Annotated in this window: 54 protein-coding genes (1 of these 54 running past the window's edge); 37 read left to right on the forward strand and 17 right to left on the reverse strand. The window is 70.5% G+C overall.

Annotated elements, in window-relative coordinates; all coding sequences use genetic code 11:
* The first annotated feature begins 187 nt into the window (after positions 1-187).
* The 6 genes from FK530_RS11000 (at position 188) to FK530_RS11025 (ending at position 6171) form a co-directional block, all read left to right on the forward strand.
* A complete protein-coding gene (locus tag FK530_RS11000; RefSeq protein WP_166443281.1) occupies positions 188-1360 on the forward strand; it encodes an HNH endonuclease in 1173 nt (390 codons plus the stop codon).
* 24 nt (positions 1361-1384) lie between these two features.
* On the forward strand, positions 1385-1912 hold the full coding sequence (locus FK530_RS11005; RefSeq protein WP_146487065.1) for a DinB family protein: 528 nt from the start codon (positions 1385-1387) through the stop codon (positions 1910-1912).
* Between the two features lie 70 nt (positions 1913-1982).
* The gene (locus FK530_RS11010; protein ID WP_146487066.1) at positions 1983-2789 is read left to right on the forward strand and encodes a thymidylate synthase; all 807 of its coding nucleotides are present in this window, start codon (positions 1983-1985) and stop codon (positions 2787-2789) included.
* Positions 2790-3260 (forward strand): dihydrofolate reductase, encoded by a 471-nt coding sequence (locus tag FK530_RS11015; protein ID WP_146487067.1) that lies wholly within the window; start codon positions 2790-2792, stop codon positions 3258-3260.
* A gap of 43 nt (positions 3261-3303) precedes the next feature.
* Positions 3304-4209, forward strand: coding sequence for a 4-hydroxy-tetrahydrodipicolinate synthase (dapA, locus tag FK530_RS11020; protein ID WP_146487068.1), 906 nt, complete (start codon positions 3304-3306; stop codon positions 4207-4209).
* 3 nt (positions 4210-4212) lie between these two features.
* Complete coding sequence (locus FK530_RS11025; protein ID WP_146487069.1) at positions 4213-6171, forward strand: ribonuclease J; 1959 nt, start codon at positions 4213-4215, stop codon at positions 6169-6171.
* Between the two features lie 71 nt (positions 6172-6242).
* Here the strand turns inward: FK530_RS11025 and FK530_RS11030 are convergent, their stop codons facing one another.
* From FK530_RS11030 to FK530_RS11040, 3 genes are read right to left on the reverse strand one after another with little or no spacing between them, the layout of a single operon-like run.
* The gene (locus FK530_RS11030; protein WP_146487070.1) at positions 6243-6827 is read right to left on the reverse strand and encodes a hypothetical protein; all 585 of its coding nucleotides are present in this window, start codon (positions 6825-6827) and stop codon (positions 6243-6245) included.
* Positions 6824-7396 carry a hypothetical protein gene (locus FK530_RS11035; RefSeq protein ID WP_146487071.1) on the reverse strand — a complete coding sequence of 191 codons (573 nt, stop codon included), beginning with the start codon at positions 7394-7396 and terminating at the stop codon, positions 6824-6826. The genes FK530_RS11030 and FK530_RS11035 overlap by 4 nt, the downstream gene beginning before the upstream one ends.
* Positions 7396-8001: a hypothetical protein gene (locus FK530_RS11040; protein ID WP_146487072.1), complete on the reverse strand. Its 606-nt coding sequence runs from the start codon at positions 7999-8001 to the stop codon at positions 7396-7398. The genes FK530_RS11035 and FK530_RS11040 overlap by 1 nt, the downstream gene beginning before the upstream one ends.
* 99 nt (positions 8002-8100) lie before the next feature.
* Between FK530_RS11040 and FK530_RS11045 the strand changes: the two genes are divergently transcribed.
* The 3 genes from FK530_RS11045 to FK530_RS11055 all read left to right on the forward strand — a co-directional run bounded on the left by FK530_RS11045 (position 8101) and on the right by FK530_RS11055 (position 12593).
* Complete coding sequence (locus tag FK530_RS11045) at positions 8101-8718, forward strand: TIGR03085 family metal-binding protein (protein ID WP_146487073.1); 618 nt, start codon at positions 8101-8103, stop codon at positions 8716-8718.
* A 74-nt stretch (positions 8719-8792) separates the two neighbouring features.
* Entirely contained in the window at positions 8793-11435 is a 2643-nt protein-coding gene (locus FK530_RS11050) for an FtsK/SpoIIIE family DNA translocase (RefSeq protein WP_146487074.1), read from the forward strand.
* A gap of 141 nt (positions 11436-11576) precedes the next feature.
* Complete coding sequence (locus FK530_RS11055; RefSeq protein ID WP_146487075.1) at positions 11577-12593, forward strand: TerC family protein; 1017 nt, start codon at positions 11577-11579, stop codon at positions 12591-12593.
* Positions 12594-12609: 16 nt separating this feature from the next.
* On the opposite strand, the gene FK530_RS11060 is transcribed toward FK530_RS11055, so the two are convergent.
* Complete coding sequence (locus FK530_RS11060; RefSeq protein WP_146487076.1) at positions 12610-13335, reverse strand: putative protein N(5)-glutamine methyltransferase; 726 nt, start codon at positions 13333-13335, stop codon at positions 12610-12612.
* Positions 13336-13623: 288 nt separating this feature from the next.
* Here FK530_RS11060 and pgsA point away from each other — a divergent pair, with 288 nt between their 5' ends.
* The 8 genes from pgsA (at position 13624) to FK530_RS11095 (ending at position 18560) form a co-directional block, all read left to right on the forward strand.
* Positions 13624-14202 carry a CDP-diacylglycerol--glycerol-3-phosphate 3-phosphatidyltransferase gene (pgsA, locus tag FK530_RS11065; RefSeq protein WP_231706588.1) on the forward strand — a complete coding sequence of 193 codons (579 nt, stop codon included), beginning with the start codon at positions 13624-13626 and terminating at the stop codon, positions 14200-14202.
* Entirely contained in the window at positions 14189-14692 is a 504-nt protein-coding gene (locus FK530_RS11070) for a CinA family protein (RefSeq protein ID WP_146487077.1), read from the forward strand. Before pgsA ends, FK530_RS11070 begins: the two co-directional genes overlap by 14 nt.
* 28 nt (positions 14693-14720) lie before the next feature.
* Positions 14721-14996, forward strand: coding sequence for a helix-turn-helix domain-containing protein (locus FK530_RS11075; RefSeq protein WP_146432809.1), 276 nt, complete (start codon positions 14721-14723; stop codon positions 14994-14996).
* Between the two features lie 163 nt (positions 14997-15159).
* A complete protein-coding gene (locus FK530_RS11080) occupies positions 15160-15975 on the forward strand; it encodes a PspA/IM30 family protein (RefSeq protein ID WP_146487078.1) in 816 nt (271 codons plus the stop codon).
* A gap of 13 nt (positions 15976-15988) precedes the next feature.
* The gene (gene pspM / locus FK530_RS11085) at positions 15989-16858 is read left to right on the forward strand and encodes a phage shock envelope stress response protein PspM (protein ID WP_146487079.1); all 870 of its coding nucleotides are present in this window, start codon (positions 15989-15991) and stop codon (positions 16856-16858) included.
* 125 nt (positions 16859-16983) lie between these two features.
* Positions 16984-17154, forward strand: coding sequence for a hypothetical protein (locus tag FK530_RS26270; RefSeq protein ID WP_166443282.1), 171 nt, complete (start codon positions 16984-16986; stop codon positions 17152-17154).
* A 62-nt stretch (positions 17155-17216) separates the two neighbouring features.
* Complete coding sequence (locus FK530_RS11090) at positions 17217-18359, forward strand: glycosyltransferase (RefSeq protein WP_146487080.1); 1143 nt, start codon at positions 17217-17219, stop codon at positions 18357-18359.
* Between the two features lie 9 nt (positions 18360-18368).
* Positions 18369-18560 carry a DUF3046 domain-containing protein gene (locus FK530_RS11095; RefSeq protein WP_146487081.1) on the forward strand — a complete coding sequence of 64 codons (192 nt, stop codon included), beginning with the start codon at positions 18369-18371 and terminating at the stop codon, positions 18558-18560.
* 15 nt (positions 18561-18575) lie between these two features.
* On the opposite strand, the gene FK530_RS11100 is transcribed toward FK530_RS11095, so the two are convergent.
* Positions 18576-21716 (reverse strand): arabinosyltransferase domain-containing protein, encoded by a 3141-nt coding sequence (locus FK530_RS11100; RefSeq protein ID WP_231706589.1) that lies wholly within the window; start codon positions 21714-21716, stop codon positions 18576-18578.
* Between the two features lie 173 nt (positions 21717-21889).
* Here FK530_RS11100 and FK530_RS11105 point away from each other — a divergent pair, with 173 nt between their 5' ends.
* Positions 21890-25474 carry an indolepyruvate ferredoxin oxidoreductase family protein gene (locus FK530_RS11105; RefSeq protein WP_146487083.1) on the forward strand — a complete coding sequence of 1195 codons (3585 nt, stop codon included), beginning with the start codon at positions 21890-21892 and terminating at the stop codon, positions 25472-25474.
* A gap of 74 nt (positions 25475-25548) precedes the next feature.
* On the opposite strand, the gene FK530_RS11110 is transcribed toward FK530_RS11105, so the two are convergent.
* Positions 25549-25971 carry a DUF2000 domain-containing protein gene (locus FK530_RS11110; protein WP_223120347.1) on the reverse strand — a complete coding sequence of 141 codons (423 nt, stop codon included), beginning with the start codon at positions 25969-25971 and terminating at the stop codon, positions 25549-25551.
* Between the two features lie 105 nt (positions 25972-26076).
* Between FK530_RS11110 and FK530_RS11115 the strand changes: the two genes are divergently transcribed.
* From FK530_RS11115 to FK530_RS11130, 4 genes are all read left to right on the forward strand, one after another.
* Positions 26077-26826 (forward strand): helix-turn-helix transcriptional regulator, encoded by a 750-nt coding sequence (locus FK530_RS11115; RefSeq protein WP_231706590.1) that lies wholly within the window; start codon positions 26077-26079, stop codon positions 26824-26826.
* A 234-nt stretch (positions 26827-27060) separates the two neighbouring features.
* The gene (gene recA, locus FK530_RS11120; RefSeq protein WP_146487086.1) at positions 27061-28110 is read left to right on the forward strand and encodes a recombinase RecA; all 1050 of its coding nucleotides are present in this window, start codon (positions 27061-27063) and stop codon (positions 28108-28110) included.
* Positions 28111-28116: 6 nt separating this feature from the next.
* Positions 28117-28719 (forward strand): regulatory protein RecX, encoded by a 603-nt coding sequence (locus tag FK530_RS11125; RefSeq protein ID WP_146487087.1) that lies wholly within the window; start codon positions 28117-28119, stop codon positions 28717-28719.
* A gap of 283 nt (positions 28720-29002) precedes the next feature.
* Positions 29003-29377 carry a VOC family protein gene (locus FK530_RS11130; protein ID WP_146487088.1) on the forward strand — a complete coding sequence of 125 codons (375 nt, stop codon included), beginning with the start codon at positions 29003-29005 and terminating at the stop codon, positions 29375-29377.
* Positions 29378-29380: 3 nt separating this feature from the next.
* Here the strand turns inward: FK530_RS11130 and FK530_RS11135 are convergent, their stop codons facing one another.
* The 5 genes from FK530_RS11135 to FK530_RS11155 are packed head-to-tail and all read right to left on the reverse strand — an operon-like array spanning position 29381 to position 33915.
* Positions 29381-30343 (reverse strand): transporter substrate-binding domain-containing protein, encoded by a 963-nt coding sequence (locus FK530_RS11135; RefSeq protein ID WP_146487089.1) that lies wholly within the window; start codon positions 30341-30343, stop codon positions 29381-29383.
* 5 nt (positions 30344-30348) lie between these two features.
* A complete protein-coding gene (locus FK530_RS11140; protein ID WP_146487090.1) occupies positions 30349-31296 on the reverse strand; it encodes an amino acid ABC transporter permease in 948 nt (315 codons plus the stop codon).
* Entirely contained in the window at positions 31293-31967 is a 675-nt protein-coding gene (locus tag FK530_RS11145) for an amino acid ABC transporter permease (RefSeq protein WP_146487287.1), read from the reverse strand. Before FK530_RS11145 ends, FK530_RS11140 begins: the two co-directional genes overlap by 4 nt.
* Positions 31968-31969: 2 nt before the next feature.
* Positions 31970-33187 (reverse strand): transporter substrate-binding domain-containing protein, encoded by a 1218-nt coding sequence (locus FK530_RS11150; protein WP_146487091.1) that lies wholly within the window; start codon positions 33185-33187, stop codon positions 31970-31972.
* Positions 33187-33915 carry an amino acid ABC transporter ATP-binding protein gene (locus FK530_RS11155; RefSeq protein ID WP_146487288.1) on the reverse strand — a complete coding sequence of 243 codons (729 nt, stop codon included), beginning with the start codon at positions 33913-33915 and terminating at the stop codon, positions 33187-33189. Before FK530_RS11155 ends, FK530_RS11150 begins: the two co-directional genes overlap by 1 nt.
* 145 nt (positions 33916-34060) lie before the next feature.
* On the opposite strand from FK530_RS11155, the gene miaB reads away from it, so the two are divergent.
* The gene (miaB, locus tag FK530_RS11160) at positions 34061-35572 is read left to right on the forward strand and encodes a tRNA (N6-isopentenyl adenosine(37)-C2)-methylthiotransferase MiaB (protein ID WP_146487092.1); all 1512 of its coding nucleotides are present in this window, start codon (positions 34061-34063) and stop codon (positions 35570-35572) included.
* 58 nt (positions 35573-35630) lie between these two features.
* Entirely contained in the window at positions 35631-36257 is a 627-nt protein-coding gene (locus tag FK530_RS11165; protein WP_231706591.1) for an Rv2732c family membrane protein, read from the forward strand.
* Positions 36258-36261: 4 nt separating this feature from the next.
* Here FK530_RS11165 and FK530_RS11170 read toward each other — a convergent pair whose 3' ends face one another.
* Together FK530_RS11170 and FK530_RS11175 are read right to left on the reverse strand one after the other, a co-directional pair.
* Positions 36262-37095 (reverse strand): AAA family ATPase, encoded by an 834-nt coding sequence (locus tag FK530_RS11170; RefSeq protein ID WP_191834120.1) that lies wholly within the window; start codon positions 37093-37095, stop codon positions 36262-36264.
* Between the two features lie 20 nt (positions 37096-37115).
* The gene (locus tag FK530_RS11175; RefSeq protein ID WP_146487093.1) at positions 37116-38501 is read right to left on the reverse strand and encodes a DUF349 domain-containing protein; all 1386 of its coding nucleotides are present in this window, start codon (positions 38499-38501) and stop codon (positions 37116-37118) included.
* Between the two features lie 125 nt (positions 38502-38626).
* On the opposite strand from FK530_RS11175, the gene FK530_RS11180 reads away from it, so the two are divergent.
* The 5 genes from FK530_RS11180 (at position 38627) to FK530_RS11200 (ending at position 43232) form a co-directional block, all read left to right on the forward strand.
* Positions 38627-39247, forward strand: coding sequence for a class III extradiol ring-cleavage dioxygenase family protein (locus FK530_RS11180; RefSeq protein WP_146487094.1), 621 nt, complete (start codon positions 38627-38629; stop codon positions 39245-39247).
* The gene (miaA, locus tag FK530_RS11185; RefSeq protein ID WP_146487095.1) at positions 39247-40191 is read left to right on the forward strand and encodes a tRNA (adenosine(37)-N6)-dimethylallyltransferase MiaA; all 945 of its coding nucleotides are present in this window, start codon (positions 39247-39249) and stop codon (positions 40189-40191) included. The genes FK530_RS11180 and miaA overlap by 1 nt, the downstream gene beginning before the upstream one ends.
* Before the next feature lie 21 nt (positions 40192-40212).
* Positions 40213-41079, forward strand: coding sequence for a diaminopimelate epimerase (gene dapF / locus FK530_RS11190; protein WP_146487096.1), 867 nt, complete (start codon positions 40213-40215; stop codon positions 41077-41079).
* Positions 41080-41143: 64 nt separating this feature from the next.
* Positions 41144-42562, forward strand: a complete 1419-nt coding sequence (hflX, locus tag FK530_RS11195; protein WP_146487097.1) for a GTPase HflX — start codon at positions 41144-41146, stop codon at positions 42560-42562.
* Between the two features lie 16 nt (positions 42563-42578).
* Positions 42579-43232 carry a DUF1345 domain-containing protein gene (locus FK530_RS11200; RefSeq protein WP_146487098.1) on the forward strand — a complete coding sequence of 218 codons (654 nt, stop codon included), beginning with the start codon at positions 42579-42581 and terminating at the stop codon, positions 43230-43232.
* Here the strand turns inward: FK530_RS11200 and FK530_RS11205 are convergent.
* The gene (locus FK530_RS11205) at positions 43229-43804 is read right to left on the reverse strand and encodes a TetR/AcrR family transcriptional regulator (protein WP_146487099.1); all 576 of its coding nucleotides are present in this window, start codon (positions 43802-43804) and stop codon (positions 43229-43231) included. The genes FK530_RS11200 and FK530_RS11205 overlap by 4 nt on opposite strands.
* Before the next feature lie 51 nt (positions 43805-43855).
* On the opposite strand from FK530_RS11205, the gene FK530_RS11210 reads away from it, so the two are divergent.
* Entirely contained in the window at positions 43856-45088 is a 1233-nt protein-coding gene (locus FK530_RS11210; protein ID WP_146487100.1) for an acyl-CoA dehydrogenase family protein, read from the forward strand.
* Positions 45089-46237, forward strand: coding sequence for an acyl-CoA dehydrogenase family protein (locus tag FK530_RS11215; protein ID WP_146487101.1), 1149 nt, complete (start codon positions 45089-45091; stop codon positions 46235-46237).
* Here the strand turns inward: FK530_RS11215 and FK530_RS11220 are convergent.
* Positions 46234-47073 (reverse strand): LysR family transcriptional regulator, encoded by an 840-nt coding sequence (locus FK530_RS11220; RefSeq protein WP_146487102.1) that lies wholly within the window; start codon positions 47071-47073, stop codon positions 46234-46236. The genes FK530_RS11215 and FK530_RS11220 overlap by 4 nt on opposite strands.
* A gap of 80 nt (positions 47074-47153) precedes the next feature.
* Here FK530_RS11220 and FK530_RS11225 point away from each other — a divergent pair, with 80 nt between their 5' ends.
* Positions 47154-48089, forward strand: a complete 936-nt coding sequence (locus tag FK530_RS11225; protein ID WP_158645079.1) for a DMT family transporter — start codon at positions 47154-47156, stop codon at positions 48087-48089.
* On the opposite strand, the gene lexA is transcribed toward FK530_RS11225, so the two are convergent.
* Positions 48067-48777, reverse strand: coding sequence for a transcriptional repressor LexA (gene lexA / locus FK530_RS11230; RefSeq protein WP_146487104.1), 711 nt, complete (start codon positions 48775-48777; stop codon positions 48067-48069). The genes FK530_RS11225 and lexA overlap by 23 nt on opposite strands.
* A gap of 255 nt (positions 48778-49032) precedes the next feature.
* On the opposite strand from lexA, the gene FK530_RS11235 reads away from it, so the two are divergent.
* On the forward strand, positions 49033-49665 hold the full coding sequence (locus FK530_RS11235) for a LysM peptidoglycan-binding domain-containing protein (protein ID WP_146487105.1): 633 nt from the start codon (positions 49033-49035) through the stop codon (positions 49663-49665).
* 214 nt (positions 49666-49879) lie between these two features.
* Entirely contained in the window at positions 49880-50353 is a 474-nt protein-coding gene (gene nrdR / locus FK530_RS11240; RefSeq protein WP_146487291.1) for a transcriptional regulator NrdR, read from the forward strand.
* Between the two features lie 34 nt (positions 50354-50387).
* On the opposite strand, the gene hrpA is transcribed toward nrdR, so the two are convergent.
* Complete coding sequence (gene hrpA, locus FK530_RS11245; protein WP_146487106.1) at positions 50388-54404, reverse strand: ATP-dependent RNA helicase HrpA; 4017 nt, start codon at positions 54402-54404, stop codon at positions 50388-50390.
* 18 nt (positions 54405-54422) lie between these two features.
* Here hrpA and FK530_RS11250 point away from each other — a divergent pair, with 18 nt between their 5' ends.
* The 3 genes from FK530_RS11250 to FK530_RS11260 all read left to right on the forward strand — a co-directional run.
* On the forward strand, positions 54423-55676 hold the full coding sequence (locus FK530_RS11250; RefSeq protein ID WP_146487107.1) for an aminotransferase family protein: 1254 nt from the start codon (positions 54423-54425) through the stop codon (positions 55674-55676).
* Positions 55677-55816: 140 nt separating this feature from the next.
* Positions 55817-56161, forward strand: a complete 345-nt coding sequence (locus tag FK530_RS11255) for a DUF485 domain-containing protein (protein WP_146487108.1) — start codon at positions 55817-55819, stop codon at positions 56159-56161.
* A protein-coding gene (locus tag FK530_RS11260; RefSeq protein ID WP_146487109.1) for a monocarboxylic acid transporter crosses the window boundary here: on the forward strand, positions 56158-57030 show its 5' portion. The gene runs 762 nt beyond the window's last position; the window shows 873 of its 1635 coding nt (coding positions 1-873); the start codon lies at positions 56158-56160; its stop codon lies off the right edge, out of view. The genes FK530_RS11255 and FK530_RS11260 overlap by 4 nt, the downstream gene beginning before the upstream one ends.

Genomic DNA, 57030 nt, shown 5'->3' on the forward strand with positions numbered 1-57030 from the left:
GCAACGCCCGCTTGGGATCGCCCTAACCAGGGGCCTCCTCGAAGCGCCCCCGGTGGTGCGACCTCGGGAACCAACTTATGTTCGAATCGTGTGAGACGATCGAAAACTTGTCAGTGAGTCCGAGTAGCGTCTAGATATGGACGAAATCATTGCGGTAGAGGAAGACTCGCCTCCTGAGGGAAGGTCGATGGCCGAGCGGTTGCGTGCGAGTCATGTGCGGCGGTGTCGGCTGGTGTTCGAACAGTACGCACTCGCTGCCGACCTGTTGCGGGAGCGGGTGTGCGAGCGGATCGCGGCCGGGCTGGCGCAGGACCGGTGGCAGCAGGGTGTGGCCGCGGAGATCGGGCTGGCCCTGCACATGTCGCCGCACACCGCCGCTCGGTTCCTGGCGCGGGCGGTGGAGCTGGAACGCAACATGCCCCAGCTACGGGCCCGGCTGCACGCCGGTGATCTGACGCCGGAAGCAATCCCGACCATCCTCGCCGGCTTGGCTCACCTGGACCCGTCGCAGCGCTGCGCGGCGGATGGCCTGCTGTGCGCCGACCCCGCCACGCTCGCAGGGTTGGGCCCCAAGCAGATCGCCGCCCGCGTCGAACAAGTCGCCTACCGCCTCGACAAGCAAGCCACGGTCGACCGCAACGCCGCCGCGGAAAAGGACCGCACCGTCACCATCCGCCCGCTACCGGAGGGCATGGCGCGGGTGTCACTGCTGCTGCCAGTGGCGCAGGGCGTCGGCGTCTACGCGGCGTTGCGCAAGCACGCCGACACCCTCATCGGCATCGGCGAGGACATCCGCACGCGCGGGCAGATCATGGCCGACACCGCGTTCGCGCGTATCACCGGCCGTGAGGCCACTGCCGGGCAGCCGGTCGCGGTGAACCTGACCATCCCTGCGACGGTGCTGCTCGGGGATCAGGCGGAGACCGGGCACCTCGATGGTGGTGGCACGGTGCCGGCGGAGATCGCCCGCAATCTGGTCGGCAGGGCCACCGCGGCGGGTCTCGCCTGGGTCAAACGGCTCTACATCGCCCCTGAGACAGGGGCAGTGGTGGCGATGGACTCGCGACAGCGGTGCTTCCCCGACGGGCTCGCGGAGATGATCCGGGCCCGGGACCGGTACTGCCGCACCCCGTACTGCGACGCACCGATCGCGCACACCGACCACGTCGTCCCGCACGCCGCGGGAGGTCCCACCGAGTTCGAGAACGGCCAGGGCCTGTGTGCGGCGTGCAACTACGCGAAGGAGGCGCCAGGCTGGAGGAGCGCAACCGTTGACGACGTGAGCGGGCGGCACACCGTCGAAACCCGAACGCCCACCGGGCATGTGCACCGGACCACAGCGCCGCCCCAGGCGGCGTAGGAGGCGAAGCAATAGGGTTGCGGGGTGGCTGAAACGCGGCTCGATCTCCTGCGCTGGCAGTTCGACCTGACCTGGGCGCTCGGCGAGGTGCATCTCGCCGAACTGACGCCCGACGACTTCCGCTGGGAGCCGGCGGCGCTGTGCTGGACCCTGCGCCGCACTGATGACGGCGACTGGGTCGCCGACTGGGCCGAGACGGAGCCCGACCCGATCCCGGTCCCGACGATGGCATGGCTGAGCTGGCACATCGGCTGGTGGTGGGGCACCACGATGGACCACCTGCTCGGTCGGCCGGTCCGGGAGCGCGAGTCCGTGCGCTGGCCGGGTCCCGACGGTGCCGTGGCCTGGCTCGCAGCACTGCGCGACGAGTGGCTGACCGTCCTCGACGGTCTCACCGAGGAACGCCTCGACGAGGCGTCGTCGTATCCCTGGCCGGAGGACGCGGGGCTGACCGTCGGGCACCAGGTCGCCTGGGTCAATGCCGAGCTGATGAAGAACCTCGCAGAGATCGGCCAGCAGCGCCTCGCCCGCGCCGCACTGCAGGCCGGTTGACCGGCACCGGAGTTGCGCCGGGTGCCGGTCCTCGCGCCGCGACCGCAGTTCGTCAGAGGGCGCCTCTAGACTGAGGGCTGTGATCGCGACGCCCTACGAAGATCTACTCCGCGACGTGCTGGAGAACGGCACGCACCGGCCGGACCGCACCGGCACCGGGACGCGCAGCGTCTTCGGTCGCCAGCTCCGGTACGACCTGTCCCAGGGATTCCCGCTCATCACCACCAAGCGGGTGCACATGAAGTCCATCGCGTACGAGCTGCTGTGGTTCCTCCGCGGGGACTCGAACGTGAAGTGGCTCCAGGACAACGGCGTCACGATCTGGGACGAATGGGCGGCACCGGACGGCGAGCTCGGACCCGTCTACGGGGTGCAGTGGCGCAGCTGGCCCACCCCGAACGGGGAGCACATCGACCAGATCAGCAAGGCGATCGAGATGCTGCGCACGAACCCGTCGAGCCGGCGCAACATCGTCTCCGCCTGGAACGTCGCCGAGATCGAGAACATGGCACTGCCGCCGTGCCACGCCTTCTTCCAGTTCTACGCCGCCGACGGCAGGCTCAGTTGCCAGCTCTACCAGCGCAGCGCCGACCTGTTCCTCGGCGTCCCGTTCAACATCGCCAGCTACGCGCTGCTCACGCACATGGTGGCCGCGCAGGTCGGGCTCGAGCCGGGCGATTTCGTCTGGACCGGCGGCGACTGCCACATCTACGACAACCACGTCGAGCAGGTCACCGAGCAGCTCTCGCGCGAGCCGTACCCGTACCCGCGGCTCGAGCTGACCGAGCGCCCGAGCATCTTCGACTACGAGTACGGCGACATCACGGTGCACGACTACCAGCACCACCCCGCCATCAAGGCCCCGGTGGCGGTGTAGATGATCGGCCTCATCTGGGCGCAGGCCCGCGGGGGAGTGATCGGCGCCGACGGCGGGATCCCGTGGCACATCCCCGAGGACATGAAGTTCTTCCGCGAGACCACCGCCGGCGCGACGGTGCTGATGGGCCGCCGCACCTGGGACTCGTTGCCGCCCCGATTCCGTCCGCTCCCGGGGCGCACGAACATCGTCGTCACCCGGGACCGGTCGTGGCGGGCCGACGGCGCCGTCGTGCAGCACGATCTCACCCTGCCGGCGGGCGACCTCTGGGTCATGGGCGGCGGCGAGATCTACGCCGCGGCACTGCCCCACGCGGACCTGCTCGTGGTGACGGAGGTGGACGCCGACATCGACGGCGATACCCGCGCACCGTCGATCCCCGAGGGCTTCATCGCCGACGAGGACGCGGCCTGGCGCGAGTCCACGTCGGGCCTGCGCTATCGGCACCTGACCTACCGGCGCAACCGCTAGCCAATAGCAGCTTTCCGCCGCCGGGTGGGTAGCCTTAGCGCTTATGAGTGCGACCCCGGCGACGACAACGCCCACCACCCCCTTCGGCGCGATCTCCGTGGCGATGGTGACTCCGTTCAAGGCGGACGGCACGCTGGACCTCGAGGCCGGGCAGAAGCTGGCGTCGCACCTCGCCGACCAGGGCTGTGACGGACTCATCGTCGCCGGGACCACGGGCGAGTCGCCCACCACCCAGCCGTGGGAGAAGATCCAGTTCCTCAAGGCGATTCTCGAGGCCGTCGGCGACCGCGTGAAGATCACCGCGGGTGTGGGCACCTACGACACCGACGAGTCCGCCGTCTTCGCGCGCGATGCCGCCGAGGCGGGTGCACACGGCCTGCTCGTGGTCACGCCGTACTACTCGCGGCCGCCGCAGGCCGGGCTGCTGGCGCACTTCACGACGGTGGCCGACGCGACCGACCTGCCCGTGCTCCTCTACGACATCCCGCCGCGCTCGGTGGTCCCGATCGAGACCGCCACGCTGCGCAAGCTCGCCGAGCACAAGAACATCATCGGCGTGAAGGACGCGAAGGGCGATCTGGGCGCCGGCGCTCGGCTGATCGCCGAGACCGACCTGCAGTTCCTCTCCGGCGACGACCCGCTGAACCTGCCCTGGCTCTCCGTGGGCGCGCTGGGCTTCGTGTCCGTCATCGGGCACGTCGTCGCGCCGCAGCTGCGCGCGATGCGCGACGCCTACCTCGCGGGCGACGTCGCCCGCGCCACAGACATCAACGCCTCCCTCGGGCCCGTCTACGAGGCCATGGCCGGCCTCGGCGGTGTGACCTTCTCGAAGGCGGCACTGGCCCTGCAGGGCCTTGATATGGGTGTACCGCGCCTGCCGCAGGTGCCGCCCACCGGTGAACAGCGCGACCGGCTCGCAGCGCTACTGACCCAAGCGGGGGTGCTCTAAACAATGACCGACGGTGCAGCAGGTGGAGCCCGACGGGGCCGTAAGGCCACCCGGCAGGCGGGACCGCCTGCCGAGCCCAAGCCGGTGATCTCCACCTCGGCGGCGCGCGTCGTCGTGGAGGACAAGTCGCAGGCACCGGCCGCCGAGGCTCCCGCGGCGAAGGCGGACGCCCCGGCCTCGAAGGGAACGACGCAGCAGCCCCAGAAGGCCCAGTCGAAGGGCGGCGGACGCCGTGGCGGTGGCCGGCGCGGCAACGACCGCCAGAAGGCACCGTCGGCCGCGGTGGAACGGCTGGGCGCCCCGCCCAAGCTGCCCAAGGGCGGCATGCGCGTGGTCGCGCTCGGCGGCATCAAGGAGATCGGTCGCAATATGACCGTCTTCGAATACGACGGCAAGCTGCTCGTCGTCGACTGCGGCGTGCTCTTCCCCGAGGATCAGCAGCCCGGCGTCGACCTCATCCTCCCGGACTTCCGGTACATCGAGGACCGCATCAAGGACGTCGAGGCGATCGTGCTCACGCACGGCCACGAGGACCACATCGGCGCCGTGCCCTTCCTGCTGCGTCTGCGGCCCGACATCCCCGTCGTGGGCGCCAAGTTCACCCTCGCGCTGGTCAAGGCCAAGTGCGACGAGCACCGACTGCGCCCCAAGCTGGTCGAGGTCCGCGAGGGCGAGTCGACCAGCCACGGCCCGTTCGAGTGCGAGTACTTCGCGGTGAACCACTCCATCCCCGACGCGATCGCCGTGGCGATCCACGCCGGCGGCCAGGTGGCGCTCCACACCGGCGACATCAAGCTCGATCAGCTGCCGCTCGACGGTCGCCTCACCGATCTCGCGGGCTTCTCGCGGCTCGGCGATGCGGGTGTGGACCTGTTCCTCGTGGACTCGACCAACGCCGAGGTGCCGGGCTTCGTGACCCCCGAGCGGGAGATCGGCCCCGTGCTCGACAACGTGATCGGGCGGGCCAAGGGCCGCGTGATCGTGGCGTCCTTCGCTTCCCACGTGCACCGCATCCAGCAGATCGCCGAGGTCGCGATGGCCCACAACCGGCGGATCACCTTCGTCGGCCGCTCGATGGTGCGGAACATGGCGCTCGCGCAGGAACTCGGCTACATGCATCTGCCCGAGGGTGTCGAGGTCGACCTCGACACCGCGGCCTCGCTGCCCGACGACCGCGTCGTGCTCATCTCCACCGGATCGCAGGGTGAGCCCCTGGCCGCGCTCTCGCGGATGGCGCGTGGCGAGCACCGCAACATCACCATCTCGCCGAACGACCTCGTCGTGCTGGCGAGTTCGCTCATCCCGGGCAACGAGAACTCCGTCTTCGCGGTGGTCAACGGCCTGTCGAAGCTGGGCGCGAAGGTGATCACGCAGCAGAGCGCGAAGGTCCACGTCTCCGGTCACGCCAGCGCGGGCGAGCTGTTATACCTCTACAACGCGGTGCGTCCACGCAACGCGATGCCCGTGCACGGCGAATGGCGCCACCTGCGCGCCAACGCGGCGCTGGCCGAGGCCACCGGCGTGCCGAAGGACCGGATCATGCTCGCCGAGGACGGCGTCGTGGTGGACCTGGTCGGCGGCGTCGCGAAGATCGTGGGGCAGGTGCCCGTCGGCCACGTTTACGTGGACGGCAGCTCCGTGGGTGACGTCGGCGAGTCGACGCTCTCGGATCGCCTCGTCCTGGGCGAGGGCGGCTTCATCGCGATCACGGTCGCGATCGACGAGGAGGGCAACGCCGTCAGTAAGCCCGAGGTCTCGGGCCGCGGCTTCTCCGACGACCCGACGGCTCTCAAGGAGGCGGAGCAGATCGTCGAGGACGTGATCGCCGACCTCGCGGCCGAGGGCGTCAAGGAGGCGCACCGCATCGCTCAGGGTGTTCGACGGGCCGTGGGCCGGTGGGTCGACAAGGCCTACCGTCGCCGCCCGATGATCGTCCCCACCGTGATCGTGGTGGGGGAGTAGGGAACATCTTCCGAAGCGTTCTGCGACGTTCCCTCGGGGGAGTCGCAGAACGCCGGGGAAGGTGCTCGGAGCTACGGCTGGCGCTCGATCTTGCCGATCTGCGCGCGGAACAGCCGCCAGAAGGTGTCGTAGTCCGCCGGACGCGGGCTCGCGTCCACCACCACCTGCACGGTCACGCCGCGGACCTCGGCCCACCCGTTCAGTTCCTCGCCGCGCGACGCCGTGCCCGCGATCATGTGGTACCGGGTGAACTCCGGCGGCGTGGCGATCAGCAGCGGGAGATCGACGTTCGCGCTCGACCGGCAGGCGTCCATCACCGTCCGGATGGGGGCGACGAGGGCACGATCGGTGAGCTCGACGGACGCGTAGGTCTTGTCCCGGAAGGCCATCGCCTCGGTCGACCGCGACCCCGCCGCGGCGGCCATCATCCGTGCGCCGGCCGACTCGCACCCGTCGTCCGTGAGGCCGGATGCTCTGGTCGGCGCCCGGTTGACGGTGTGCGTGACCCGGTAGGACGACCCGGTGCCGATCGGGAACTCGGCCGCCGTCAGGATCGCTCGGGAGGGATCGACGGGTGCCGCGGAGCCGGCCGCCGGAACCGCAGCGGTCATGGCCAGCGTCAGCGCGCAGGCTGCGGCGGACCGTCGGATGATCACGGCTGGCGTTCCACCTTCGCGATCTGGGCGCGGAGGACCTGCCAGAAGCCGTCGAGATCGGCGGGGCCCCCGTCGCGGTTGGTAGTTCCGGCCAACACGGTCACGCCGCGGACATCAACCGCTCCTTGGTACATGGTCCCGCCGACCCCGATGAGCATCGGACGGAGATGAGCAAGGTCGTTCGGCGTCGGTAGGGTCGTCATCCGCACACCGTCCTCGGCCAGGCAGACGCGCCAGTAGTCCGTGGTCTCCTTGGTGGTCGGTCGATCGGCGACTCCCGCGGCCAGGAAACCTCCCCCGCGCCGAACAACGGCCTGTGTCTGCCGCATTCCGGCGAGGCCGAGGTCCTGATCGAACGCGATCTTCGCGCACTGGGAGGGATCCGCCGGTGCAGAAGGACGGCTGACCGTCTGGGTCGACGTCCTGTAGGCGGTACTCCCCGCCGGGAATTCGTGCGCGGCGAGGACGGCCTTCGCCGGGACGACCGGGGCCGCGTGCGCGACCGCGGGCAGCCCGACGGCGGCGAGGACGGCCACCGTCGACCCGGCGAGAGCGCCGCCCAATCGCATCAGCGCGCCGCCTCGACCTTCTTGATCTGCGCGCGGAAGACCTCCCAGAAGCGGGCGGTGTTCGCGGGAGTGTCGCTGAGCCCGCGGACGTAGACGTTGACGGTGTAGCCGCCCGCGTCGGCGGCGCCCTCGATGGCACTGGCCCGCTCGTCGGTCCCGTAGGTGATGACCGCGGGGTTGTACCGCGCGAGGTCGCCGGGCACGGGGACCTCGGCGACGCGCCCCGAGCACGCCTGTGCCGTCGCGCGCCACAGACCGCCCTGGACGGGGGAGATGACGCCCGTCGTCATGAACGAGTAGCCGTTGCGGGCGGAGGCCGCGGCGGACTGGGCGTTCGCGTTCGCGCCGTTGAGCCGGTTCGCGGCGTCGAGGCAGGGCTTCGGGGCGCCGGGCTTGAGGGTGACCGCATCGCCACTGATCTTGCCGGTGCGGTAGTCGACCGAGCCCGCGGGGAACTGCGCCTGCGTCAGGACCAGGGACGGGGCCACGGGCGCGGCGGACGCCGCGGGCGCGGCGAGGGCCGAGCCCGCGGCGACGGCGGCGAGGAGCGCGGTGGTCGAGGCGAGACGCGTGCGGCGGGACGTCGACATTGAGTTCGCAATCATGCGGTGAAGTATAGGACACTTCGTTTTGATTTCAGTACGAAGTACGGGAGCTCGTGCGCGCCCTGCGGCACCCGGCCCGACGGGGCTAGGGTGGCCGGTGTGAAGCCTGCTCGGAGTGAACGCGCCGCCCTCGTCGACGCGGCGCGCGCCGCCGGACCCGATGCCCCGACTCTCTGCGGTGACTGGACCGTGCGGGAACTGCTCGCACACCTCATTCTCCGCGAGGGGCGCCCCGATGCGATGGCAGGCATCCTCGTGCGCCCGCTCGCCGGGTACACCGAGCGGGTGCAGGCCGGTATCGCGGCCCGACCGTTCGACGATCTGCTGGACACCGTCGCGGGCGGGCCCCCGCGCCTGTCGCCGTTGCGTCTGGTCGACGACCAGGCGAACCTGGGCGAGTACTTCGTCCATACCGAGGACATTCGGCGGGCCGCCCCGGGGTGGACGCCGCGCGCGCTCGACAAGCGGGTCGAGCGCGGCCTGCACGACGTGGTCGCACGGATCGCGCGCGTGACGATGCGGGGTGCGCCGCTGCGTATCAGTCTCACCACGGAGGAGGGCACCGTCGCCGCGGCGGGGCGCGGGCCCGAGGTGGCGGTGATCGGCGCCATCGGCGAGGTCGCGATGTGGGCCTTCGGACGGGACGAGGCGCTGGTCACGTTCGAGGGAGCGGACGGCGACATCGATCTTCTCGGCTCGGTGGTCCGCTCGCTCTGACGACCCGCCGCCCGTCCTGCTGTTACATGTGTGGCACTTGATACGGATGGGGTTAGTGTCGATAGACTGCCCCCATGGCATCGAAGACCACCACCCGCGCGCGCGGCGCCGCGAACTCCCGCTCCGGCGGCGCTCGGACCAGCCGCGCCGCGAGCCCGACGCGCAGCCGCCAGGCCGCCCCGCGCTCCCGCGGCAAGCAGGGCGCCGCGGCCCCCAAGGCCGCCCCGGGTGGTGGGGGAGTGGCCCGTGGTCTCGGCGCAGGGTGGAAACTGCTGGCCAAGGGGGTCGGCGGCGCCGTTCGCACCGGTAGCCGCGCCGGCGACGCCGAGCCCGCGACCGGCGCGACCGGCGACGTGACCCCGCCGAAGCCGACGCACTCGCGCGACGGTCTCGCGCTCGCCCTCTTCGCCGTCGCGATCATCCTCGGTGCCGCCGTCTACTTCGATGCCGGCGGGCCCGTGGGCTCGTTCTTCTCGACGGGCGTCCGCGCGGTCGTCGGCTGGTTCGCAGTGCTCGTCCCGCCGCTGGCCATCGCGCTCGGCGTGATCATGATGCGCCGACCCGACAACCCGTCGGCCCACGTGCGCCACCGCGTCGGCGGCGCCCTCATCGTGCTGCCCTTCCTCGGCCTGCTGCACATCGCGTCGGGCGGACCGTCGACCTTCGACGACCGCGCGGCCGCCGGCGGCTACCTCGGCTACGTCGTGGGCGGACCGCTCACCGACGGGTTCACCGCGTGGATCTCCGTGCCCCTGCTGGTCCTGGTCGCGGCCTTCGGCCTGCTACTGGTCAGCGGCATGACGGTGCGCGAGATCGTCGACCGCCTCAAGTTCTACTTCGGTGTCGACATGCGTGAGCAGTACGGCGACGAGGAGCCCCTCGACGACGAGGACCTCGACTCGCCCTTCGCGGCCTTCGACTCCGGTCGCGCCGACACCGCGACCCGCGCGCTGACCCCGTACGGCGATCCGTACGACAACTACCCGGCAGATCCCGAGCCGCCCAAGCGCGGCCGCCGCCGCACGACGGCGGACGCGGACGAGCCCGCACCGTCGGACCAGGTGACGGCACCCATCGCGCCCGATCCCGCCCCGTCCGAGGAGCCGACGGTCGAGGTTGCCCCGGCGCCCAAGCCGCGCCGCGCCGCGGTGGTCAAGGACCACACGCCGCCACCCGCTCCGAAGGCGACGGAGTTCACCGTGGCCCGCACCATCGACAGCGAGGACTACATCCTGCCGCCCGCCGACCTGCTCATCGAGGGCGAGCCGGCCAAGGCGGGGACCAGCGCCAACGACGCGATGATCGACGCGATCAGCGGCGTCATGGAACAGTTCAAGATCGATGCGGCCGTCACCGGCTACACGCGTGGCCCGACGGTCACGCGGTACGAGCTCGAGCTCGGCCCCGGCGTCAAGGTCGAGAAGGTCACGCAGCTGCACCGCAACATCTCGTACGCGGTGGCGACCGACAACGTGCGCCTGCTGGCGCCGATTCCGGGCAAGTCCGCCGTGGGCATCGAGGTGCCGAACACCGACCGCGAGATGGTCCGCCTGGCCGACGTGCTGGCTTCGGACAACACGCGCAAGGACACGCACCCCCTCGTGATCGGCCTCGGCAAGGACATCGAGGGCGAGATGGTCAATGCCAACCTCGCCAAGATGCCCCACCTGCTGGTCGCCGGTTCGACGGGCTCCGGCAAGTCGAGCTTCGTGAACTCGATGCTCGTCTCGCTGCTCGCGCGCGCGACGCCCGACGAGGTGCGGATGATCCTCATCGACCCGAAGATGGTCGAGCTGACGCCGTACGAGGGCATCCCGCACCTCATCACGCCCATCATCACCGACCCCAAGAAGGCCGCCGCCGCGCTGGCGTGGCTGGTCGAGGAGATGGAGCAGCGGTACAAGGACATGCAGGCCTCGCGCGTGCGGCACATCGACGACTTCAACCGGAAGGTGCGCTCCGGGGAGATCACGACGCCGCTCGGGTCGGAGCGCGTCTACCGGCCGTACCCGTACATCGTCGCCATCGTCGACGAGCTCGCCGACCTCATGATGACCGCGCCGCGCGACGTCGAGGAGGCGATCGTCCGGATCACGCAGAAGGCGCGCGCCGCCGGCATCCACCTGGTGCTCGCGACGCAGCGGCCGTCGGTGGACGTCGTGACCGGCCTGATCAAGACCAACGTCCCGTCGCGCCTGGCCTTCGCCACGTCGTCGCTGACGGACTCGCGGGTCATCCTCGATCAGCCCGGCGCCGAGAAGCTGATCGGTATGGGCGACGCGCTGTTCCTGCCGATGGGCGGCAAGTCGACCCGTATGCAGGGTGCGTTCATCACGGACGAGGAGATCACCTCCGTCGTCGACTTCGTGCGCAACCAGGCCGAACCCGAGTACGCCAACGGCGTCACCGAGACGAAGGTCGAGAAGAAGGACGTCGATCCCGACATCGGCGACGATCTGGACGTCTTCCTGCAGGCCGTCGAGCTGGTGGTCTCGTCGCAGTTCGGCTCGACGTCGATGCTGCAGCGCAAGCTGCGCGTCGGCTTCGCGAAGGCCGGCCGCCTCATGGACCTCATGGAGTCGCGCGACATCGTCGGGCCGTCGGAGGGATCGAAGGCGCGCGACGTGCTGGTCACGCCGGACGAGCTGCCCGGCCTGATGGTGATGTTGCGCGGCGGCGGCGATGTCGCTCAGGAAGCCGACGAACCGGACTTCTGATACAGTCCTGCTTGCATGTGTGAGGGGAGTATCCCGCTCGCGGCGTGAACGTCAACACGGTGGATCGACATCCACCCGGGCGCGCCGGACCCGCTGACCGGGTCGGGAGAGACCTCCGGATCTGTACCGGAGGTGTATGCAATGCAAGTTTCGGCTCTCGTCTGGATCGTCTCGATCCTGGTGGTCCTCGGGCTGTTCGTCTTCGACTTCTTCAGCCACGTGCGCACGCCGCACGAGCCCTCGCTCAAGGAATCCGGCTTCTGGTCGGCGGTCTACATCGGCATCGCGATCCTGTTCGGCATCGGCGTGTGGGCGGTGTCCGGGCCGCAGTACGGTGGGGAGTTCTTCGCCGGCTTCGTCACCGAGAAGGCGCTCTCGGTGGACAACCTGTTCGTCTTCGTCATCATCATGGCGAAGTTCGCGGTGCCCCGGATCTACCAGCAGAAGGTGCTGCTCATCGGCATCGTGATGGCGCTGGTGATGCGCGCCGGCTTCATCGCCGTCGGCGCCGCCGCGATCTCCGCGTACTCCTGGGTGTTCTACATCTTCGGCGCGTTCCTGCTGTACACCGCGATCAAGCTGGTCAAGGAGGCGTCGTCGCCCGAGGGCCCGGTCGAGGACGAGAAGGAGCGCGAGGGCCGCGTCGCCGCGCTGTTCAAGAAGATCGTCCCCACCACGGAGACGTACGACGGCGACAAGCTGATCACGAAGATCGACGGCAAGAAGGTCGCCACCCCGCTGCTGCTGGCGCTGGTCGTCATCGGCTTCACCGACGTGCTCTTCGCGCTCGACTCGATCCCCGCGATCTACGGTCTCACCCAGGAGCCCTACCTGGTGTTCATGGCGAACGCCTTCGCGCTGATGGGCCTGCGCCAGCTGTACTTCCTCATCGGCGGCCTGCTCGACCGGCTGGTGTACCTGTCCTACGGCCTGTCCATCGTGCTCGGCTTCATCGGTGTGAAGCTGGTGCTGCACGCGCTGCACGAGAACACGCTGCCCTTCATCAACGGCGGCCAGCACGTCGCGGTGCCGGAGATCTCCACCGGCCTCTCGCTGTCCGTGATCCTGGGTGTCCTGGTGATCACCACCGTCGCCTCGCTGGTCAAGTCCCGGCGGGACGACAGGAAGGCCCTCGCGGACAAGGGCGCCGACGAGTAGTCGCGCGGGATCCCGGTCAGGGCATGACGCCGACGGCGACCGTCGCCTGCCGCTCGTCGTCGGCCTCGATGTACGTGTCGAGGCCGACGGCGCGCAGCGCCGCCACCGTGTAGGTGGCCTGCTGGCGCCCGGTCTCGATGAGCACCCGGCCGCCGGGGCGCAACCAGCGCGGCGCGTCCATCGCGATCCGGCGGTGCAGGGTCAGTCCGTCCGGCCCACCGTCGAGCGCCCGGTGCGGCTCGTTGTCGCGGGCCTCGGGCGGCATGGTCCGGATCGCCGCGGTGGGGACGTAGGGGGCGTTCGCCGCGATCACGTCGACGGTGCCGCGCAGCGTGCCGGGGAGCGGGGCGAACAGGTCTCCGACCAGCACCGTCGCCTCTGGGGCGTTGCGAGCGGCGTACTCGGCCGCGGTGCGGTCGACATCCGCGGCGTAGGTCTTCGCGGCGGCGGCCGTCGCGGCGACGGGCCCCGCGCCGCAACACAGCTCGATCAGGACGCCGGATCCATCGGCCAGTTCGGACAGCAACTCCGTCCGCCGTCGGGGGACGAAGACGCCGGGACCGACGGTCAGTCGTCGGCCGCGGAACTCCACCCAACCCAGGAGGTGCTCGAGCGGCTCCCCGGCGCACCGTCGGCGGACGAGGGCCTCCAGGTCGGGCCCGGACGCGGCGACCTCCAGCAGTTCGGCCTCGCGTTCGGCGAAGGCGCAACCCGCCGCCCGCAGCTCACCGATCACATTCACCGGTGGAGTCAATCACGGTTGGGCGTGATTCACCACACTTACCACACCCCGGTGAGGGCTGGTTCACCCTGTGCCAGGGAGCATCCGATCCGGTGAATACCGGCGACGTCCACACCGTCGCTTGCACACCGAAGTCGCCCACGGTGTTGGGCTGGACGCACGAGAGGTCGAGGAATTCGGCGACGCCCTCGTCGTCGTCGCGGCGCAGCGCATCGTCGTGGGCGGTGTCGCGGTCGGAAACGGTAGCGCGCAGAGCCGCGGATTCCGGGTACCGATAGGCTGATCGGCGTGAGTGCAACGGACGGCGTGCAGCCCGCGAGCACACCTGTCTCGAACGTCAACGTCGCGAACGGGTTGACGGTGCTCCGGATCGTACTCGTCCCCGTCTTCCTCGCGGCGCTGTTCGTCGACGGCGGTCATTCGACGACGTGGCGCTGGATCGCCTTCGCGATCTTCGCGGCCGCCATGATCACCGATCGCGTGGACGGGCAGATCGCCCGCCGCTACGGCCTGATCACCGACTTCGGCAAGCTGATGGACCCCATCGCCGACAAGGCCCTCACCGGCGCCGCCTTCGTGGGCCTGTCGGTGCTGGGGGAGTTGCCGTGGTGGATCACCCTGGTGATCCTCGCGCGCGAGTTCGGCATCACGGCCTTCCGCTTCGCCGTCATTCGCGACGGTGTGATCCCCGCGAGCCGCGGCGGCAAACTCAAGACCCTCCTGCAGACCCTCGCGATCGGCCTGTATCTGATGCCGCTGCCGGCGTGGATGGATCTGCCCAGCCAGATCATGATGGGCGCGGCCGTCGTCGTCACCGTCGCGACCGGCATCGACTACCTGCTCAGCTGGTGGCGTGGGCGCAGGTGACGCCGCACGCCTCGTAGCCGCCCTCGCCGAGCGCGGCGAGACGGTCGCGTCCGCGGAGTCGCTCACGGCCGGCCTGTTCGCCGCCACGATCGCCGACGTCCCCGGCGCCAGCGCCGTGCTCCGCGGCGGTCTCATCGTCTACGCGACGGATCTCAAGGCGAGCCTGGCCGGCGTCCCGTCGGGCGAGCTGAACCGCAACGGGCCCGTCCACCCGGACACCGCCCGCGCGCTCGCCGACGGTGCTCGCTCGCGCTGCGGCGCGGACTGGGGCGTCGGGCTCACCGGCGTCGCCGGCCCGGCCGAACAGGACGGCGTGCCCGTCGGCACCGTCCACCTCGGTTTTTCCGGCCCGTCGGGCACCACGGTCACCACCGTGTGGCTGGACGGCGACCGTGCGCGCGTCCGCCGAGGAGCGGTCGAGACCGCGCTGCGGGGGCTCCTCGATCGGGTTTCGGCGAATCGGGAACCTTCTGGGCCCTCCCCGCGTTGACTGGACAGATACCAAGACGGAGGTGAGCATGGCTCTACTGCTTCGCGAGGCGATCGGCGAGAACCTGCGCAAGACCCGGGTGCGCCAGAGTCGCACCCTGCGGGACGTGTCCTCGGCGGCACAGGTCAGCCTCGGCTACCTGTCGGAGGTCGAGCGCGGTCAGAAGGAGGCGTCCAGCGAGCTGCTGGCCGCGATCTGTGGCGCGCTGGCGATCGACGTGGCCGATGTGGTGGCGCAGGCCAGCGTGTCGATGCGCCCGATCCCCACGATGGTGATCCCCGCGCCGGCGCTCGCCGCCGCCTGACCCTGAGAAGAACGGTCCGCGGATTCGGGGATTTCCCCGGACCCGCGGATCAGGGCGGCGCGACGGGCCCGTTACCCGATAGATTGGTGAGTACGAGTCCGGCGTCGCCGGGCGGCCGGACGTGGATTCGGTGATGGACGTTCCAAGTGGAGGAGAACTGACGATGGCTAACCCGTTCGTCAAGGGGTGGCACTACCTGATGGCGCTGTTCAACGCGAAGATCGACGAGAACGCCGATCCCAAGGTCCAGATCCAGCAGGCGATCGAGGACGCGCAGCGACAGCACCAGGCCCTGTCGCAGCAGGCGGCCGCCGTCATCGGCAACCAGCGGCAGCTGGAGATGAAGCTGAACCGACAGCTCGCCGAGGTCGAGAAGCTGTCCGCCAACACGCGTCAGGCCGTGCAACTCGCCGACCAGGCCACCGCCGCCGGTGACGCCGCCAAGGCCACCGAGTACACGAACGCCGCCGAGGCCTTCGCCGCGCAGCTGGTGACCGCCGAGCAGAGCGTCGAGGACCTCAAGGGGCTGCACGACCAGTCGCTGCAGGCGGCCGGCCAGGCCAAGCGCGCCGTCGAGCAGAACGCCATGCAGTTGCAGCAGAAGCTCGCCGAGCGCACCAAGCTCCTGAGCCAACTGGAGCAGGCGAAGATGCAGGAGCAGGTCTCCGCGTCGCTCAACCAGATGGGCCAGCTGTCGGCCCCGGGCAACACCCCGAATCTGGACGAGGTCCGCGAGAAGATCGAGCGTCGCTACGCCAACGCCCTCGGCTCCACCGAGCTCGCGCAGAACTCGGTGCAGGGTCGCATGGCCGAGGTGCAGCAGGCCACCGTGCAGATGGCCGGCCACTCGCGACTCGAGCAGATCCGCGCATCGATGCAGGCCAGCGGCCAGATCCAGGGCGCCCCGGCGGCGCCGCAGGCCGCACCCGCGCCGCAGACCCCGCAGCAGGCCCCGAACCCGAACCTGCAGAATCCCTGAGACACGAGGAACCATGACCGACCAGCGAGGCCGCTACCGCACCGACTTCTCGGCGGTGGCGGCCTCCGCTGGTCGTATGGCCGCCTCCGCGATCACCGCGGCGTCCACCGCCATGGAGACCGCCGCCCGCGCCGCCGATGAGGCGCGCGACAAGGCCGCCCGCCGGAAGGATCCGAAGGCGGCGCATCAGCGTTCGATCAAACAGGCCCGGTACACCGTGAACAGCTGGGCCGCCACCACCTCCACCTCCGCGGTCGTCGCCGTCGGCGGATTCGCGGCGGCCGCGCCCGTCGTCGGCGGCACCGCCACCGCCGTCACCGCGCTCGTCGCCGTACCGGCCGGCTACGCCGTGCGGAAGCTGCGCCGGCTGCGGCGCACCCCGCCGCCGCCCCGCACCTACGCCCGACGCGCCGTCCCCGGCCGGTCCTCGGCGCTCCACGGCCCCGTCCGCGCCCTCGCCGACGCCGAGCAGGAGTTCCTGGCGCTCATGGCGGTGCTCACGCGCTCCGGCGCGCTTCCTGCCGATGCGCTGAGCGAGCTCGACGACGACGCCGAGACCTCGGCCGACGCGATCGTCGCCTACGCCGAGCAACTCGCCGACCTGGAGCGCGTCGTGGCCGGCGGCGGGAGTTCCGCCGCGTACCTGCGCGAGACCTTCGACGAGGGCCTGGCGAGCCTGGACGAGGGCGTCGACGCCTACCGCGAGATGGTCCGGTCGGCCGCCACGACGGTGGCCGCTGCGCGCCGGTCCCTCGGCTCGCCCGCCCGGTTCGACGAGCTCAGCTACGCGACGCCCCGCCTGCAGGAGACCGCCGAGCGGCTGCGCGCCTGGGCCTACGGCATCGCCGCGCTGCCGCCCGTGCCGGATCCCCACCGCTGGTGATCCGCTCTCGGGGTTAACCCCCAAATCTCCCTGAAACCGCAGCTCAGAGCGTGACTTCCGCGCTCTCGCAGGGGCAGTATGGAGAACGAAGAAGTCATCGAAAACTCCCCGAAAGGTGCACCGCAATGTTCTGGAAGATCCTCGGCGCCATCGTCGCCATCTGGCTCGTACTGATGGTGGCCTCGGCGATCATCAAGTCGCTGTTCCCGCTCGCGATCATCGCGCTGGTGATCATCGGTATCGTCACGGTGGTCAAGTGGCTGAGCTCGGGGAAGAAGACTCCGAGCACGTTCTAGCGGGGTTCCTCCCGCGTGCGCCCCACCGCGGGGCGTGCCGACGGCTCTGCGAAGGAGTGCGGGTGCGCGTAGCGATCGTCGCGGGATCCGAGGCCGGGCATGCACTGCCCGGCCTCGCGCTCGCTCTCCGCCTCAACGGTGCCGGTCACGAGTCCGTCGTCTTCACCGGACGACAGTGGCGCGACGTCGGCACCCGGTACGGCGTCGACACCCGCGAGCTCCCCGGCCTGGCCGCCCGACCCGGCGACGACGACGCCGACGCCGGATCCAAGATCCACGGCCGCGCCGCGTACATCGCCACCTGCGTTCTGCCCGGTATCGAGGACTTCCGTGCGGACCTCGTGGTCGCAGACATCCTCACACCCGGCGGCGGTATGGCCGCCGACCTCCTCGGCCTGCCCTGGCTGGAACTCAGCCCGCACCCCCTCTACCGCCCTTCCAAGGGCCTCCCACCTCTCGGATCGGGCCTCGCCCCCGCGCAGACTCCCCGTGAGCTGCTCCGCGACGCGGTGCTCCGCGCCTTCACCGCCCGCGACATCCGCAACGGCCGCCGTCAGCGCGCGCAGGCGCGCGTCGGCATCGGACTCCCGTCCCACGACGGCGGCCCGGCAGGCCGGCTCGTCGCCACCATTCCCGCTCTGGAGGTGCCCAGGCCGGATTGGCCGGCGCGCACACACCTCGTCGGGCCCCTGACCCTGGAACCGACGGACGAGCCGTGCCCCGTTCCCGACGGCGCCGGCCCGCTCGTGATGGTCGCACCGTCGACCGCAGCCACGGGGGAGCAGAACCTCGCCGAGATCGCCGTCGACGGCCTGCGGGGCGAGGGCGCGCGGCTCGCGGTGAGCGGACTCAACCCGCCCGCGTTCGACGAGCCCTGGGTCGCCAGCGGCTTCGGCCGTCAGGACGACCTCGTCGCCCGCGCCGACGCGGTCATCTGCGGCGGCGGGCACGGAATGCTCACCAAAGCGCTCACGGCCGGCAAGCCCGTCGTCGTCGTGCCCGGCGGCGGCGACCAGTGGGAGCTCGCGAACCGCGTCGCGCGACAGGGGAGCGGCGTACTCGTGCGCCCCGCGACCGCAGAGGCGATCCGCGCGGGCGTGCGGCGCGTCCTCGACGAGCCCGCGTACGCCCGCGCTGCACGGAGCGCCGCCGCGAGCGCGCACCGCGTCGCGGACCCGGTGCTCGTGTGCGAGGCATATCGGTAACCTGGTGCGGTGCGCCTCACCGACTTCCGCGAACTGCTCTACGCCGAGTTCGGCACCCTGCGTGGCGATACCCTGATGCGCGATCACCGGCTCGCCGACTACGGCGTCACCGGCGACCAGGCCATCGAATCCGGTGTGGATCCAAGGGACGTGTGGCGGGCTCTGTGTTCCGAGTTCGACGTACCACGGTCCCGCTGGTAGCCGGGGCCGCGGGCGCTACTCCTGCGGCGTCGGGCCCGGGGACCACAGGCCGGAGCGCGTGAGTTCCGTCCGGCCCAGCTGCGCCGCGGGCGCGTCGACGTAGGGCACGTACCGCTCGAGCGCACCCCACTCCCGGCCCCAGTCGTGGTTCAGGTAGGTCGGTACCGTCTGCGCCTTGGCGAGCAGCAGCGCCCAGCCGAGCGGGCCGCCGGCGTCGCCGCCCTGCCACGTCGTGGTGGCCGCGGCCGCGAGGTCCCGCTCGGGCAGGATCCGCCACTGCGGCTGCTCCGCGACGCCGCCGTTCTCACGCCACTGCCGCTGGCACGGGAACCCGATCCCGGCGCCCCAGTCGACGAGCGTGGGGTCGTCGCCGAGCAGTTCCTGCAGCGTCTCGAGCTTCGGTGCACGCGGCGGCGTGTACGCCACCCAGGTGTTCTCCGACGGTGCCGTGATCGTCGCGCGAACGCGGACGGCGGTCGCGCCGGCGGGGACGGTCTCGGCCGGGACGCGGAGGTTGCGCCAGGCGGGCGCCGGGCCGATGTCGATCGGCGTGACCGCCCCGTTCGGGGTGATCGCACCGGTGCCGGAGCCGAACTCGAGCTGCAGGTCTCCGGGGCCGAACCGGCCGGCGACGCTGATCGTCAGGAGCCGGTCGATCCCGCCCGCGGGCAGCGCGTACCAGCTGGAGATCGCGCGCGCGGAGTGCTGCGGACCCGTCTGCCGGCTGCCGATCACCGGCACGCGCGCCGGGTCGAGCCCGAAGGGCAGGGCCGCGGTGGAGCCGTTCACACCGGGCGCGTCGAGGGTGCCGCCGCCAGTGCCGCCCGTGTTCGACGGGGTGTTGTCGGCGTCGCCGGTGCGCACCAGGTCGGCGGCGCCGCGCGAGCTCGAGCTGAGGCTGCCGGCGATGCCGTTGGGCGTGAAGTTCGCATTCAGTTCGCCGACCAGCGGATCGGGCGCGGTGCCGAGCGGCGCGAGGACACCGGCGGTGGCGTCGCGCTCGACGAGGACCTCGTCGGCCATGCCGCAGGGCTGGCCGGCGAGCGAGCGCAGGTTCTGCTGCCCGTACGAATACGCGGGCCGCTGAATCATGATCGACGCGACGTTGGTGGCGCCGATCATCGCGATGATCAGCGTCGCGACCAAGGTGATCGGCGTTGCGAAGCCGGGCAGACGCCCAGCGATCTCGGGCACCCGTGGCGACCAGCCGGTCACGTGCACCACGAGCGCCGCGGCCAGCAGCAGCACCGTGAGCGCGCCGAAGACCGTCGCGATCTTGACGCCCGCGACGGTCGGCTCCGCGCCGCCCCACGGGATGCCGAAGTTGCCCGGGTAGAACCAGCCGTTGGTGGTCTCGAAGGCCAGGGTCGCGCAGCCCGCGACCGAGGCAAGGGCGAGCAGCCGGAACTGCGGGCGACGGATGGTGCGCGGCCCGACGGCGACGACCGCGATCGCCGCGACCATCGCGCCGAGCGTCGCGAAGGCACCGAAGTGGTGGGTCCACTTGGTCGGGTTGAAGGCCATGACCAGCAGCGAGACGCCGATCGCGGCGACCACGCGGCGCGCCGGTCCGGTGGCGATGCCGGGGATCCGCCGTCGCCACAGCAGCAGCGTCGCGACGATCGCGGACCCGAGGAACAGGGCGAGCATCGCGTACCGTCGGGCGACGGAACCGTTGGGGTTCTGCTGGAACAGGGCCTCGTAGCGGATGATCTCGCGGTGCCAGGGCTCGCTCGGCCCGACGTCGCCGAGGAGCTTGGTCGACTGCAGCATCTCGACGAGTCCGTGATCGGCGAAGACGAGGAAGAGCACCGACGCCCCGGCGGCCGCGAGCGTCAGCAGTGTCGCGGCGTAGCCGTTGGCCTTCACGTGCGCGACCACGGCCTTCCACAGCGGCGCCGCCGCGACGAGGAAGACGACGAACGCGAAGCTGCCCGTGGGGGCCGCGGAGACGGTGAGCCCGGCGACGACCAGGCCCACGCCGGCGGGCGCGAGGCGCCGGGTCGCGATGCTGCGTTCGACCAGGCACCACGTCACGACGGTGCCGACCGCGACGATCGGCTCCGGGCGCAGGCCGGGGTTGTAGGTCAGCCAGAAGAGGGTGAAGACGGCCGCCATCGCCCACAGCGCCCGCGAGTAGTCCCCGGGCGCGCGTCGCTTGCTCAGCCCGAGCCGGGGCAGCACCTCCCGGGAGAGCAGGAACCAGGCGAGGATGCCCGAGAGCAGCGCCGGCAGGCGCAGCCAGGGACTCGACACACTGAGATCTGCCATCCAGGAGACGACGTAGAAGGGCATGCCGAACGGGGCGTAGGGCGCGTCGTAGTACCGGAAGACCTCGGGCATGTAGCCGGAGTGCGGCGCGGCCTTGATCATGCCCAGGATGTAGCCGTCGTCCGACGTCGGCGCCCCGACGATGTGCCAGGCCAGGAGGCTGCCGATGACCGCGACGTCGGCGAGGCGCACGTGCAGCCAGCGGCGGGGGAGCAGGCCGCTGCGGCGCCGGCCGTCGGCGCGGTCGAGCAGGGCCAGCGCCAGCAGCGAGACGACGACGCAGGCCACGCCCACGAGGATCGCGATCCCCTTGAGCATTGACGGCGACGAGGTGTACCGCGAATCGACGTCGATCGTCACCGTCGGCGTCGGACCCTGCAGGTCGGCCGGGAGATCGGAGAAGACGCCCACGACCTGCGGCCGCAGGTCGCCGCGGACGTCGCCCTGCCCCGAGATGCCGGTGGCCGCGGCGAAGGCGTGATCGGCGTCGATCGTGATCCGCAGCTCGCCGCACCGGCCCAGGTCGGCGCGGGGCACGGTGTGCACCAGCGCGCCCCGGGAGCGGACCGTGAGCGCCTCGCCGTCCACGGTGACGTACAGCCCGGCGGTCCGGGCCCGGTCGCCGGCCGGCGGGGGCGTCGTGGCCGCCAGCACCGTCTGCTTGTCCGACGGTGCCGCCGCCGCGACCGCGCAGGGGATGGTCGCGTCCACCTCCAGGGGCTTGTACATCGTCAGCGGCGCGGTGACCGGCGCGAGCGATCCGGACTGCGGCCAGTCGATCGTGACCGCGGTCTGCTTGATCGGCAGCAGGGGCGTCGCGATCGCGAGCACCAGGCCGATCAGGCCGGCGACGACGGCGGCGATCCGGGCGATTCGGAGGTTCACGATCAGTCAGGGTATCGGCCCGGCGCGGCGGCTCCGGTCGGCGCGCGGCGCGTCGCCCGAGACGGCTGTGAAATACGCCGTCCCAGCGGCTATGCTGTGACCACCGACACAGCCCGTGCCTGGTTCCGCCACCCCTGGACCCAGGCACAACGAGAGAAAGCACGGTGGTTTCAGTGACCCTTGACGCCAATTCGCCGATCGAGAAGCTCCCCGGCGGCGCCGACGCCACGCAGGCGGGCCGGCACGACGCCGATCCCCGGGGTGGGCAGTCCGCCTCGGTCGAATCCTTCTCGCTGGACGATCGGTACACGCGCGAAGAGGGCACGATCTACCTCACGGGCATCCAGGCCCTGGTCCGCATGGTGCGGGACCGGGCACGGCTCGATCGCCGCCAGAATCTCAAGACGGGCTCGTTCATCTCCGGCTACGAGGGTTCGCCGCTCGCGGGCTACGACCTGGAGATCGCCAAGCGCACGAAGTACCTCAAGGACTTCGACACCGTGCACCGCCCCGGCCTCAACGAGGAGCTGGCCGCCACGTCGGTCATGGGTTCGCAGATCGCCGCGCAGGTCGGCCACCTCGATCGCGGCCTCGCCGGAGTGACCGGCTACTGGTACGGGAAGGCCCCGGGGCTCGACCGTGCGACGGACGCGCTGCGGCACGCCAACATGATCGGCACCCACCCGACCGGCGGCGCCGTCGCCCTCGTCGGCGACGACCCGGGCGCCAAGAGCTCGACGGTGCCCTGCGCCTCGGAGATGGCGCTGGCCGACCTCTACATGCCGATCCTCTACCCTGCCGATTCGCAGGACATCCTCGACCTCGGCGTGCACGCCGCGATCATGTCGCGTGTGTCGGGGCTGTGGACCTCGCTGAAGATCTCCGCCCACGTGGCGGACGGCTCGTCGACCGCCGACGTGCACCCCGATCGCATCCTGCCCGTCTACGGCGACCTCGGCACCAGCCCGCACGTCCCGTCCGGCCAGCTGCTAGGCGCGAAGCTCATGGAGCTCGAGCAGAACCAGCTCACCGTCCGGATGCCGCGCGCCACCGAGTACGCCCGGATCAACCGGCTCAACCGGATCACCGTGCGCTCCAGCGACGATCGGATCGGCATCGTCTGCGCCGGGAAGACCTACCTCGACGTGCGCGAGTCGTTGCGGCTCATCGGCATCGAGGACGATGATCTCAACCGCCTCGGCATCCGCATCCTCAAGATGGGCATGGTCTATCCGTTCGAGCGGCAGATCCTGCACGAGTTCATCGACGGGCTCGACGAGGTGATCGTCGTCGAGGAGAAGCGCGACTTCCTCGAGACGATGATGCGCGACATCCTCTTCCGCCACCCCGTCGCGCCGAACATCGTCGGCAAGGCCAACGAGGACGGCTCCACGCTGTTCTCCCGCTTCGGCGAGCTGGACGTCGACTCCGTCTCCCGTGGCCTCGCCCAGCGCCTGGCGCGCGTGCACAAGGTGCCCGCCGCGAAGGACTGGCTGGACCGCAAGGCCCAGGTGCGGACCCGCATCGAGCTGCCGCTCGCGGCGCGCAGCCCGTACTTCTGCTCGGGCTGCCCGCACAACACGTCGACCAAGGTCGCCGACGACACGCTCGTCGGCGCCGGCATCGGCTGCCACGCCATGGTGCTGCTCATGGACCCGCAGCAGGTCGGCGACATCACCGGCGTGAGTCAGATGGGCGGCGAGGGCGCGCAGTGGGTCGGCATGGCCCCCTTCGTCACCGAGAAGCACTTCGTGCAGAACATCGGTGACGGCACGTTCATGCACTCGGGTTCGCTGGCGCTGCGCCAGTCCGTGGCCTCGGGCGAGCGGATCACCTACAAGCTGCTGTTCAACGGCACCGTCGCCATGACGGGCGGCCAGGACCCGGTCGGCGAGATGACGCTCCCGCAGATCTGCACCCTGCTGCTGGCGGAGCGCGTCACCAAGGTCGTCGTCACCTCCGACGATCCCAAGCGCACCAAGTCCCTCGGCCTGCCGAAGGGCGTCGAGGTCCGCGACCGCGCCGACACGCTCGACGTGCAGCGGGAGCTGGCCGAGGTCGCCGGCGTCACCGTCCTCGTGCACGACCAGCACTGCGCCGCGGAGAAGCGGCGCAAGCGCAAGCGCGGCAAGTACCCGACGCCGAACCAGCGCGTGGTCATCAACGAGCGCATCTGCGAGGGCTGCGGCGACTGCGGCCAGAAGAGCAACTGCCTCTCGGTGCACCCGGTGGAGACCGAGTTCGGACGCAAGACCCGCATCGACCAGAGCTCCTGCAACCTCGACTTCTCCTGCCTCAAGGGCGACTGCCCGTCGTTCGTGACGGTCACCCCCGGCGAGGTCGGCAGGGTCCGCAAGTCGGTGCCCGACATCACCGCCGAGTCGATCCCGCAGCCGAAGAAGGCCCGCCGCGAGGCGGACGGCATGGCGATCCGCGTCACCGGCATCGGCGGCACGGGCGTGGTCACGGTCTCGCAGATCATGGCGACCGCCACGGTGCTCGACGGTCACTCGGCGCGCACCGTCGACATGACCGGCATGGCCCAGAAGGGTGGCGCCGTCGTCTCGGACATCAAGGTCTCCGCGACGTACGTCGATCAGGCCGCGAAGGTCGCCTCCGGCGACTGCGACGTGTACCTGTCCTGCGACAGCCTCGTCGGCGTCGACCCGGCGAACCTCAAGGTCGCCTCGCCGGAGCGCACCACGTCGATCGTCTCGACCACCGAGGTGCCCACCGGGCAGATGGTGATCGACACGTCGGTCGGCTACCCGGATGCGCGGAGCATCCACGAGGCCATCGATCGGGCGTCGCTGCGCACCGTCTACCTCGATCCGGGCGACCTGACGCTGCAGCTCTTCGGTGACGAGCAGTACGCCAACCTGTTCATGGTGGGCGCCGCGTTCCAGACCGGTGCCCTGCCGATCAGCTCGGAGTCGCTCGAGCGGGCCATCGAGCTCAACGGCGTGGCCGTCGAGAAGAACCTGCAGGCCTTCCGCCGCGGCCGCCAGTCGGTCTCGGACCCGGCGGGCGTGAAGGCCGCGATCGACGCGCTGCACCCGATCCCGGCGCCGGCCCCCGTGAGCGTCTTCGCGCAGGGGCTCGTCTCGGTGCTCGACGGTGGCTCGGAGGAGCTGCTGCGCCAGGTGGGCCTCCGCGTCGATGAGCTGGTCGCGTACCAGGACAAGGCGTACGCCGAGCGGTACGTCGCCGACGTCGCCCGCGTCTTCCGCGCCGAGAAGGACTGGGGTTCGGAGGATCTCACCGCGGCCGTCGCACACAATCTGCACAAGCTGATGGCCTACAAGGACGAGTACGAGGTGGCCCGGCTCTCGCAGGACGCCGGCTTCGCGGCGCAGGTCGCCGACGAGTTCGGTGCCGACGCCAAGAAGGCGATCCGCCTGCACCCGCCGACGCTGCGCGAGATGGGCCTGAAGAACAAGCTCGCGCTGGGCGAGTGGGTGAACCCGGGGATGAAGACGCTGGCGAAGATGAAGCGTCTGCGCGGCACCAAGCTCGACGTCTTCGGCATGACCGAGATGCGCCGCATGGAGCGCACGCTCATCGCCGAGTACCGCGCGCTCGTGGGCCTCATGATCGCCGCCGCCGAGGGCGGCCGCGTGACCGAGGCGCAGCGGGATCAGGTCGTCGCGCTCGCCGAGCTGCCCGACATGGTCCGCGGCTACGAGTCGATCAAGACGGGCAACGTGGAGAAGTACCGCGCCGCCGTCCAGGCGCAGCTGGAGAAGCTGGGCTGGTAGCCCTCCGTCCCTCGTGTTCGACGGTGACCGTCCCTCGCTTCGAGGGGCGGTCACCGTCGTTTCCGGGTACGGCGTCAGGGATGCATTCGCGCGCCCTTCGTGATCCGGTCGACAGCGTTCTTCGGCCCGTGGACACCGATCCCGACGAGATCCAGTTCGTCGGTGCCGACCGCCTCGACCGCGGCGCGGTTGTCCCTGTCGTTGCCTGTCGAGAAGAGATCCCGCGTGAAGATGGAAATGACCAGACCTCGCCCCAGCGCTCGCGTGTGCGCGGTGCGGAGGGTCTCGGCATCGCCCTCGAAGACGAGGACGGGCTGACGGAACATGGGGAGGTACGCGACACCGTCGGCGTCGGCGTAGGGGGCGCCGACGATCTCCGGGACAGTGGCGGCGATCCCGCTGACGAGGAATGCTGTGGTGTTGAGGCGCTGCCAGCCGGCCAGATCGTCGCGGAGCAGCACCGCGATCTTGGTGTCGAATCGAATCGTCTCGGTCATGCACCCAGGATCGTCATCGCGCGGCTCCGGATTCTTGTACATACTTGATGAATGTCCGCGGAGTCGACCGTAGCCTGGCGTCCCCGCGTCGAAGGAGTCGCCGAAGTGTTCCGGGCGCATTTCGAGGAGCACGCCTATCCGATGCACACGCACGAGGTGTGGACGTTGCTCACCGTGGATCGGGGGCGCATCGGGTACGAGCTCGACGGCGAGCGGTGCGATTCGTCGACGCGGTCGGTGACGCTGCTGCCGCCTCACGTCGCGCACGACGGCCACAGCCTCACGGCGGGCGGTTTCGACAAGCGCGTGATCTACCTGGAGTCGCGGATGCTCACCGGGATCGGTCGCGCCGTCGGTACGCCGACGCTTCTGGACGGTCCGCTTCGGCGGCGCGTCGACCAGCTCAACCGAGCGCTCGCCGCGCAGGGCGAGGAGTTCGAAGCGGAGAGCCGGCTCGCCCTGATCGTCGAACGGTTGCAGTGGCACCTGGACCGAAATCCAGAGCCGGCGCGGGCGCCGCGGAATCGGTCCCTCGCGCATGCCCTCCGGGATCTGCTCGACGGCAGTGTCAGGGAGGGCATGACCTTGGAGGCGGCCGGACGTGCGCTCCACGTGGACCCGACGCACCTGGTCAGGGAGTTCTCGAAGGAGTTCGGACTCCCGCCGCATCGGTATCTCATCGGCCGGCGGGTCGAGCTCGCGCGCCGGATGCTGCTGGCCGGCGGCGCTCCGGCGGACGTGTCGGTGGAGGCGGGGTTCCACGACCAGTCGCACCTCAACCGGCACTTCAAGTCGATGGTCGGGACGACACCCGCACGCTTCGCGCGGAGCGGGGGAAGAGCAGCTCGGAGGTGATTTCGTCCCGACGGTACGGCGTCGTCCGATCGATGTGCGGCGTGTCGCGCGTTCGATGCTTGCTTCGAACGCAGGTTCGCCTATAGTCGTCGGTGTTCGACGTGAAAGTGAGCCGGCGAGAGCGCGCCCGATGCGGATGCGAAACTTGTCAGAGGGTCCCTCTAGCGTCCGTAGCAACAGTAGAACCCAGCGCCGCGGCACTTCCCAGCCTCGGCCCGAAGGACGGAGAGTCCCATGGCACCTGCACCCGCGGATCGCGATAAGGCCCTCGAGCTGGCGCTCGCCCAGATCGACAAGAGCTACGGCAAGGGCTCCGTCATGCGCCTCGGAGACGAGGTGCGCCAGCCCATCGCGGTGATCCCCACCGGATCCATCGCGCTGGACGTGGCGCTCGGCATCGGCGGCCTCCCGCGCGGCCGCGTCATCGAGGTCTACGGCCCGGAGTCCTCGGGTAAGACCACGGTCGCCCTGCACGCGGTCGCGGAGGCGCAGGCCAACGGCGGCATCGCGGCCTTCATCGACGCGGAGCACGCGCTCGACCCCGACTACGCCGCGAAGCTGGGTGTCGATACCGACGCCCTGCTCGTCTCGCAGCCCGATACGGGTGAGCAGGCGCTGGAGATCGCGGACATGCTGATCCGCTCCGGCGCGCTCGACATCATCGTGATCGACTCGGTGGCGGCCCTGGTGCCCAAGGCCGAGATCGAGGGCGAGATGGGCGACAGCCACGTCGGCCTGCAGGCCCGCCTCATGAGCCAGGCGCTCCGCAAGATGACCGGCGCCCTGAACAACTCGGGCACCACCGCCATTTTCATCAACCAGCTGCGCGAGAAGATCGGCGTCATGTTCGGCTCGCCCGAGACCACCACGGGCGGTAAGGCGCTGAAGTTCTACGCCTCGGTGCGCCTGGACGTGCGCCGGATCGAGACCCTCAAGGACGGTACGGACGCCGTGGGTAACCGCACCCGCGTCAAGGTCGTCAAGAACAAGGTCTCGCCGCCGTTCAAGCAGGCCGAGTTCGACATCATCTACGGCCAGGGCATCAGCCGCGAGGGCTCCATCATCGACATGGGCGTCAACGAGGGCTTCATCCGCAAGTCCGGCTCCTGGTACACCTACGACGGCGATCAGCTGGGGCAGGGCAAGGAGAACGCCCGCAAGTTCCTGGTCGAGAACCCGGACGTCCGCGACGAGATCGAGAAGCGGATCAAGGAGAAGCTGGGTGTGGGTGCCGACATCACCGTCGAGGCCGACGAGATCGCTCCCGCGCCCGTCGACTTCTAGGTCGCCATGGACTACGCCGACGACGAGATCGTCTCGCGGGGCCGGCGCCGTGGGCGCCGTCCGCGCGATGACGGCGACGCGAGCGGCGATCGGCAGCAGGCCGAACAGGACCCGGTCAAGCGCGAGGCGCTGGCCCGGGACCTGATCTACCGCGCCCTCGGGATGCGGGACCACTCGCGGGCGGAGCTGCGCAACAAGCTCGCCCGCCGCGGATTCGACGAAGAACTCACCGAGCGGATGCTCGACAAGTTCGTCGCAGCCGGGCTGATCGACGACGCCGCGTTCGCGCAGCGCTGGGTGCAGTCCCGCCACCAGTTCTCCGGCCGCGGCCGAAGGGCCCTGGCGCAGGAGCTGCGCACCAAGGGCGTCGGTGACGAGGAGGCGTCCGCAGCGCTCGATACCGTCAGTCGCGAGGACGAACGGGAACGGGCCGTGGAACTGGTGGAGCGCAAGCTCGCTCGCGTCGAGGTGCCGGAGGACCGGATGGAGCGGGACAAGCTCACGCAGAGGCTGGTCGGAATGCTCGGGCGCCGTGGCTACCACCCGTCGCTGGCGTTGTCGGTCGTGCTCGACGCGATCCGCGAGAAGGCGGACGCGCAGCAGGAATAGCCGCGCAGGCCGGTAGTACGACGGATGTGCACACGATCCACGGGAGAGATCCCCTGCGAAGTGAAGCCCTCGGAGATCCCTCCGGGGGCTTCGCTGTGCGTCCACCCGTCGCTCCACGGTCTGGCACGCGGGAGCGGCGCCGGGTAGCGTCTACTGCCATGACTGCCGGAACGGCCACGGGCCACGCACGGACGGGTGATCCGGCGAACGGTTGACGGCGCGCTCTCCGCCGTTCGGAATCAGGTGACCCACAATCCCGATTCCGAACCCGAAAGAGATTCCCATGCCCGCACGTTTCAACCACACCATCATCTTCGCCACGGACAGCGACGAATCCGCCGCGTTCTACCGCGACTACCTCGAGGCGCGCCCCGCCGAGTCCTGGGGACCGTTCACCAACCTCGAGATCGAGGACGGTGTCCTGTTGCAGATCGCGTCGCCGCCGATCGACATCCAGCCGCAGCACTACGCCTTTCTCCTCGACGACGATCACTTCGACCGCGCGTACGCACTCGTGACAGCGCGCGGGGTCGACCACGCCGCCGACCCGTTCTGGAAGGAGCCGGGCCGCATCAACCACGGGCACGGCGGCCGCGGCTTCTACCTCCGCGATCCCGCGGGGCACGGAATCGAACTGCTCACCAGCCCGTACCTGTGACGATCAGCGGGCTGCGCACGGCGCGCTCGTCGCGGCGAGGAAGCCGAGGTCTCCTATACCGTCCACCAGCCGGTCCGGGCCGCCGTCCCGCTCCACGGTCCGGCCGGCCTCCTCATCCCCGACGGCGCGTCGCAGGGCACGCTCCCACTCACCGGAGGCGAGCATCGAGCGCAGCGCGGCGTTGACCGCGTCGCGGGCGGCGTCGTCACCGTGGGCGAGCCCCACGCCGTAGCGTTCGACGGACAAGGGCGCGCCGGCGGTACGCAGCCGGCCGTCGACGCAGGTATCCCTCGGTACGAGCATGTCGACCAGGCGGAAGGCGTTCGGGCGTTGGGCGGCGAAGCCCGCGAGGATCACCTCGTCGGTGGTGAACGCGTCGACGGCGCGGCGTGCCAGAGCGTCCGCACAGGCGGAGTAGCTGTCGTACTCGATCAATCGGACGCCGGGAAGCAGCGCGGCGACGGTCCGGGCCGACGTCGACCCCGTCACCGCGCAGAGCGTGCGGTCGCGCCCCAGATCCGAGACGGTGCCTACGGCCGACTCGTCCCCGCGCACGAGCAGTCCCTGCCGGGTCGTCAGGTACGGCCCCGCGAAGGTCACCGCGGCGGCCCGGGCGGCGTCGATCGAGTACGAGGCGACGATCGCGTCCACCTCGCCGTTGTCGATGAGCCGTTCGCGCTGCGGGGTCGGGCTCTCGCGCCACGTGATCCTCGGCTCGGGCTTCCCGCGGGAGGCGGCCACCGTCCGAACGACGTAGCGGGCGATGTCGATGTCGAAGCCCGCGTAGTCTCCGCCGGCGCCGCGTAGGCCGAGGCCCGGCTGGTCGGCCTTCACGCCGAGGATGACGGCACCGTCGTCGATGGACCGCAACAGGCTCCGCGGGGAGGGTCCCGAACACGCGCAGAGCGCGGCCATGAGCACCGTCACCAGTGCTACGGCCGCGCTCGCGCGGGGTCTGGAGGGCACGGCGGTCAGTCGCCGTAGTCCTGCCGCAGATCCTTGTGCTTCGGGTCCGGATGGGTGGTCTCCATGACCTCCTTCGACATGAGCCCGGGTTCGGGAAGCGCGTGCGGTGGATCGAGGATCAACTTCTTCTTGCGACCCTCGCGCAGGTTCTTCTCGATGTTCGACGCCAGCGCCGAGAGCCCGAAGTTGATGAGGATCATGATGATCGCCACCACGATCAGCGACGGGATCACGTTGCCCCATTCGTTGCCCGCCTGGATGCCGGACTTCACGACCTCGATGTAGCCGATCTGGTAGCCCAGCGCGCTGTCCTTGAGCGCGATGACCATCTGCGAGATCAGCGCCGGCAGCATGGCGGCGACGGCCTGCGGCAGCAGGATCAGGCGCATCGTCTGGGTCTTGCGCAGCCCCAGCGCCTTCGCCGCCTCGAACTGGCCCTGCGGCAGCGAGTTGATGCCCGACCGAAGGATCTCCGCGATCACCGAGCCGTTGTACAGGGTGAGACCGAAGACCACCGCGAAGAACGCGATGTAGTCCGAGGTGAACACCTTGTACACGCCGAAGACGATGTACAGGAAGTAGATCAGGATCAGCACCGGGATCGCGCGGAAGAACTCCACGATCGCACCCGTCGCCCAGCGCACCGACCGGTGGTCGGAGAGCCGGCCGATGCCGAGGAAGGCGCCCATGATCATCGCGAGGATGATCGACGCCAGAGCGGCCTTGAAGGTGCCCCACAGGCCGGGGAGGATGTACGTGCCCCAGTAGTTCGTGTCGACGAAGGGCTCGAGCTTCTCCTGATCGAACTGGCCGTTCGCCGCGAAGGTCGTGATCACCCACGCGAACAGGGCCACCAGCACCACGATGAAGACCACCGCGATGATGTTGTTGCGCACCCGGGCCTTGGGGCCCGGCGCGTCGTAGAGAACGGTCGACGTGGACTTCGTGCTCATCGCTTCACCGCCAGACGCTTGGCGAAGTAGCCGAAGACGGCTCCCTCGAACAGAGTGATCACCATGAAGCAGGCCGCGAAGATCACGAAGATCAGGACCAACTGATCGCTGTGCAACTCGAGTTGTTCCTTCATCAGCAGTGCGGCCTCACCGACGCCGATGATCGACGCGATCGTGGTGTTCTTCGTGAGCGCGATGAGCACGCTGCCCATCGGCGCGATCACCGCACGGCCGGCCTGCGGCAGCACGATGAGCTGGAAGACCTGCATGAACGACAGACCCAGCGAGCGGGCCGCCTCGGCCTGGCCCAGCGGCACGGTGTTGAAGCCGGAGCGCAGGGTCTCGCAGACGAAGGTGGCCGTATAGGCGATGAAGCCGATCACCGCCAGCCAGAAGTTGTTGTTCTCGGTGAAGTCGGGCCCGTCCGGAACCAGTGCGAGCGCCATGTTCTGGTAGAGGCCGAGCGACAGGAACAGGATGATCAACGTCAGCGGAGTGTTGCGGATGATGTTGACGTACCAGGTACCGAACACCCGCATCGCCGGGACCGGCGAGACGCGCATGCCCGCGAGGATCGTGCCCCAGATGGTGGCACCGATCGCGGACCAGAAGGTGAGCTTGATGGTCACCCAGAAAGCCGGCCACAGCTGCGGCCCGAGGTCTTCCCACATGCTCACGCACCTACCTTCGTGCACCAGGTCCGCGGGTCGGACTGCGGGGCCGTCGCGGGCTTACCGTCGGGCCCGGGGAGCGGCTTCCCATCGGGCCCCGGGAGGGGGACCTCCTTCGGCAGCAGCCAGGTCTGATCGCCGGGGACGGCGACGAGGACCGACTTCGGCTTGCCGCCGTCGACCGGGCGTCCCTGGTCGATCATGGTGTTCGCGTACTCGCCGAGGTTCTCCCGCAGCGCCTTGAACAGTTCGTTGTCGGGGTTGGCGTAGGCCAGCCCCGTGAACGTGGAGACGGCGGTCGTGGGGACCACGCACGTCGGGACCGAGGGGACGGCCTCCGCGTCGTAGGTGGCGGTGCCCTGCTCGCCGAGCATCATCTGCCGGAGCGCCTTGTTGACCTGGCTCAGCGCCTCTCCATCACCCTTGCGCAGGCCGATGCCGTAGCGCTCGGTGGAGAACTGGTCGCCCTTCTTCTTCTCGGTCTTGGTGCCCGTGCTGCTGGTCAGGGTCACGTCCTTCGGGTAGGTCATCGGGACGATGTCGAACTCGCCCGGGTACTTGGCCTGGAAGCCGGCGAGGATCGTCGCATCGGTGGTGAGGGCGTCCAGCACGCCGCGGCGCACACCCTCGACGCACGAGGCGTAGCCGTCGTACTGCTGCAGCTGGACGTTCGGCAGTGCCGCCTTGACGTTGATCGCCGACGTGGAACCCGAGACCGAGCACAGCTTCCGGCCCGAGTTCAGGTCCTCGAGGCTCCGGATCGGGTTCGAGGTCTTCTTGCTCACCAGGAGTGCCTGATAGGTGGTCAGATAGGGTCCGGCGAAGGTCACCTTCTTGGTGCGGGCGGCGCTGATCGAGTAGGTGGCGGCGATCATGTCGACCTCGCCGTTCTCGATCATCCGCTCGCGCAGGGGAGACGGGGTCTCCTTCCACGTGATCTTGGGCTCCGACCAGCCGTTGTTCTTGGCGATCTGCTTGATCACGAACTCCGAGACGTCCACGTCGGAGCCCGAGTGCGACTTGTCCGGGTTGCGGTTCGCGAGGCCGGGCTGGTCGTACTTGGTGCCCAGCACCACGTCGCCGTTCTTGATGGAGTCCAGCAGGCTGCGCGGTGTGTCCGTGCCGCACGCGGAGAGGAGGGGGACGGTCACGAGTGCGGCGGCGACGGCCGCGACCGCGCCCCGCCACCGTCGAGTTCGAGTGCTCTGCGGTGATGTCATCAGTGCCCCAGGATCTTGCCGAGGAAGTCCTTGGCGCGGTCCGACTTCGGTGCGGTGAAGAAGGACTCGGGCTCGGTGTCCTCGACGACCTCGCCGTCGGCCAGGAACAGGATGCGGTCGGCGGCCTTGCGCGCGAACCCCATCTCGTGCGTCACGCAGACCATCGTCATGCCCTCCTTGGCCAGGCCCACCATGACGTCGAGGACCTCGTTGACCATCTCGGGGTCGAGCGCGGAGGTGGGCTCGTCGAAGAGCATGACCTTGGGCCCCATCGCGAGCGCGCGGGCGATGGCGACGCGCTGCTGCTGGCCGCCGGACAGCTGGGCGGGGTACTTGTCCTTCTGCGCGACGATGCCCACGCGGTCGAGCAGCTCGAGCGCGCGCTTCTCCGCATCGGCCTTGGACTGCTTGCGCACCTTGATCGGCCCGAGCGTCACGTTGTCGAGGATCGTCTTGTGCGCGAAGAGATTGAAGGACTGGAAGACCATGCCGACCTCGGCGCGCAGGTTCGCCAGGCCGCGCCCCTCCTCGGGGAGGAGGGCGCCGTCGATCTTGATCGTTCCCGAGTCGATGGGCTCGAGCCGGTTGATGGTGCGGCACAGCGTCGACTTGCCGGAGCCCGACGGGCCGAGCATCACCACCACCTGGCCCTTGGGAACGGTCAGGTTGATGTTCTTGAGCACGTGGAGGTCGCCGAAGTGCTTCTCCACTGATTCGATCTCGATCATCGGAGCGGAGCCTGTGGGCTCGTTCGCGGGAGTGGTCATTGCCCGAGCCTAGGAGTTCCGACGTTTCGATCACGTTAACTCGGGCGGATTGGTCCCGGAAATCTGTGAAGCGGGGTGATTTGCCCTCGCCGATTATCCTGGTGGGGTGATCGACGCAGCCCCTGCCAGCCGAACGTACGAGGTCCGCACCTACGGGTGCCAGATGAACGTGCACGATTCCGAGCGCCTCTCGGGTCTGCTCGAGGACGCCGGGTACGTGCGTGCGGACGGCGGCGAGCAGGCCGATCTCGTGGTCTTCAACACCTGTGCCGTGCGGGAGAACGCCGACAACAAGCTGTACGGCAACCTCAGTCACCTCGCCCCGATCAAGAGGGAGCGGCCCGGCATGCAGATCGCCGTCGGCGGCTGCCTCGCGCAGAAGGACCGCGGGACCGTCGTGAAGAAGGCTCCGTGGGTCGACGTCGTCTTCGGCACCCACAACATCGGCTCCCTGCCGACGCTGCTGGAGCGTGCGCGTCACAACGAGAAGGCCGAGGTCGAGATCAAGGAGGCGCTCGACGCCTTCCCGTCGACGCTGCCCGCGCGGCGCGAAAGCGCCTACGCCGGGTGGGTGTCCATCTCGGTGGGTTGCAACAACACCTGCACCTTCTGCATCGTGCCGAGCCTGCGCGGCAAGGAGGTCGACCGGCGCCCGGGCGACATCCTCGCCGAGGTGCAGGCCCTCGTCGACCAGGGCGTCTCCGAGGTCACGCTGCTCGGCCAGAACGTCAACGCCTACGGCGTCAACTTCGCGGACCCCGATCTCGGCCGCGACCGCGGCGCCTTCGCCGACCTGCTCCGGGCGTGCGGCCGCATCGAGGGCCTCGAGCGCGTCCGGTTCACCAGCCCGCACCCGGCCGAGTTCACCGACGACGTGATCGACGCGATGGCGGAGACCCCGAACATCTGCCCGCAGCTGCACATGCCCTTGCAGTCGGGTTCCGACCGCGTGCTCAAGGAGATGCGGCGCAGCTACCGCAGCACCAAGTTCCTCGGCATCCTCGACAAGGTCCGCGAGCGGATCCCGCACGCCGCGATCACCACCGACATCATCGTCGGGTTCCCGGGGGAGACGGAGGAGGACTTCCGGGCCACGCTCGACGTCGTCGAGAAGGCCCGGTTCAGTTCCGCGTTCACCTTCCAGTACTCGATCCGGCCGGGTACCCCGGCCGCGGACCTGCCCGAGCAACTGCCGAAGAAGGTCGTGCAGGAGCGCTACGACCGGCTCATCGCGCTGCAGGAGCGGATCACGCTCGAGGAGAACCGGAAGCAGGTCGGCCGCCGGGTCGAACTCCTGGTGGCGCTCGGCGAGGGCCGCAAGGACGCCGAGACCAAGCGCATGTCGGGTCGCGCGCGGGACGGCCGGCTCGTGCACTTCGCCGGCGACGAGAGCATCCGTCCGGGCGATGTCGTCGAGGTCGTGATCACCGGCGCCGCTCCGCACCACCTCGTCGCGGACGACGGCGTGCTCAGCCACCGCCGCACGCGCGCCGGCGACAACGTCGAGGCCTCGATCACCCCCGTCACGGCGCCCGTCGGGGTGGGGCTGGGCCTGCCGCCCGTCGGCCGCCCCGCACCCGCCGCAGCGCCCGCGTCCGCGGGGTGTTCGTCCTGCTGACAGGCTCTACGACGACCTGTAGGAGACAACGCCCGGCGCGGGGTGGACAATGGAGGCCATGAACGCCGACAGTGAGAACCCCCGGAGCGCCGAAGAGCTGGAGAGCCTGCGCTCCCAGGTCGAGTCGGTCGAGCGCAAGCTCGCCGGCGAGTTCCAGGTCAGTCCGCGGATCCTGGTGGCCGCGATCGCCGTGGTCGCGGTGATCGGCTCGCTCGCTCTGCCGCACACCGGTTCGGTCACGGGCATCGAGATCATCACCGGCGATCCGCACATCGACGGCAGCTCGTTGGTCATCGTGTCGAAGATCTTCGTCTGGCTCGAGGTGCTGTTCGGCGTCTTCGCGTCCGGCGCGGCGTTGCTGACCCGTCGCTGGGTGCTGTCCGTGATCGCCGGCGCGGGATGCGGCGTCTCGATCGTCTTCGGCCTGCTGTCCGTCTGGTCGCGGCAGACCCCGGGCCTGCACGGCGAACCGCCGACGGGCGCGGGAATCGGCCTGTTCCTCGGCTGGTTCGCCATGATCGTGCTCGCCGTCGTGTGGATCAAGACGATCTGGGCGCGGACCCCGTACCAGCTCGCCGCCGAGCAGGAGCGCCGCGACGCCGCGCAGGAGTGGGACGAGTTCGCCCGGTCCAACCGGATCGGCAACCAGCCGCCGCGCCCGCAGCGTCCCACCGACCAGGCCTAGCCGGTCAGTCCTCGCCGTGGATCCGGGCCCGCAGGCGCCGGATCAGCTCGCGTTCGTCCTCCGGCGAGACGGTGCGCTCGGGCTCGGCACCGGTGTCGACGGTGCGCGTGACGAGCTCGTCGAGGTAGGTCTCGGGATGCTCCAGGAAACGTCGCCAGTGCCGGACCAGCGCCAGGTCGCGCCACGCGGCAGGGGCCGGACCGTTCGGCGTCATCTCGACGATCTGCGCGCCGGGCAGAGCCGTCAGGACCGGAGAGTGCGTCGCACAGACGATCTGCGAGCCGCTGTCGCGCATCTGGCCGAAGAGCGCGACGAGCCGTAGGCACGAATGGAACGACAACGCCGACTCGGGCTCGTCGAAGACGTAGAAGCCCGGCTCGGTGAGCATCGCCTCGAAGATGCTGAAGAAGCCCTCGCCGTGGCTCCGGACATCGACGTCGTCCCAGTAGCCGTAGCGCCCGCCGAACCGCTCGTTCATCTCGAGCACGGTCTCCGCCCGGAGGAAGAAGCCGTGCCTGCGCGTCCGGGGGCCCCGGCGCATCGCCAGGCCCCGGTGGGTCAGGCCGAGGAGCAGTGCCTCGCCCAGCGGCGTCTTCTCGGTGCCGAGGTTGCCGCCCAGGACGGCGGCCCGGCCACCCCGTGCGTCCAGCCCGAACTGCTCCGCGACGGCCTCGACGAGGGTCGACTTACCGGATCCGTTCTCCCCGACGACGAAGGTCACCGGGGCGGTCAGTGGTAGCGGCGCGCCTCCGATGAGGGGCTTGAGCGCGGGCACCTCGCGCACCCAGCGGGGGAGGCCGGCGCCGGACGCGCCGACCGAGATCCGCTCGACGAACACGGTCCCGCCGCGACGACCGGCTACCGGTCCTCGATCGCGCCTTCGGCGGCGTCGGCCCACTCCCGCCACTGCTGGGCCTGCTCGCGCAGCCGCACGGCGTCCTTGGTCTTGCCGGCCTTCTCTGCCTTCTCGGCCTGCTCCTCGAACTGGGCGACGCGGTCCCGGAACTGCGCGGCGCGCGCCGCGGCCTCGGGATCGGTGCGGCGCCACTGGGTGTCGTCGGCGGCCTTGATCTTCTTCTCCAGGGCGCGGATCCCCGCCTCCAGCGAGCCCATCTGCTCGCGCGGGACCTTGCCGATCGCCTCCCACTTGTCCTGCAGCTCGCGCAGGGCCGACTTCTGGGCGCCGAGATTCTGCGCGGACTCGATCCGCGGGGTGTACTCGTCGAGAAGGGCCTGCTTGGCCCTGCCGTTCTCCGCGAACTCGGCGTCGCGCTCGCCGGCGGCGGCGTTGCGGGCGGAGAAGAACTCGTCCTGGATGCCCTTGAACCGGGCCCAGAGAGCGTCGTCGGCGTCGCGCGGCGCGCGGCCGGCCGCCTTCCACTTCGCGAGCAGGTCGCGGAACTTCGCCGAGGTCTCGCCCCACGACGTGTCGTTCTTGAGCTTCTCCGCCTCGGCGATCAGCTCCTCCTTGCGCGCCTTCGCGCCGGCGCGCTCGCGGTCGAGCTCGGCGAAGTGCGCGCCGCGACGCTTGTTGAACGCGTCGCGGGCCTTGGAGTAGCGCTTCCACAGCGCGTCGTCGGTCTTGCGGTCGACGCCCTTGATCGTCTTCCACTCGTCGAGCAGCGCGCGCATCCGGTCGCCGGCGGTCTTCCACTGGGTCGCCTCGGCCGCGATCTGCTCGGCCTCGGCGGCCAGCGCCTCCTTGCGCGCGATGCCCTCGGAGCGGTTCTTCTCCCGGTCGGCCTGCGCCGTCACGATCGCCGTGTCCGCGCCGGTGAGCAGCGCGCCGACGCGGGATGCGAGGGCGTCGAGGTCGCCGACGACCGCGGCGGTGGGCAGCGAGTCGGCGATCTGCTGGGCGGCGGTGCGGATCTTCTTCGGGTCGCCCGTACCACTGGCGAGGCGCTCCTCGAGCACCTCGATCTCGGTGGCCAGCTCGTCGTACTTGCGGCCGTAGTGGGCGAGGCCCTCGGCGGATTCGCCGGCCTGCCAGGACCCGACGGCGCGCTCGCCGCCCGAGGTCACCACGTAGACGGTGCCGTCGTCGTCGACCCGGCCGTGCTTGCTCGGATCGGACGCCGGCCGCGTGCGCGGCGCGCTCTGCGCCGCTGCGGGGGCGTGCGGGCGCGGGCCCCCGGGCCGGGGGCCGGGGTGCGGCTTGGGGCCGGGCCGGGCGCCCGGAGTGGGCTTCGGGGCGGCGCCCTCGATCGGAGTGGTCTCGGCGATCGGGTCGTTCTCGGCCACGGGGTTCCCCTTCGTCTGCGCCGCGCGTCACGGCTGCCGGTCGTCATGGACCCGCACAGCGCGCGGGCCCGGATCCATTGAAGCACTCCGCGGCCGTCCCGGCGCGATCGATTAGCGTTCTTCCCGTGCATCCGTCCCAGCGCGACCACCGGCCCGTCGCCGTGATCCCCGGCGCCCCGCTGCTCGTTCCGGAGCTGGTGGGCGCTCCCGGCGATCCGGACGCCGATCGGCTGCGTAGTGCGGCACTCGGAGCGGGCGCCTGGCTCGGTGCCCGCGCCCGCACCTGGCGTGTCGTGTCCTCCGTCCCCCTGACCAGGGACGACGAGGCGCCGGCGGGGACCTTCGCCGGTTTCGGGGCCGACGTCATCGTCACCGCGGGGCCCGGCGGACCGTCGAACGACCTGCCGCCGAGCCCGTCCTGGCCGGTGCCGCTGCTGATCGCCGCCTGGCTGCGGGGTGCCTCCGCCCCGTCGGTCCGCCTCGTCGAAGGGGACGCGGAGGCGGAGGGACTGCTCTTCGTTCTCGACGGTCCGAACACGCTCACCGCCCGTGCGCCCGGCGGCCACCGTCCCGAGGACGGTGCCGTCTTCGACATGCAGGTCGCCGCCGTCGCCGAAGGCGGCCCCGTCGACGGGCTCGACGAGGGATGGCGGGCACTGGCCCGCGCCGTGGCGGGAGGGGCCGAGGTGCTCTACCGCGACGCACCCTTCGGCGTCGGGTACCTCGTGGCCACCGGGGGAGCGTGATGACGCCGACCGCGGGCGTCTCCGGCACCGTGCGCCCCATCGCCGTCGTCGGCCCCACGGCCACCGGGAAGTCGGATCTGGCACTCGATCTGGCGGAGCGGCTGGACGGCGAGATCATCAACATCGACGCCATGCAGATGTACCGGGGCATGGACATCGGCACCGCGAAGCTGCCCGTCGCGGAGCGGCGCGGTATCCCGCACCACCAGCTCGACGTGCTGGACGTGACCGAGACCGCGACCGTCGCCGCGTACCAGGAGCGGGCCCGCGCCGACGCCGAGGCGCTGCTCGCCGCCGGACGCACCCCGGTCATCGTCGGCGGGTCCATGATGTACTTCCAGGCCCTGCTCGACGAGTGGCGCTTCCCCGCGACCGACGCGGCCGTGCGCGCGCACTTCGAGGACAGGCTCGCCGAGATCGGCCCCCTGGCTCTGCACCGAGAGCTCACCGCGCTCGACCCCGCCGCCGGGGCGAAGATCCTCCCCACCGACGGCCGGCGCATCGTGCGCGCCCTCGAGGTCGTCACGATCACGGGGGAGCCCTTCGCGGCGTCGGCGCCGGCGATCGGGCCCGCCCGCTGGGACACCGCGATCGTGGCCTTGGACCGCGACACCGAGGAGCTCGACGCCCGGATCGACCTGCGCACGCGCCTGATGTTCGAGTCGGGGCTGGTCGACGAGGTGCGCGGGCTCGAGGAGCGGGGTCTGCGCGAGGGCGTCACCGCAGCGCGCGCGATCGGCTACGCGCAGGTGCTCGCCGCGTTCGACGGCGAGTACGACCTCGAGCAGGCGCGAGAGCTGACCTTCATCGGCACGCGCAGGTACGTGCGTCGGCAGCGGTCCTGGTTCCGGCGCGACCCCCGCGTGGTCTGGCTCGACGGTGCCGACCAGGACCTGGTCGGCGCCGCCCTCGCGGCGCACGCCGCCCCGGTGTGGCGGCCGTGAGGCGCCCGTAGACTGGTCCGCATGACCGCAGTCGACTTCCTCAAGGGCCACGGTACGGAGAACGACTTCGTGATCCTGCCGGACCCGGGTGTCGACATCGACCTCACGCCCGAGCTCGTGACCGCCCTCTGCGACCGCCGCGCCGGCATCGGGGGCGACGGCGTGCTGCGCGTCGCCCGCGCCGGCGACCTCCTCGACGCGGGCGTCCTGGACGCGGTGCCCGAGGGCGTGACGCGCAGCGACTGGTTCATGGACTACCGCAATTCCGACGGCTCGATCGCCGAGATGTGCGGCAACGGCGTCCGCGTCTTCGCCCACTTCCTCGCGGCCTCCGCGCTGGTCGCCGGGGAGACGTTCGTCGTCGGCTCGCGGGCGGGGGCCAAGCCCGTCCGCGTGCACCACGCCGATCCCGAGGCCGCCGACGTCGCGGTGTCCATGGGGGTCCCGCGCGTCTTCGGAACGTCGTCGGCGGGCGTCGACGGCCGCGACCTCGCGGGCATCGCCGTCGACGTGGGGAACCCGCACATCGCCTGCGTCGTCCCGGGGCTCACCGAGGAGGCCCTCGCGGCGCTCGACGTGGCGAGCGCGCCGACCTTCGACCACGGCCTGTTCCCGCACGGCACGAACGTCGAGGTCCTGACCCCCTTGGTCGACGGCGCCGTCCACATGCGTGTCCACGAGCGCGGCTCGGGCGAGACCCGGTCCTGCGGCACGGGCACCGTGGCCGCCGCCGTCGCCGCGCTGCGATCCGTCGGGCGGGAGACCGGTGCGGTCGACGTGCACGTGCCCGGCGGCGTCGTCACCGTCACCGTCGATACCGACGGTGCCGTGCTCCGCGGCCCCAGCCGCATCGTCGCGTCCGGGACGGCGCGGCTCTCCGCGCTCTGAGCGGTTTCGCCCTGCGAAAACTCGCGTGACCCGTACCGCCGCCACGTGCGAGAATGGGTCGCATATGACACAGACAGACACCTGGGAACCGACGGATCCGCATCAGCCGACCATCGGAGAACTCCAGCTCCAGGAGCGTTCCTCGCTCCGCCGCGTCGTCGGCCTCTCGACCGAGCTCGACGACGTCACCGAGGTCGAGTACCGGCAGCTTCGTCTCGAGCAGGTCGTGCTCGTGGGCGTGTGGACCTCCGGCTCCGCGGCACAGGCCGACGCCTCGCTCGCCGAGCTCAAGGCACTCGCCGAGACCGCGGGATCCGCGGTGCTCGAGGGCGTGATCCAACGGCGTGACCGGCCGGATCCCGCCACCTACATCGGCTCGGGCAAGGCCCACGAGCTGCGCGAGGTCGTCCTCGCGACGGGCGCCGACACCGTGATCTGCGACGGCGAGCTCACCCCGGCGCAGCTCAACGCGCTGGAGAAGGTGGTCAAGGTCAAGGTCATCGACCGCACCGCCCTCATCCTCGACATCTTCGCCCAGCACGCCACCTCCCGCGAGGGCAAGGCGCAGGTCAGCCTCGCGCAGATGGAGTACATGCTCCCCCGGCTGCGCGGCTGGGGCGAGGCGCTCTCCCGCCAGGCCGGCGGCCGCGCGGGCAGCAACGGCGGCGTGGGCCTGCGCGGTCCCGGTGAGACGAAGATCGAGACGGATCGTCGTCGGATCCGCGAGCGGATGGCGAAGCTGCGCCGCGAGATCAAGGGCATGAAGCAGGCCCGCGACACCAAGCGCGGCGCCCGCCGCCGCTCGGGCGTGCCGGCCGTCGCGATCGCCGGGTACACGAACGCGGGCAAGTCGAGCCTGCTCAACGCGCTGACCGACGCGGGCGTTCTCGTGCAGAACGCGCTGTTCGCCACGCTCGATCCCACCACCCGGCAGGGCGTTCTCACCGATGGCCGCGATGTGGTCTTCACCGACACCGTCGGCTTCGTGCGGCACCTGCCGACCCAACTCGTCGAGGCCTTCCGGTCGACGCTGGAGGAGGTCGTCGACGCCGACCTGCTGCTGCACGTCGTCGACGGCAGCGACGTGATGCCCCAGCGGCAGATCGACGCGGTCCGCCAAGTGCTGCGCGAGGTGGCGGGGGAGCGGGAGGCGTCGCTGCCCCGGGAGCTGCTCGTGGTCAACAAGATCGACGCCGCCGATCCCGTCGTGCTGGCCCAGCTGCGGGTCGCGCTGCCCGACGCCGTCTTCGTCTCCGCGCACTCGCGCGAGGGCATCGACGAACTGCTGGAGCGGATGACGCAGCTGATCACGGCGGGGGACGTCGAGGTCACGGCGCTCCTGCCGTACGACCGCGGCGATCTCGTGGCCCGGGTCCACGCCGAGGGCACGATCCTCACCACCGAGCACGTGGCCGAGGGCACCCGGATCACGGCGCGCGTGCCGGGCGCTCTCGCCGGATCACTGTCGCCCTTCGCGGCGTAGCGCGCACAATCGACGGATGAGTCCCACGGCGTCGAAGCCCGTCCTGTCCGTCACGACGCGGGCGGCCCTGTCGGTAGTGATCGGCGCGGTGGCCGGCGGATCGGTCGGCGCGCTGGTCGACGCCACGCTCGGCGTGCTCGTCGGGATCGGTGCCGCGGCGGCGGTCTTCGTGGCGACGGGGTGGGCGACGCTGTGGCCGCTCGACGCCGGGTCCACCCGTGCCACGGTGCAGCGGGAGAACTTCCGGCCCCGGGTCGCCGAGGTCGTCGTGGCGGTGATCGCGCTCAGCGGCCTCGTCGCGATCGTGGCGCTGCTCGTGGCGGGACGGTCCGGTCACAAGGACGCCGGTGCGGCCGCCGCGCTGTTCGCCGCGTTCGCGGTGTGGGCGGCGCTGCACCTGACCTACGCGACCCAGTACGCGGCGCAGTACTACGGCGATCCCGGCGACGAGCCGGGCGGGATCGACTGGAACGCCGACGAGGCCCCCGCGTACCGCGACTTCTTCTACTTCAGCTACAACCTGGGCATGACGTACCAGGTGTCGGACACGTCCGTCTCCTCGCAGGGGATCCGCAGCGTGGTGCTGCGCCACTGCCTGTTGTCGTACGTCTTCGGGACGCTGATCCTCGCCACCGCGATCAATCTCGTGGTGGGCATCGTCTCCGGTTAGCCGGTGGCCCCGTCGAGAAGGAGCTCGACGACGGCCGTCGCCTTGCCGGGCTGCGGCGGCGTGCCGATGATCATGTCGGACCACAGGAAGGACTCCGCGAGCCGGACGACGGCGTAGGCGAGGTCGGCGCGGGCGACGCCGTGGGTACCGTCGGACGGCGGGACGGCGAGGTCGGCCAGCCAGTCCTCGACCCACGCGATGAGCCGCTCCTGCACCACGCTGCCGCCGGACTGCAGCACCCGCATGGCGAATTCGGGCTCGTCCGCGGCGAATCCGGCCAGCGGGGGATAGTCGCGGACCTCGTGCGCCAAACGGGTGAAGGAGCGCAGGAAGGCCGCGCGGTCGCGGACGGGTTCGGCGGCCTCGACGCGGGCGATCGCCTGTGCGATGCCCAGCCAGATCGCCTCGCCCACCACGTGCTCGCGCCCGTCGAACCAGCGGTAGAGCGTGGCCCTGCCGATCCCGGAGGCCTGTGCGAGCTGCCCCAGATCGACCCGGCGGCCCTCGCGGAACCACTGCGCGGCGAGACGGATCACCTCGGACTGCTTGTCAGTCCGCGACGGATGAGACATACTCCTATTTTGTCTCGCCAGTGCGAGGGTGTCAACGAGGGGAAGACCCGGATGGATGTGACGTTCACAGCGGAGGAAGAGGCCTTCCGTGCCGAGGTGCGGGAGTTCCTGGATACGCACCTGACCGACGATCTGCGCGCGGCGGGTGATCTCGCCACCAGCGTCTACTCCGACCACGAGGCGAGTCTGCAGTGGCAGGCGATCCTGCACGAGCGGGGCTGGGCGGCGCCCGCGTGGCCGGTCGAGTGGGGCGGCTGCGACTGGTCGGTCGCGCAGCACTACATCTTCGCCCGCGAATCCGTGCTGGCGGGCGCGCCCTTCCTGTCGCCGATGGGGATCCGGATGGTCGCGCACGCGATCGTCAAGTTCGGGACCTCGGAGCAGAAGAACTTCTTCCTGCCCGGCATCCTCGACGCCTCGGTCTTCTTCTGCCAGGGCTACTCCGAGCCGGAATCGGGATCGGACCTGGCCTCGTTGTCGATGCGCGCGGAGTCCGACGGCGACGACCTCGTGCTCACCGGCTCGAAGATCTGGACCACTCACGCCCGCGAGGCGAACTGGATGTTCGCCCTGGTGCGCACCTCCAAGCAGGAGCGCAAGCAGCAGGGCATCACGTTCCTGCTCCTCGACATGACGGTGCCCGGCATCGAGATCCAGCCGCTCGTCATGGCCTCGGGCGAGGAGGTGCAGAACGTCGTCTTCTTCGACAAGGTGCGGGTGCCGAAGGCCAACGTGCTCGGGAAGATCGACGAGGGCTGGACCGTCGCCAAGTACCTGCTCGAGTTCGAACGCGGCGGCGGCGCCTCGGCGCCGTGGCTGCAGGTCTCGCTCGACCGGCTCGCGTCGCAGGCGGAGGGCGTTCCCGGACGCGCTGGTCGGCCGCTGTCCGAGGACGACGACTTCCGGCTGGGCCTCGCGGAGCTGCGTGCCCGCGTCGACGTGCTGGAGATCCTCGAGCACCGCTCACTCGCCGTGCTCTCGGCGGGAGGTAACCCGGGCACCGCGGCCTCGATGCTCAAGATCCTCGGCACCGAGCTGAGCCAGGCGATCACCGAGTTCATCCACAAGAGCGCCGGCCCGCGCGGACGCGTCTACCAGCCACACGTCACGCGGCCCGGCGGCCCGGTGGTCGAGTATCTGCCGCCCGCGGGCGGCGCGCACAGCGGCGACCTGTGGCAGGCCGTCGCGCCGCTGCGCTACTTCAACGATCGTGCGGGCTCGATCTACGCGGGCTCCAACGAGATCCAACGGAACATCCTGGCGAAAGCGGCATTGGGGCTGTAGATGGACTTCACACTCACCGACGAACAGACGATGCTGCGCGACGCCGTGCGGTCGTATCTCGCGGGCCGGTACCCGCTGGTCGAGTCGCGGAGCGCCGCGCGCTCGGCGGAGCGCTGGCAGCCCGCGGTCTGGGCGGCCTTCGCCGCGGATCTGGGGATCCTCGCCGCGACGCTGCCCGAGAGCGTGGGCGGACTCGGCGGAGGGCCCGAGGAGATGATGGTGATCGCCGAGGAACTCGGTGGCGCACTGGTGGTCGAGCCCTACATCGGGACCGCCGTCGTAGGCGCGGCCCTGCTGCGCGGTGCCGGCGGCGCGGCGGCCGACGCGGTGTGCTCCGCCATCGCCGAGGGCGAGGCGCGGATCGCCTTCGCGCTCACCGAGCCCGACTCCGGACGCGAGCCCTGGGACATCGGGACGGCGGCCGTGCGCGACGGTGACGGCTACGTCCTGACCGGTGCCAAGATCGTGGTCGCGGACCTGCCGCTGGCGACGCACCTCATCGTCGCCGCGCGCACGTCCGGCGAGCGGCTCGATCGTGACGGGCTCTCCCTGTTCCTGCTCGAGGTCGACGCCGCGGCACCGCCGGCCGGCATCGCCGCGCAGTACTACCGGACGATCGACGATCACCAGACGGGCGATCTGGTGCTGGACGACGTGCGTGTTCCGGCGTCCGCGCTGCTCGGCGCCGAGGGCGGCGCCTGGCAGGTGATCGAGCGCGCACTCGACGACGGGACCGCGGCGGTGTGCAGCGAGGCGGTCGGGATCATGCGGCGGGTCGTCGCGGAGACCGTCGAGTACGCCAAGCAGCGGCGCCAGTTCGGAGTGCCCATCGGCTCCTTCCAAGCGCTGCAGCACCGCATGGTCGACATGTCGCTCGAGCTGGAGCAGGCCGTCGCGGCGACCTACCTCGCGGTGCTCAACCTCGATGCCGACCCGAAGGTACGACGACGAGCCGTCTCCGCGGCGAAGATCACGATCGCGCGGGCGGCCCGGTTCGTCGGACAGAACGCGGTCCAGTTGCACGGCGGCATGGGGATGACCGAGGAGCTCGCGATCGGCCACTGCTTCAAGCGCCTCACCGCGATCGAGACCGAGTTCGGTTCCGCGATCGATCATCTGCGCCGGTACGCCGACGCGACCGCCGGCTAGGCCGTGGTCGTCACCGCGGCGGCGGCGCGGCGGACGGCGGCCCGGACCGGTGCCGGCACGCGGTCGCCGACGGTGACGGCGAGCGCGATGGGTGGCATGACCGGCATGGTCTCGACGGCGACCAGGCCGTCGGTCGCGTCGATGGCCGGGAGCAACGTGACCCCGAGACCGCTGCGAGCGGCCGAGTACAGGCCCGCGAGGTTCGCGGCCTCGGCCGCGACGACGTAGTCGATCCCGTGGCGCGCGAGCGCATCCGCGGCCGGCGCGCGCAGGACGCAGGGATCGTCGAAGAGGAGGACGGGCACCGCGTCGGCGGGATGCTCCCAGTCCCTGGCCGCGTACCAGTGCAGAGCGATGGGGCCGACGGCGTCCGGGTGATCGATCGGCGCGAGGAAGACCGCCACGTCGGCGAAGCCGTGCTCCACGGCACCCGCGACCTGCGCGCTGCGGTCGAACCGGAACTGCGCGGTCCACCCGCCGGGGAGAGAGCCGAAGCCGCGGCTCAGCTCGGGGATGAGGCGATCGGCGCCGTGCTCGGTGGCGGACACGGACAGTGTGCGGGTCGTGGGGGAGGAGAGCGCGTGCACTGCGGCGTCGTGCGCATCGAGGATCGTCTGGGCGTGCCCGAGGAGGCGGTTGCCGTGGTCGGTGAAACGGACACCGCGCCCCGCCTTCTCGACGATCGAGCCGCCGGTGGACTTCTCGAGTCTGCGCAGGTGGGCGCTGACGGTGGACTGCGTCAGGTGCAGCGCCTCGGCCGCGCGGTGGACCCCGCCGCAGCGGGCGATCGCGACGACACTGCGAAGGGGGACGATGTCCAGGATCGGATCGGCCATGAATGAACGATAACGACGATCAATCGTGATCGTCAATCATTGTTGGACGCGCGGCCCCTGCGCGTTCGACGATGACCGGCATGAGAATCCCTCCGGTGCTCGCAGTCTCGGTCGTCGTCCTGTACGCCTTCGGCTACCCGCTCGGCGCCCTCGGCGTCGCCGCCATGAGTCCGTTCCTTCTGCTGCTCCTGCGGTTCGCGATCTCCGGTGTCCTGATGTTCGGCGTCGTGCGGATCACGGGCCGACGGAATCCGACGGGCGCGGCCCTGGGCCACGCCGTCGTCGTGGGTCTCCTGGCGCAGGCCACCCAGTTCATCGGGTGCTACCTCGGCCTGCGTGCCGGGGTGCCCGCCGGGGTCGCGGCACTCATCATCGGCGTCAATCCCGCGCTCACCGCCGTGGTGGCCCGGGCCGTCCTGCACGAGCGGCTCACGGTGCGCCGGACACTCGCCGCTGCGCTCGGCCTGGCGGCGGTCGTCACGGCCTGCTGGTCGACGGTGCCGGCGCTGGCCCACGCGGGAGCCGGCATGGGCTTCACCCTCCTCGGGCTCGTGGGCATCGCGGTGGGCGGTGTCTACCAGCAACGATTCTGCCGTGACGTCGACCCGGTGGCGGGAAACGCGGTGGGCATGCTCGTCGCCGCCGTACCCGCGGGGTTCCTGACAGTCGCCTACGGCGCCACCGTGGCGCATCCCGTGCAGGGCGCGGTCGTACTCGTCCTCATGGTGCTGCTCAGTTCGATGACCGCGACCACGCTGTATCTGCGAGTGATCGGCCTCGCGGGTGCCAGTGGTGCCGCAATGCTCTTCGCCGTGATCCCCTCGGTGTCGGCGCTGTTCGCCTTCCTGATGCTCGGCGAGCCCGTGCACCCCGGCGTGGTCGCGGGGCTACTGCTCGGCAGCGCCGCCTGCGCCGTCGCCTCTCTCGGAGGACGACGAACGCCGGCCCCCGACCAGGTGGTCGACGAGCCGGCGCTGTCGGAAACGGGAGCGGTCAGATGCGGCGCATCACGGTGACGACCTTGCCGAGGATCACGGCGTCGTTGCCGTGGATCGGGTCGAACGCGGGATTGTGCGGCATCAGCCACACGTCGCGACCGGTCCGGCGGAAGGTCTTCACGGTGGCCTCGCCGTCGAGCATCGCCGCCACGATGTCGCCGTTCTCGGCGACGGACTGCTGCCGGACGACCACCCAGTCCCCGTCGCAGATGGCCGCATCGGTCATCGACTCGCCGACCACCTTGAGCAGGAACAGTGAGCCCTCGCCCACGAGTTCGCGGGGGAGGGGGAAGATCTCCTCGACCGCCTCCTCCGCCAGGATGGGGCCGCCCGCCGCGATGCGTCCGAGCACCGGTACGAAGGCGGGCTCCGGCATCCGATCCTCGTCCTCCATGACCTTCTGGATCACCTGCGCGGTGCGCTCCTCCGCGCCCTGAACGTTGACCGCGCGGGGACGGTTCGGGTCGCGGTGCAGGAAGCCGAGGCGCTCGAGCGTACGGAGCTGATGGGCGACGGACGAGGTGGACGTGAGGCCGACCTCGTCGCCGATCTCCCGGATGCTCGGCGGGTATCCGCGGTCGCGGACGGACCGCCGGATCACCTCCAGGACCTGCTTCTGACGACGGGTGAGGTGATCCTCGGAGACGTTGCCCTGTGCGTCGCGGAAGCGCTTGTCCCGGTGCTGGACCTGTCGTTCATCTGTCATGTGTCGCTCCTCACGCCCGTTCGGTTCCGACTCCACTGTAGTCCAGGCCGGACGTGCTGACAAACATCTGTTCGAGAAATTTCCCCGCGTGTCTTCCCCTCGCTCGAGGGGTGTGGTAGAAATCGAACAGAAGTTCTCTCGAACACTTGCACGCACTTCGGTGTGACTGGTGGGGCTGGATTGAAAACTTGTCAGTCCCCTCCGATAGACCTGTGGGTGAGCGAGAAGGAACCGCTACCGACTTCAGGAGAGACCATGACCGCGATCATCGATCGAGACGTCATCACTGCAGCACAGGAGGCCGCCGCGGAGGCGCAGGCGCTGGTGCGGCACGGCTCCGCAGCTGCGGGCCGGCGCGGTGCCACCCGGGCCCGCGGGGTCTCGCCGCGGCTGGCGCGCAGTCGTTCCGTGGACGTCGCTTCGTCTTCGATCACCTCGTCGAACGACGTTCTCGACGGCGGGATTCGAACGGAGCCGGCGGCGGTCCGCGTGACGGGTGCACGCGGATCCGCCCGGCGGACCGTCGAACGCCCGGGCGTGCGTTCCGCGGCGCGCCGTGCACCCCGCGGCTACTCGCGGGCCGACGGCTGCGCCCGCCGGGCGCCCGGCCCGTCGCTCGCCGCGTGTGTGCTGTTCGCCACGGGCGTGTTCGCCGGCCTGCTGGTGCTCTTCGGCGGGTCCTCTTCCGCGGAGCCGACGCCGACCGCGGCGCAGCCCGCCCTGACCTCGATCGTGACGGTCCGCACGGGGCAGAGCCTCGAGCAGATCGCCCGTGAGATCGCGCCCGACCGCGCCCAGGCCGCCGTCGTCGCGGAGATCGCGGAGATCAACGGCCTGCGGGACGGCCGCGTGCACGCCGGCCAGACCCTCATCACGCCCCGGTACTGACCGCCACCCACGAGCGAAGGAGACGCAGATGACCACCCGCATGGTGATAGTGGATTCCCGGCAGGGCGGGCGCTCGGCCCACCTCGACAACGTGGTGCCGTTCCCGCGCCGAGTATTCTCGGAGTCGAGATCGCGGGGCACGGCGGTGGCAGGGGCCACCGTGCTGCAGCTGCCCCGCCGGACGTCCGAGCGCAGCCGCGCGGGAGGTGGACCGATGTACTGCCCGTTCTGCAAGAACGAGGACACCAGGGTGGTCGATTCGCGCGTCTTCGACGACGGTCAGGGGATCCGCCGGCGCCGCTCGTGCAACGAATGCGGGCGCCGCTTCACCACCGTCGAGAGCGCCGTCATGGCCGTCGTCAAACGCAACGGCGTCACCGAGCCCTTCAGCCGCGAGAAGGTCGTCAAGGGCGTGCGGCGAGCGTGCCAGGGACGGGATGTGGCGGAGGACGACCTGCACAAGCTCGCACAGCAGGTCGAGGAGACCATTCGCGCGATGGGCGTGGCCGAGGTGCCCGCGAACGAGGTCGGCCTCGCGATCCTGGGGCCGCTGCGCGACCTGGACGAGGTGGCCTATCTGCGCTTCGCCTCGGTCTATCAGAGCTTCTCGTCCATCGAGGACTTCGAGGCCGCCATCCGCGACCTCCGCACCCGCGCCGCGGCGGCGGACCCCACCGACGCGGCCTGATCCGGCGCGACCGGCCCGCGGATGCGCCGGGTGCTCAGGTCAGCGCCGCGATCGCGGCCAGCACCTTCTTCTCCGAGACCGAGCCGACGGTGCCCAAGGACTGGGCGAACAGGCTGACCCGGAGTTCCTCGATCATCCAGTGCACCTGTTCGTGCGCGGCATCCCTGCGGTGCTCGGGCAGCGCGTCCAGCTTCGCGGTGAGGGCGCCGTAGACGCGGTCGAGCGTCGACATCCCGCGGTCGTCCCTGTCGATGGATCCCGGGAGCGCCGCCCACCGCGCGGCGGCGCCGGCCACGTACCGGGGAAGGTGCTGCAGGTGCGCCCCGGGCGTCGCGGCGACGAAGCCGGGGAAGAGCAGCGAGTCGAGTTGCTCCGCGATGTCGTCCGCGGCCTCCCGGAGTGCCGGGGGAGCCGCAGCGATGGCCCCGCGTACCTCGGTCGCGGTCGCCACCGCCGCGGCCACGTGTGCGAAGTCCTGTTGCGCCTCGGCGCCGAGCCCGGCGCGGACCGTCGCGGTGAGGGCGGCGAACTCGTCGGGGGTCCAGGCGAGACCCGCGCCGGCGCGGAGATCGGTGATCGCGCGCCGGCGGCAGTCCGCGACGAGATCCATCGGGGTCGCGTACGGGCTCTGCGAGAGCGCGAGCCGTTCGCGCTGCCCGACCGATTGCAGCACCGACTTGTGCGCCGCGGGGAGCGCGTGTCCGAGGAGCACGTCGAGGCCCGCACCCATGAGCACGGCCTGCTCGCTCTCGGCGGCCACCACCTTGACGCCGACGGCGTCACCATCGGGGTAGAGCGTGCCGAAACCGGTGACGCGGCTGCCGCGGACCTCGGTGTCGATGGTGCGCGGCACGTCCCCGAGCGTGTCCGCGGTCCACTGCTTCGCAGGTGCCCGCTCGTACGCGCCGGCACGGCTGGAAAGATCCTGCTGCACGGCGGCGCCGAGGGAGCGCTTCAACGCGTCGAGATCCTTGCCGGAGCCCAGGACGCGGCCGTCGTCGCCGATCACCGTGAAGGTCACGCGCAGGTGATCGGGGATCGCGGCGAGGGAGAAGTCGCCGGCGCGGATGACGGTGCCGGACAGCTGGGTCAACTCGCGCGCGAGCCCCTCCATGAGCGGCTCGGCCCGGGGCGTCAGGCGCGCGAGCGCCGCGGCCGCGAAGTCCGGCGCGGGCACCACCTCGCGGCGCAGTTGCTTCGGTAGCGACTTGATCAGCGCCACGGCCAGTTCCTCGCGCATCGCGGGCACGAGCCACTCGAAGCCGTCGGCGCGGACCGTCGCGAGGTCCTTGACGGGGATCCGGGCGGTGACGCCGTCATCGGCGGCACCCGGCTCGAAACGGTACTTCAGCGGCACCTCGATACGGCCCTGCAGCCACGAGGTGGGGTAGGCCTCCGCGGTCACATCGGCGGCGCCGTCCCCGAGGAGATCGTCCGCGGTGAAGTCCAGCAGGTCGGGTTCGGTCCTCGAGGCCTTCTTCCACCACGAGTCGAAGTGCCGTGCCGAGACGATGCCCTCGGGCACCCGCTTGTCGTAGAAGTCGAACAGCCCGTCCTCGTCGACGACGATGTCGCGGCGTCGCGCTTTGTCCTCCAGATACTCGGCGTCGTCGAGCAAAGCCCGGTTGCGCGCGAAGAACGGGTGCCGGGTGCGCCATTCGCCCTGGACCAGTGCGTGCCGCAGGAACAGCTCCCGAGCGGCCACCGGGTCGATCCGGCCGAAGTTCACCGTGCGGTCGGCGACCAGCGGCACGCCGAAGAGCGTGACGCGCTCCTTGGCGAGTACCGCCTCGCGCTTGGTCGACCAGTGGGGCTCGGAGTAGTGGTGCTTGGCCAGCGGTCCGGCGAGCTTCTCGGCCCACTCGGGCTCGATCCTGGCGACGGTCCTGGCGAAGAGTCGCGAGGTCTCCACGAGCTCGCCGGCCATGACGAACCGCGGCGGCTTCTTGGAGAGCGCGGAGCCGGGGAAGACCAGGAACTTGGCGCCTCGCGCGCCGAGGAACTCCCTGCCGTCCGGTTCGCGCAGTCCGATCTGGGACAGCAGCCCGGCGAGCATGGCCTGATGGATCAGGTCGGGCGACGGTGCCGGTTCCCGGCCCAGGGACTCCAGTTTCCACCCGAGGTCCCGGCAGATCTGCCGGAGCTGGCCCTGGAGGTCCTGCCATTCGCGGATGCGCACGTAGTGCAGGAACTCGCGCTGGCATTCGCGGCGGAAGGCGCTCGAACTCACTTCGGCCCGGCGCTCGCCGAGGTGCCGCCACAGGTTCAGGTACGAGAGGAAGTCCGAGGTGGGGTCGGCGAAACGCGCGTGTTGCGCATCGGCGGCCTGGCGGTGCTCGGCCGGCCGCTCGCGCACGTCCTGGATCGATAGGCCGGCGACGATGACGAGGACCTCCGGCAGGACACCGAACTCGCGCGCCGCGACCAGCATCCGCGCCATCCGCGGATCCACGGGCAGGTCCGCGAGTTGGCGGCCGACGGCGGTGAGCCGCTTGTGCCCCTCGGAGCGGCTGCTGCTACCGGCCCCGCTCGCTCCGCTCCCGGCGACCTCGAGAGCCCCCAGCTCCTCCAGCAGCGCCGTGCCGTCGCGGACGGCCCGCTCGTCGGGCGGCTGGACGAAGGGGAAGGCGGAGACCTCGCCCAACTCGAGCGCGGTCATCGACAGGATGACCGACGCGAGGTTCGTCCGCAGGATCTCGGGATCGGTGTAGACGGGCCGCGCGTCGAAGTCGTCCTCCGAGTACAGCCGAATCGCGATGCCGTCGGAGGTGCGGCCGCAGCGACCGGAGCGCTGCTGCGCCGAAGCTTGCGAGATCGGCTCGATCGGTAGCCTCTGCACCTTGGTGCGCACCGAGTACCGGGAGATGCGCGCCGTGCCCGTGTCCACGACGTACTTGATGCCGGGCACCGTCAGCGAGGTCTCGGCCACGTTGGTGGAGAGCACGATCCGGCGCCCCGTGTGCGGGGCGAAGACACGGTGCTGCTCCGCGGACGACAGGCGTGCGTACAGCGGCAGGATCTCGACGGCGCCGTGTCGTCCGGCGGATCCGCGGGATCCGTACTTCGCCTCCAGTGCCTCGGCGGCGTCGCGGATCTCGCGCTCGCCGGAGAGGAAGACGAGCACGTCGCCGGGCGCCTCGCGGGAGAGCTCGTCGATGGCGTGCACGATGCCCGTGACCTGGTCGAGGGGTTCCGCATCGTCGGTCATCTCGTCGAGCGGGCGGTACCGGATCTCCACCGGGTACGTGCGGCCGCTGACCTCGATCACGGGAGCGGACGCACCGTCGGGCCGCGCGAAGTGGGCGGCGAACCGTTCCGGCTCGATGGTGGCGGAGGTGACGATGACCTTGAGATCGGGCCGGCGGGGGAGGAGCTGCCGCAGGTAGCCCAGCAGGAAGTCGATGTTGAGGCTGCGCTCGTGCGCCTCGTCGATGATGATCGTGTCGTAGTCGCGCAGCAGCCGGTCGCGGGTGAGCTCCCGGAGCAGGATGCCGTCGGTCATGAGCTTGACCGAGGTCTTCGGAGAGACCTTGTCAGTGAATCGGACCGCGTATCCGACGGTGTCGCCGAGCTCCGTCGTCGTCTCCTCGGCGATGCGCTCCGCGACGCTGCGGGCGGCCAGCCGGCGGGGCTGGGTGTGGCCGATCATGCCGCGCACGCCGCGGCCGAGCTCGAGACAGATCTTGGGCAGCTGCGTGGTCTTCCCCGAGCCGGTCTCGCCCGCGAGGATGATCACCTGGTTCTCGGTGATGGCCTTCGCGATCTCGTCGCGGCGGGCGCTCACCGGCAGGTTCTCCGGGTAGACGATGGCCGGCACCGCCGCCTTCCGCACGGCGAAGCGTTCGCGGGCCGCCGCGACGTCGCGCTCGAGACGCGCCAGGTCGGAGTCCTTCGCGCGCTTGATCTTCCCCCGCAGGCGGGTCTCGTCGCGGAGGGTCACAGCGGGTGCGGCATCGGTGCCGAGCGCGGCGTACAGATCACGCTTCGAGGGAGAGGGGAGCTGCGCCGCGTCTGCGCCGCGTCGTGCGGTGCGCGTCTCGTGCTCAGTCATTTGCTCTATTTTAGGCCTATGAGCGGACAGGGACCCACGACCTCATCGGCACTCTGGCACGGCTTCGCGGACATGGGGGCCGTGCAGCGCGACGGTGCCTTCGTCTTCGCGCGCGGCGAGGGCGCCCATGTCTTCGACACCGATGGCAATCGCTACCTCGACGCGACCGCCGGCCTGTGGTTCGCCAACGTCGGGCACGGTCGCGCCGAGGTCGCCGACGCGGTGCGCGAGCAGCTGCTCAAGGTCGCGCACGTGACGGGCTTCGGTGACGCGGCCACCGACACGACGGTGGCGCTGGCGAACCGCCTGCAGTCGATCGCCCCGGTCCCGGACAGCAAGATCTTCTTCACCTCCGGCGGATCCGATTCGGTCGACTCGGCGATCAAGCTCGCCCGCCGCTACTGGCAGGAGATGGGCCGGCCGGAGAAGAAGCTCATCGTCGGGCGCTCGAACGCCTACCACGGCATGCACGTGGGCGGCACCAGCCTGGGCGGTATCCCGGTCAACGCCGAGGGCTACGGCGGCGTGCTCTTCGACGACACCGCGACGGTGGCGTGGGACGACGCCAAGGAGCTCCTCGGTCTCATCGAGCGGGTCGGCGCCGACGCGATCGCGGCGTTCGTGGCCGAGCCGGTGATCGGTGCCGGCGGTCTGCTGCCGCCGCCCGAGGGCTACCTGCGCGAGGTGCGCGACATCTGCCGCGAACACGACGTCCTGTTCATCGCCGACGAGGTGATCACGGGCTTCGGTCGCATCGGCGGCGCCTGGTTCGCGTCCAGCAGGTTCGACCTGCAGCCCGACCTGATGACCACCGCGAAGGGGCTCACCAGCGGGTACGTGCCGATGGGCGCCCTGTTCGTGGCGCCGCGCGTGGCGGAGCCGTTCTACTCCGGCGGTGTGTGGTGGCGGCACGGTTACACCTACGGCGGGCACGCGGCGGCCGCCGCGGCGTCGATGGCGGTCCTGGACATCATGGAGCGGGAGAACCTCCTCACGGAGGCGCTGCGCCTCGAGTCCACCCTCCTGCGGGAGCTCTCCGGTCTCGCCGACCACCCGAAGGTCAAGGACGTGCGGGGCGGCGTCGGCGCCGTCGCGGGGGTGCAGCTGCACGAGCCCGCGGAGGCCATGGCGATGGTGAAGAAGCTGCGGGCACAGGGCGTCTCCGGCCGCGCCGCGGGCCTGGGCACGCTCCAGTACTCGCCGGCTCTGATCACGACGGACGAGCAGGTCGCCGAGATCGCCGCGGCGACGAGGCGGGCGCTCGACGCCTGACCCGGGGTTTCCGGCGCCTCGCCTTCGTGGTCGGCGCCGGGCCGGGCCGGGGCGGAGCCGGGGTCAGTTGCAAGGGGTTGCATCGCGTTTGTGACCGATTCAAACCCCCGGGGAATGTGGTCCGTGCCACACTTTCGCACGTGAACGAAGAGGATACGGCTGCGGTCTATCAGCGCGCCTACGACAGCAAGGAATTCCACGAACTCCGGAGTCGGTTGGCGCGCTTCGTCATCCCGGTCTCCGTCGCGTTCCTGACCTGGTACGTCCTGTACGTGCTGCTCGCCACGTACGCGCACGACTTCATGAGCCAGAAGCTGTTCGGCAACATCAACGTCGCGCTGGTGATGGGCCTGGGGCAGTTCGTCACCACGTTCGCGATCACCTGGGCGTACGTCCGGTTCGCGAACACGACCATCGACCCGATGGCAACCGAGCTGCGCGAGCACATCGAGGGCGAGCTCAAGGACGGGGAGGCGGGCAAGTGACCGATCTCCTCGCGTTCGATCCACGGAAGATCGAGGTCGGCCAGCAGGTCGGCTCCACGACGCTGAACATCCTCATCTTCCTGCTGTTCATCGGCGTCACCATGGGCCTGGTCATCAAGGCGAGCCGCACCACGAAGAAGGCGACCGACTTCTACACCGGCGGCGCCACGTTCACCGGCCCGCAGAACGGCTTCGCCATCGCCGGTGACTACCTCTCGGCCGCCAGCTTCCTCGGCATCTGCGGCGCCATCGCCGTGCAGGGCTACGACGGCTTCCTGTACTCGATCGGTTTCCTCGTCGCCTGGCTGGTCGCGCTCCTGCTCGTCGCCGAGCGGCTGCGCAACGTCGGCAAGTTCACCATGGCCGATGTGCTGAGCTTCCGGCTCAAGCAGCGCCCCGTGCGGATGGCCGCCGCACTCGCGACCCTCACGGTCTCGCTGTTCTACCTGATCGCGCAGATGGCCGGCGCGGGTGGCCTGGTCTCGCTGCTGCTCAACATCAAGGGCACCACGGGCCAGGCGATCGTGGTCGCCGTCGTCGGCGTCCTGATGATCCTGTACGTACTGGTCGGCGGCATGAAGGGCACCACCTACGTCCAGATGGTCAAGGCCGTGCTCCTCGTCGGCGGCGCGCTGCTGATGACCCTCATGGTGCTCGCCGCGGTCAAGGGCAACTTCTCGGATCTGCTGCAGAAGGCGATCGACGGCAGCACGTCGGGCGAGAAGATCATCGAGCCCGGACTCAAGTACGGCAAGACCGAGACCACCAAGCTCGACTTCATCTCGCTGGCGCTGGCGCTCGTTCTCGGCACCGCGGGCCTGCCGCACGTGCTGATGCGATTCTACACCGTGCCCACGGCGAAGGAGGCG

This window comes from Tsukamurella conjunctivitidis (assembly GCF_007858475.1).
Lineage (GTDB): Bacteria > Actinomycetota > Actinomycetes > Mycobacteriales > Mycobacteriaceae > Tsukamurella > Tsukamurella conjunctivitidis.

Coding starts and splice junctions, on each gene's coding strand:
- FK530_RS11000 (WP_166443281.1), top strand. CDS start 188: ATGGCCGAGCGGTTGCGTGCGAGTCATGTGCGGCGGTGTCGGCTGGTG.
- FK530_RS11015 (WP_146487067.1), top strand. CDS start 2,790: ATGATCGGCCTCATCTGGGCGCAGGCCCGCGGGGGAGTGATCGGCGCC.
- dapA (WP_146487068.1), top strand. CDS start 3,304: ATGAGTGCGACCCCGGCGACGACAACGCCCACCACCCCCTTCGGCGCG.
- FK530_RS11025 (WP_146487069.1), top strand. CDS start 4,213: ATGACCGACGGTGCAGCAGGTGGAGCCCGACGGGGCCGTAAGGCCACC.
- FK530_RS11035 (WP_146487071.1), bottom strand. CDS start 7,396: ATGCGATTGGGCGGCGCTCTCGCCGGGTCGACGGTGGCCGTCCTCGCC.
- FK530_RS11040 (WP_146487072.1), bottom strand. CDS start 8,001: ATGATTGCGAACTCAATGTCGACGTCCCGCCGCACGCGTCTCGCCTCG.
- FK530_RS11050 (WP_146487074.1), top strand. CDS start 8,793: ATGGCATCGAAGACCACCACCCGCGCGCGCGGCGCCGCGAACTCCCGC.
- FK530_RS11055 (WP_146487075.1), top strand. CDS start 11,577: ATGCAAGTTTCGGCTCTCGTCTGGATCGTCTCGATCCTGGTGGTCCTC.
- FK530_RS11075 (WP_146432809.1), top strand. CDS start 14,721: ATGGCTCTACTGCTTCGCGAGGCGATCGGCGAGAACCTGCGCAAGACC.
- FK530_RS11080 (WP_146487078.1), top strand. CDS start 15,160: ATGGCTAACCCGTTCGTCAAGGGGTGGCACTACCTGATGGCGCTGTTC.
- pspM (WP_146487079.1), top strand. CDS start 15,989: ATGACCGACCAGCGAGGCCGCTACCGCACCGACTTCTCGGCGGTGGCG.
- FK530_RS26270 (WP_166443282.1), top strand. CDS start 16,984: ATGTTCTGGAAGATCCTCGGCGCCATCGTCGCCATCTGGCTCGTACTG.
- FK530_RS11110 (WP_223120347.1), bottom strand. CDS start 25,971: ATGACCGAGACGATTCGATTCGACACCAAGATCGCGGTGCTGCTCCGC.
- recA (WP_146487086.1), top strand. CDS start 27,061: ATGGCACCTGCACCCGCGGATCGCGATAAGGCCCTCGAGCTGGCGCTC.
- FK530_RS11125 (WP_146487087.1), top strand. CDS start 28,117: ATGGACTACGCCGACGACGAGATCGTCTCGCGGGGCCGGCGCCGTGGG.
- FK530_RS11130 (WP_146487088.1), top strand. CDS start 29,003: ATGCCCGCACGTTTCAACCACACCATCATCTTCGCCACGGACAGCGAC.
- FK530_RS11140 (WP_146487090.1), bottom strand. CDS start 31,296: ATGAGCACGAAGTCCACGTCGACCGTTCTCTACGACGCGCCGGGCCCC.
- FK530_RS11145 (WP_146487287.1), bottom strand. CDS start 31,967: ATGTGGGAAGACCTCGGGCCGCAGCTGTGGCCGGCTTTCTGGGTGACC.
- FK530_RS11150 (WP_146487091.1), bottom strand. CDS start 33,187: ATGACATCACCGCAGAGCACTCGAACTCGACGGTGGCGGGGCGCGGTC.
- FK530_RS11155 (WP_146487288.1), bottom strand. CDS start 33,915: ATGATCGAGATCGAATCAGTGGAGAAGCACTTCGGCGACCTCCACGTG.
- FK530_RS11165 (WP_231706591.1), top strand. CDS start 35,631: ATGAACGCCGACAGTGAGAACCCCCGGAGCGCCGAAGAGCTGGAGAGC.
- miaA (WP_146487095.1), top strand. CDS start 39,247: ATGACGCCGACCGCGGGCGTCTCCGGCACCGTGCGCCCCATCGCCGTC.
- dapF (WP_146487096.1), top strand. CDS start 40,213: ATGACCGCAGTCGACTTCCTCAAGGGCCACGGTACGGAGAACGACTTC.
- hflX (WP_146487097.1), top strand. CDS start 41,144: ATGACACAGACAGACACCTGGGAACCGACGGATCCGCATCAGCCGACC.
- FK530_RS11200 (WP_146487098.1), top strand. CDS start 42,579: ATGAGTCCCACGGCGTCGAAGCCCGTCCTGTCCGTCACGACGCGGGCG.
- FK530_RS11205 (WP_146487099.1), bottom strand. CDS start 43,804: ATGTCTCATCCGTCGCGGACTGACAAGCAGTCCGAGGTGATCCGTCTC.
- FK530_RS11210 (WP_146487100.1), top strand. CDS start 43,856: ATGGATGTGACGTTCACAGCGGAGGAAGAGGCCTTCCGTGCCGAGGTG.
- FK530_RS11215 (WP_146487101.1), top strand. CDS start 45,089: ATGGACTTCACACTCACCGACGAACAGACGATGCTGCGCGACGCCGTG.
- FK530_RS11220 (WP_146487102.1), bottom strand. CDS start 47,073: ATGGCCGATCCGATCCTGGACATCGTCCCCCTTCGCAGTGTCGTCGCG.
- FK530_RS11225 (WP_158645079.1), top strand. CDS start 47,154: ATGAGAATCCCTCCGGTGCTCGCAGTCTCGGTCGTCGTCCTGTACGCC.
- lexA (WP_146487104.1), bottom strand. CDS start 48,777: ATGACAGATGAACGACAGGTCCAGCACCGGGACAAGCGCTTCCGCGAC.
- FK530_RS11235 (WP_146487105.1), top strand. CDS start 49,033: ATGACCGCGATCATCGATCGAGACGTCATCACTGCAGCACAGGAGGCC.
- nrdR (WP_146487291.1), top strand. CDS start 49,880: ATGTACTGCCCGTTCTGCAAGAACGAGGACACCAGGGTGGTCGATTCG.
- hrpA (WP_146487106.1), bottom strand. CDS start 54,404: ATGACTGAGCACGAGACGCGCACCGCACGACGCGGCGCAGACGCGGCG.
- FK530_RS11250 (WP_146487107.1), top strand. CDS start 54,423: ATGAGCGGACAGGGACCCACGACCTCATCGGCACTCTGGCACGGCTTC.